At 74.2% G+C, this 56,381-nt stretch carries 52 protein-coding genes and 1 pseudogene (2 of these 53 running past the window's edge); 21 read left to right on the forward strand and 32 right to left on the reverse strand.

Going from position 1 to position 56,381, the window contains the following annotated elements; translation table 11 throughout:
• On the forward strand, positions 1–41 hold the 3' portion of the coding sequence (gene glnA, locus ACGFI1_RS02685) for a type I glutamate--ammonia ligase (RefSeq protein ID WP_364553766.1). 1,384 nt of this gene lie to the left of the window's left edge; 41 of the gene's 1,425 nt are visible here — the last part of the coding sequence; the start codon falls outside the window, past its left edge; the stop codon is at positions 39–41.
• A gap of 228 nt (positions 42–269) precedes the next feature.
• Here glnA and ACGFI1_RS02690 read toward each other — a convergent pair whose 3' ends face one another.
• From ACGFI1_RS02690 to ACGFI1_RS02700, 3 genes are read right to left on the reverse strand one after another with little or no spacing between them, the layout of a single operon-like run.
• Complete coding sequence (locus tag ACGFI1_RS02690) at positions 270–626, reverse strand: hypothetical protein (protein WP_392782241.1); 357 nt, start codon at positions 624–626, stop codon at positions 270–272.
• On the reverse strand, positions 623–904 hold the full coding sequence (locus ACGFI1_RS02695; protein ID WP_392782244.1) for a hypothetical protein: 282 nt from the start codon (positions 902–904) through the stop codon (positions 623–625). The genes ACGFI1_RS02690 and ACGFI1_RS02695 overlap by 4 nt, the downstream gene beginning before the upstream one ends.
• A gap of 56 nt (positions 905–960) precedes the next feature.
• Complete coding sequence (locus ACGFI1_RS02700; RefSeq protein WP_364553768.1) at positions 961–2,181, reverse strand: helix-turn-helix domain-containing protein; 1,221 nt, start codon at positions 2,179–2,181, stop codon at positions 961–963.
• 123 nt (positions 2,182–2,304) lie between these two features.
• On the opposite strand from ACGFI1_RS02700, the gene ACGFI1_RS02705 reads away from it, so the two are divergent.
• Both ACGFI1_RS02705 and ACGFI1_RS02710 read left to right on the forward strand, forming a co-directional pair.
• Positions 2,305–4,134 carry an SNF2-related protein gene (locus ACGFI1_RS02705; RefSeq protein ID WP_392782249.1) on the forward strand — a complete coding sequence of 610 codons (1,830 nt, stop codon included), beginning with the start codon at positions 2,305–2,307 and terminating at the stop codon, positions 4,132–4,134.
• Positions 4,119–6,260: a DEAD/DEAH box helicase gene (locus ACGFI1_RS02710; RefSeq protein ID WP_392782252.1), complete on the forward strand. Its 2,142-nt coding sequence runs from the start codon at positions 4,119–4,121 to the stop codon at positions 6,258–6,260. Before ACGFI1_RS02705 ends, ACGFI1_RS02710 begins: the two co-directional genes overlap by 16 nt.
• A gap of 24 nt (positions 6,261–6,284) precedes the next feature.
• Here the strand turns inward: ACGFI1_RS02710 and ACGFI1_RS02715 are convergent, their stop codons facing one another.
• Positions 6,285–7,112 (reverse strand): alpha/beta fold hydrolase, encoded by an 828-nt coding sequence (locus ACGFI1_RS02715; protein ID WP_301177451.1) that lies wholly within the window; start codon positions 7,110–7,112, stop codon positions 6,285–6,287.
• Between the two features lie 157 nt (positions 7,113–7,269).
• On the opposite strand from ACGFI1_RS02715, the gene ACGFI1_RS02720 reads away from it, so the two are divergent.
• Positions 7,270–7,662 (forward strand): OsmC family protein, encoded by a 393-nt coding sequence (locus tag ACGFI1_RS02720; RefSeq protein ID WP_301177450.1) that lies wholly within the window; start codon positions 7,270–7,272, stop codon positions 7,660–7,662.
• Here the strand turns inward: ACGFI1_RS02720 and ACGFI1_RS02725 are convergent.
• Positions 7,659–9,284, reverse strand: coding sequence for an alpha/beta hydrolase (locus tag ACGFI1_RS02725; RefSeq protein ID WP_392782257.1), 1,626 nt, complete (start codon positions 9,282–9,284; stop codon positions 7,659–7,661). The genes ACGFI1_RS02720 and ACGFI1_RS02725 overlap by 4 nt on opposite strands.
• A gap of 243 nt (positions 9,285–9,527) precedes the next feature.
• On the opposite strand from ACGFI1_RS02725, the gene ACGFI1_RS02730 reads away from it, so the two are divergent.
• Complete coding sequence (locus ACGFI1_RS02730; RefSeq protein WP_392782260.1) at positions 9,528–10,409, forward strand: phosphatase PAP2 family protein; 882 nt, start codon at positions 9,528–9,530, stop codon at positions 10,407–10,409.
• 51 nt (positions 10,410–10,460) lie between these two features.
• Here ACGFI1_RS02730 and ACGFI1_RS02735 read toward each other — a convergent pair whose 3' ends face one another.
• The 5 genes from ACGFI1_RS02735 to ACGFI1_RS02755 form a co-directional block, all read right to left on the reverse strand.
• A complete protein-coding gene (locus tag ACGFI1_RS02735; protein ID WP_392782263.1) occupies positions 10,461–13,484 on the reverse strand; it encodes a bifunctional [glutamine synthetase] adenylyltransferase/[glutamine synthetase]-adenylyl-L-tyrosine phosphorylase in 3,024 nt (1,007 codons plus the stop codon).
• Between the two features lie 27 nt (positions 13,485–13,511).
• Positions 13,512–14,873 carry a glutamine synthetase family protein gene (locus tag ACGFI1_RS02740; RefSeq protein ID WP_138640758.1) on the reverse strand — a complete coding sequence of 454 codons (1,362 nt, stop codon included), beginning with the start codon at positions 14,871–14,873 and terminating at the stop codon, positions 13,512–13,514.
• A gap of 150 nt (positions 14,874–15,023) precedes the next feature.
• Positions 15,024–15,812 carry an amino acid ABC transporter ATP-binding protein gene (locus tag ACGFI1_RS02745; protein ID WP_386869038.1) on the reverse strand — a complete coding sequence of 263 codons (789 nt, stop codon included), beginning with the start codon at positions 15,810–15,812 and terminating at the stop codon, positions 15,024–15,026.
• A complete protein-coding gene (locus ACGFI1_RS02750) occupies positions 15,809–16,636 on the reverse strand; it encodes an amino acid ABC transporter permease (RefSeq protein WP_387070229.1) in 828 nt (275 codons plus the stop codon). Before ACGFI1_RS02750 ends, ACGFI1_RS02745 begins: the two co-directional genes overlap by 4 nt.
• Positions 16,633–17,457, reverse strand: coding sequence for a transporter substrate-binding domain-containing protein (locus ACGFI1_RS02755; RefSeq protein WP_240808453.1), 825 nt, complete (start codon positions 17,455–17,457; stop codon positions 16,633–16,635). Before ACGFI1_RS02755 ends, ACGFI1_RS02750 begins: the two co-directional genes overlap by 4 nt.
• 173 nt (positions 17,458–17,630) lie before the next feature.
• Here ACGFI1_RS02755 and ACGFI1_RS02760 point away from each other — a divergent pair, with 173 nt between their 5' ends.
• A complete protein-coding gene (locus ACGFI1_RS02760; protein WP_386869041.1) occupies positions 17,631–18,650 on the forward strand; it encodes a terpene synthase family protein in 1,020 nt (339 codons plus the stop codon).
• Here ACGFI1_RS02760 and ACGFI1_RS02765 read toward each other — a convergent pair.
• On the reverse strand, positions 18,590–19,612 hold the full coding sequence (locus ACGFI1_RS02765) for a DUF5937 family protein (RefSeq protein ID WP_386869042.1): 1,023 nt from the start codon (positions 19,610–19,612) through the stop codon (positions 18,590–18,592). The genes ACGFI1_RS02760 and ACGFI1_RS02765 overlap by 61 nt on opposite strands.
• Before the next feature lie 55 nt (positions 19,613–19,667).
• On the opposite strand from ACGFI1_RS02765, the gene ACGFI1_RS02770 reads away from it, so the two are divergent.
• Together ACGFI1_RS02770 and ACGFI1_RS02775 are read left to right on the forward strand one after the other, a co-directional pair.
• A complete protein-coding gene (locus ACGFI1_RS02770) occupies positions 19,668–20,924 on the forward strand; it encodes an MDR family MFS transporter (RefSeq protein ID WP_392782271.1) in 1,257 nt (418 codons plus the stop codon).
• Between the two features lie 32 nt (positions 20,925–20,956).
• On the forward strand, positions 20,957–22,747 hold the full coding sequence (locus ACGFI1_RS02775; RefSeq protein ID WP_392782273.1) for an NAD+ synthase: 1,791 nt from the start codon (positions 20,957–20,959) through the stop codon (positions 22,745–22,747).
• 219 nt (positions 22,748–22,966) lie between these two features.
• Here ACGFI1_RS02775 and ACGFI1_RS02780 read toward each other — a convergent pair whose 3' ends face one another.
• From ACGFI1_RS02780 to ACGFI1_RS02790, 3 genes are all read right to left on the reverse strand, one after another.
• Positions 22,967–25,075 carry an ATP-binding SpoIIE family protein phosphatase gene (locus ACGFI1_RS02780; RefSeq protein WP_301176460.1) on the reverse strand — a complete coding sequence of 703 codons (2,109 nt, stop codon included), beginning with the start codon at positions 25,073–25,075 and terminating at the stop codon, positions 22,967–22,969.
• A gap of 136 nt (positions 25,076–25,211) precedes the next feature.
• Entirely contained in the window at positions 25,212–25,802 is a 591-nt protein-coding gene (locus tag ACGFI1_RS02785) for a TetR/AcrR family transcriptional regulator (RefSeq protein WP_386866783.1), read from the reverse strand.
• Between the two features lie 29 nt (positions 25,803–25,831).
• A complete protein-coding gene (locus tag ACGFI1_RS02790; RefSeq protein WP_392782276.1) occupies positions 25,832–27,397 on the reverse strand; it encodes an MFS transporter in 1,566 nt (521 codons plus the stop codon).
• A 147-nt stretch (positions 27,398–27,544) separates the two neighbouring features.
• On the opposite strand from ACGFI1_RS02790, the gene panB reads away from it, so the two are divergent.
• Positions 27,545–28,396, forward strand: coding sequence for a 3-methyl-2-oxobutanoate hydroxymethyltransferase (gene panB / locus ACGFI1_RS02795; protein WP_138638783.1), 852 nt, complete (start codon positions 27,545–27,547; stop codon positions 28,394–28,396).
• 26 nt (positions 28,397–28,422) lie between these two features.
• Here the strand turns inward: panB and ACGFI1_RS02800 are convergent, their stop codons facing one another.
• From ACGFI1_RS02800 to npdG, 4 genes are all read right to left on the reverse strand, one after another.
• Positions 28,423–29,166 (reverse strand): hypothetical protein, encoded by a 744-nt coding sequence (locus tag ACGFI1_RS02800; protein WP_392782280.1) that lies wholly within the window; start codon positions 29,164–29,166, stop codon positions 28,423–28,425.
• 4 nt (positions 29,167–29,170) lie between these two features.
• Positions 29,171–29,341: a hypothetical protein gene (locus tag ACGFI1_RS02805; protein ID WP_171069203.1), complete on the reverse strand. Its 171-nt coding sequence runs from the start codon at positions 29,339–29,341 to the stop codon at positions 29,171–29,173.
• A 203-nt stretch (positions 29,342–29,544) separates the two neighbouring features.
• Entirely contained in the window at positions 29,545–30,636 is a 1,092-nt protein-coding gene (locus tag ACGFI1_RS02810) for a potassium channel family protein (RefSeq protein ID WP_364553840.1), read from the reverse strand.
• Positions 30,637–30,653: 17 nt separating this feature from the next.
• The gene (gene npdG / locus ACGFI1_RS02815; protein WP_386866789.1) at positions 30,654–31,358 is read right to left on the reverse strand and encodes an NADPH-dependent F420 reductase; all 705 of its coding nucleotides are present in this window, start codon (positions 31,356–31,358) and stop codon (positions 30,654–30,656) included.
• A gap of 92 nt (positions 31,359–31,450) precedes the next feature.
• On the opposite strand from npdG, the gene ACGFI1_RS02820 reads away from it, so the two are divergent.
• On the forward strand, positions 31,451–32,047 hold the full coding sequence (locus tag ACGFI1_RS02820; protein WP_392782283.1) for a hypothetical protein: 597 nt from the start codon (positions 31,451–31,453) through the stop codon (positions 32,045–32,047).
• Positions 32,048–32,074: 27 nt separating this feature from the next.
• Here the strand turns inward: ACGFI1_RS02820 and ACGFI1_RS02825 are convergent, their stop codons facing one another.
• Complete coding sequence (locus tag ACGFI1_RS02825) at positions 32,075–32,254, reverse strand: hypothetical protein (RefSeq protein WP_138638786.1); 180 nt, start codon at positions 32,252–32,254, stop codon at positions 32,075–32,077.
• A gap of 61 nt (positions 32,255–32,315) precedes the next feature.
• On the opposite strand from ACGFI1_RS02825, the gene map reads away from it, so the two are divergent.
• The 4 genes from map (at position 32,316) to ACGFI1_RS02845 (ending at position 35,926) form a co-directional block, all read left to right on the forward strand.
• On the forward strand, positions 32,316–33,167 hold the full coding sequence (gene map, locus ACGFI1_RS02830) for a type I methionyl aminopeptidase (protein ID WP_364553846.1): 852 nt from the start codon (positions 32,316–32,318) through the stop codon (positions 33,165–33,167).
• Between the two features lie 56 nt (positions 33,168–33,223).
• Positions 33,224–33,913 carry a ComEA family DNA-binding protein gene (locus ACGFI1_RS02835; protein ID WP_392782288.1) on the forward strand — a complete coding sequence of 230 codons (690 nt, stop codon included), beginning with the start codon at positions 33,224–33,226 and terminating at the stop codon, positions 33,911–33,913.
• Positions 33,914–33,932: 19 nt separating this feature from the next.
• Complete coding sequence (locus ACGFI1_RS02840) at positions 33,933–35,018, forward strand: DNA polymerase ligase N-terminal domain-containing protein (RefSeq protein WP_392782291.1); 1,086 nt, start codon at positions 33,933–33,935, stop codon at positions 35,016–35,018.
• Between the two features lie 191 nt (positions 35,019–35,209).
• On the forward strand, positions 35,210–35,926 hold the full coding sequence (locus tag ACGFI1_RS02845) for a metal-dependent hydrolase (RefSeq protein ID WP_386866795.1): 717 nt from the start codon (positions 35,210–35,212) through the stop codon (positions 35,924–35,926).
• On the opposite strand, the gene ACGFI1_RS02850 is transcribed toward ACGFI1_RS02845, so the two are convergent.
• Genes ACGFI1_RS02850 through ACGFI1_RS02860 form a run of 3 tightly spaced genes read right to left on the reverse strand, consistent with a single transcriptional unit; the run spans position 35,927 to position 38,579 of the window.
• Positions 35,927–36,454: a hypothetical protein gene (locus ACGFI1_RS02850; RefSeq protein WP_392782294.1), complete on the reverse strand. Its 528-nt coding sequence runs from the start codon at positions 36,452–36,454 to the stop codon at positions 35,927–35,929. It abuts the gene before it with no gap.
• On the reverse strand, positions 36,451–37,908 hold the full coding sequence (locus tag ACGFI1_RS02855) for an ATP-binding protein (RefSeq protein ID WP_386866799.1): 1,458 nt from the start codon (positions 37,906–37,908) through the stop codon (positions 36,451–36,453). Before ACGFI1_RS02855 ends, ACGFI1_RS02850 begins: the two co-directional genes overlap by 4 nt.
• Positions 37,905–38,579: a response regulator transcription factor gene (locus ACGFI1_RS02860; RefSeq protein WP_138638792.1), complete on the reverse strand. Its 675-nt coding sequence runs from the start codon at positions 38,577–38,579 to the stop codon at positions 37,905–37,907. Before ACGFI1_RS02860 ends, ACGFI1_RS02855 begins: the two co-directional genes overlap by 4 nt.
• Before the next feature lie 101 nt (positions 38,580–38,680).
• Between ACGFI1_RS02860 and ACGFI1_RS02865 the strand changes: the two genes are divergently transcribed.
• On the forward strand, positions 38,681–40,408 hold the full coding sequence (locus ACGFI1_RS02865; protein ID WP_392782298.1) for a hypothetical protein: 1,728 nt from the start codon (positions 38,681–38,683) through the stop codon (positions 40,406–40,408).
• Between the two features lie 4 nt (positions 40,409–40,412).
• Here the strand turns inward: ACGFI1_RS02865 and ACGFI1_RS02870 are convergent, their stop codons facing one another.
• From ACGFI1_RS02870 to ACGFI1_RS02910, 9 genes and pseudogenes are all read right to left on the reverse strand, one after another.
• On the reverse strand, positions 40,413–41,510 hold the full coding sequence (locus tag ACGFI1_RS02870; RefSeq protein WP_387070247.1) for a baeRF3 domain-containing protein: 1,098 nt from the start codon (positions 41,508–41,510) through the stop codon (positions 40,413–40,415).
• A gap of 90 nt (positions 41,511–41,600) precedes the next feature.
• Positions 41,601–42,536, reverse strand: a complete 936-nt coding sequence (locus ACGFI1_RS02875) for a TIGR03621 family F420-dependent LLM class oxidoreductase (RefSeq protein ID WP_386866803.1) — start codon at positions 42,534–42,536, stop codon at positions 41,601–41,603.
• Between the two features lie 17 nt (positions 42,537–42,553).
• Positions 42,554–43,207 carry a response regulator transcription factor gene (locus ACGFI1_RS02880; protein ID WP_138636022.1) on the reverse strand — a complete coding sequence of 218 codons (654 nt, stop codon included), beginning with the start codon at positions 43,205–43,207 and terminating at the stop codon, positions 42,554–42,556.
• Complete coding sequence (locus tag ACGFI1_RS02885; RefSeq protein ID WP_387070253.1) at positions 43,204–44,439, reverse strand: sensor histidine kinase; 1,236 nt, start codon at positions 44,437–44,439, stop codon at positions 43,204–43,206. The genes ACGFI1_RS02880 and ACGFI1_RS02885 overlap by 4 nt, the downstream gene beginning before the upstream one ends.
• Positions 44,440–44,512: 73 nt before the next feature.
• Entirely contained in the window at positions 44,513–46,546 is a 2,034-nt protein-coding gene (locus tag ACGFI1_RS02890) for a cytochrome c oxidase assembly protein (protein ID WP_386866808.1), read from the reverse strand.
• A gap of 6 nt (positions 46,547–46,552) precedes the next feature.
• Positions 46,553–47,176, reverse strand: coding sequence for a copper resistance CopC family protein (locus ACGFI1_RS02895; RefSeq protein ID WP_392782305.1), 624 nt, complete (start codon positions 47,174–47,176; stop codon positions 46,553–46,555).
• Positions 47,177–47,280: 104 nt separating this feature from the next.
• Entirely contained in the window at positions 47,281–48,390 is a 1,110-nt protein-coding gene (locus ACGFI1_RS02900; protein WP_387070255.1) for a DUF5685 family protein, read from the reverse strand.
• Positions 48,391–48,488: 98 nt separating this feature from the next.
• Positions 48,489–49,787, reverse strand: coding sequence for a helix-turn-helix domain-containing protein (locus tag ACGFI1_RS02905; protein ID WP_392782309.1), 1,299 nt, complete (start codon positions 49,785–49,787; stop codon positions 48,489–48,491).
• A gap of 12 nt (positions 49,788–49,799) precedes the next feature.
• Positions 49,800–49,961, reverse strand: a pseudogene (locus tag ACGFI1_RS02910) (helix-turn-helix domain-containing protein); the annotation flags it as partial.
• Between the two features lie 195 nt (positions 49,962–50,156).
• On the opposite strand from ACGFI1_RS02910, the gene ACGFI1_RS02915 reads away from it, so the two are divergent.
• From ACGFI1_RS02915 to ACGFI1_RS02940, 6 genes are all read left to right on the forward strand, one after another.
• Positions 50,157–51,602: an NCS2 family permease gene (locus ACGFI1_RS02915; RefSeq protein WP_138636017.1), complete on the forward strand. Its 1,446-nt coding sequence runs from the start codon at positions 50,157–50,159 to the stop codon at positions 51,600–51,602.
• A gap of 134 nt (positions 51,603–51,736) precedes the next feature.
• Positions 51,737–52,900 carry a glycerate kinase gene (locus ACGFI1_RS02920; RefSeq protein WP_392742200.1) on the forward strand — a complete coding sequence of 388 codons (1,164 nt, stop codon included), beginning with the start codon at positions 51,737–51,739 and terminating at the stop codon, positions 52,898–52,900.
• A 136-nt stretch (positions 52,901–53,036) separates the two neighbouring features.
• Positions 53,037–53,846: an SAM-dependent methyltransferase gene (locus ACGFI1_RS02925; RefSeq protein WP_138636016.1), complete on the forward strand. Its 810-nt coding sequence runs from the start codon at positions 53,037–53,039 to the stop codon at positions 53,844–53,846.
• A gap of 144 nt (positions 53,847–53,990) precedes the next feature.
• Positions 53,991–55,106, forward strand: coding sequence for an alanine dehydrogenase (gene ald / locus ACGFI1_RS02930; protein ID WP_138636015.1), 1,116 nt, complete (start codon positions 53,991–53,993; stop codon positions 55,104–55,106).
• 80 nt (positions 55,107–55,186) lie between these two features.
• Entirely contained in the window at positions 55,187–55,777 is a 591-nt protein-coding gene (locus ACGFI1_RS02935) for a histidine phosphatase family protein (RefSeq protein ID WP_392782314.1), read from the forward strand.
• 87 nt (positions 55,778–55,864) lie between these two features.
• The gene (locus ACGFI1_RS02940) at positions 55,865–56,164 is read left to right on the forward strand and encodes a metal-sensitive transcriptional regulator (RefSeq protein ID WP_386866822.1); all 300 of its coding nucleotides are present in this window, start codon (positions 55,865–55,867) and stop codon (positions 56,162–56,164) included.
• Here ACGFI1_RS02940 and ACGFI1_RS02945 read toward each other — a convergent pair whose 3' ends face one another.
• On the reverse strand, positions 56,165–56,381 hold the 3' end of the coding sequence (locus tag ACGFI1_RS02945; RefSeq protein ID WP_392782316.1) for a MarR family winged helix-turn-helix transcriptional regulator. Its footprint extends 329 nt past the window's final position; only the last 217 of its 546 coding nucleotides appear in the window; its start codon lies beyond the right edge, outside the window; the stop codon is at positions 56,165–56,167.

Consider the following 56,381-nt stretch of genomic DNA (forward strand, 5'->3'; position numbering starts at 1 on the left):
GCCCCCACCCCCACGAGTTCGAGCTGTACTACGACATCTGATCATCTGAAGTCCGAGGGCCCGGCGGTCTGCCGCCGGGCCCTCGGGCTTGCCCGGCACGAGTGTTCCGCCGACGCCCGCGCCCCAAGCATCGCCGCGTACACGGCTCCAGACGGGAAAGGACGTCCCGGCCCTCACGGCGGAGCTGATCGACTGCTCGCACAAGGCCGGCCCCCGCTCCCCGAAGGCGCATTGGAGATCGCGAACACCTCCATGCCCTTGACCGCCCTCTACGCCGCATGAGGACGGCGGGCGTCCAGCCGTTTCACGCACGCCCGCACGCGATCCCTCAGCCGAAGCCTGCGCCCTGGCCATGGCGGGACGCAGCCGAACGCCGACAGGCGCGCCTCCAGGGCCATCCGGGCCCGGTCAGGGGCGTGGCAGGGGGCCAGCGGGTCGCCCGTGGAGGCGATGAACCACGGCACGCCGCCCACGCCCGGCTTCACCCAGACGCTCTCCCCCACCTCCGGGAGCGCGGACGAGAACACTCGCAGGAGTGGCCGCGAGTCCCCGTAGCGCTGTGCCGTGTTCCAGCCCGCACATATGAGGGCCTCGCCAAGGCGGTCGAGGTGGTCGGCGGGGTTCACTCGGCCCGCCAGATGATGCTGCCGGTGGCCTCGTCCCGCCAGGCTTCGCCGACCGTGCGGAGGTCGATGTAGGCCGTGGTGCCGTCGGGGGCGAGGGCGACGTGCCGCACCCTTCCGGCGCGGCTCTCCAGGTCGCGCAGCCCCTCGTGGACGTGCCGGATCGCCGCGTTCTGGTCATCGGTCACCCCTGCCCGCCCCGCGTCCCCGCCCCACACGTCCCACGCGTAGAGCCTGAGCGGTTCACGGGTCGGGCGCACCCTGTGGATGTAGTACGTCATGGAGGCAAGACTCTCCGTGACCGCACGACCGATCGGACAGGGTTTCTGTCCCTGTGTCAGACGAGAAGACCGATCCGACCTGCCAAATCTCGGGCATCTCGCCGCATTGCGGTCGGCCCATCTTTCGCCAGTTCGACGGTCATACGGCGCGCGTACCCGTTGTAGCGGACGGTCTCCGGCGCGGCGATGTAGGCATGGTCGAGCATGCCGAGCGTCGCGGCATCGTCACCCGCGAGCTGACAGGCCCGGGCCGCCTCGATCAAATGCCGGCCGCGCCTGGGTTGGGATGGAATCGCAGACGCCTCGGCTCTGCGGGCCTGTTTGCGTGCCTCGCCCGCCTGCCTCAGCTCGACCGCGATCGTCACCGCGTGGGCGCCCATGATGACCTGCGAGAACGAGGTCATCGGATCGTAGTGGGACGGCGGGAGCGTCTTCGCGATCCGGTCGGCCCGGTCCCACCAGCGCCATGCGGTCCCGGCCTGCCCGGCCCGCGCCGCGGTGTAGGCGACCTCGTGGTGGAGGGCACCCCACATCGCCCGCAGCTCGGCGTCCGCGTCCACTACGTGGGGCCTGAGGAGGTCGAGGCCCTCCCGGTTGACGGCTTCGGCCGCGTCGAAATCACCCGCGTCCCGGTGCGCCTGCGCGGCCAGCCACACGGCGCCGCCGAACGCCTTGGGGTCCTCCGACTCCTCGGCTGCCATGATGCTGCGCTCGACGATGCGCCACAGCAGGTCGGCGGACGGCTGATACGCCACGTAGAACTGTGCGAGGTTGTAGATCCGCGCGAGGAGCGACAGGGCGCGCCGGCGCTGCGCGCCCTCGTAGCCGCGCACGGCCTGCTTGGCGTCGCGGATGAGTTCGGGGAGCAGCCCGCCGAGGACGGTTCGGTGGTCCGGGGAGGCGTGCCTGGCCCGCCATGCCGCGTCGAGGCGCGCCTGCAAGTGGTCCAACGGGCTCGGCGGGCCGGTCATCGCCACGGCCACGGCATTGATCGCGTCCCGAACGTCGTTGAGCGCCGGGTGGCCCGGGCCGCGGAACATGCTCATCGGGACCGGCTCTCCGCCCGTGAGCTTGCCGACGTCCCGCAGTTTGAGGGCTTCGGCGAGACTGAGCAGCGTCGGGAGCTTGGGCTGGCCGATCTCTCCCCGCTCCACGGCCTTGACCCACCGCGCGTTCCTGCCGATGAGGCCGCCGAGTACCTCACGCGACATCCCGCGCCGCTCCCGGTAGTACCGGATGCGCTGCCCCACGGTGAGGTCGGGGTCCGCGGGGTCCATACTCCGCTCGTTCAAGGCCCAGCCCTTCCTCCGAGTCGCGACGCTTACAGGCTAGGCCGGGGGGTTGGGGTTTCCCAGGGGTTTGGGGTGGGGGCGCTGGCATTATGGGCGCGGAGGGGCGGGATGAGGGACTATGCCGGGCGTGTCCTGCGGGACGCGGAGGCGCTGCTGGACGCCGTGCGCGGGCTGGAGGGCGAGCGGCGGCGGCTGCGGGGCGAGGTGGAGGCGGCCGTCGGGGCGCTGCGGCGGGAGGCGGCGCGGGAGCGGCTGCGGTCCGTGCCGGTCGCGCGGCTGAAGGAGGTCGCGGACGGGCCGTTCCGGCTCGGGCCGGTGCACGGCGCGGAGTTCGTCACCGTGGTGGACGTCCTCGACTCGACGCCCCAGGGGCTCCGGCTGCTGCGGGGCATCGGGCCGGTCACGGCGGATCGGCTGCACTGGGCGGCCGTGCGGCTGGCGGAGGCGGCGGGGCGGGCGGCGGATCCGGGCATCGACCTCGGCCGGCCCGAACTGGAGCCGCTGGTGATCGCGGTGCACTGGCTGGTGCACGTCGATCCCGCGCAGGCCGATGTCGTGGTGGAGAGGGTTCCGTCGCTGCTGAGGCAGGCCCGGAGCAGGAGGTTCCTGCCGCCGTACCGGCGGAAGCAGCGGGCGGTCGCCGAGCTGGCGGAGATCCTTGAAACCGCCGCGGTCGTGCCGGACGAGGTGTCCGGTGACGAGGCGCGGCGTGACTACGAGCGGCGGACGGCCGAGTATCTGGGCGTGCTGGCGGACGTGGCCGGGGTCGCGTCCGGGGGCGCGGCCGCAGAGGGCTTTCTGCCGCCTGAGGCGGCGGCACGGGTCGCGGCCCAGAGGCTCGACGAAACGCATCTGAAGGTGCCGCTGGCGGATTACCAGGCGTTCGGGGCCCGGTTCGCGCTGGAGCGGCGGCGGGCGATCCTGGGTGACGGGATGGGGCTCGGGAGGACGGTCCAGGTGGTCGCCGCGATGGCGCATCGGCGGGCGGAGGGCGTGACGCGCTTCCTGGTGGCCTGCCCCGCGAGCGTCCTGCCTTCGTGGGTCCGCGACGTCGAGGCGTGCAGCGCGCTGCCGGCGCGTCCGCTGCACGGTCCCGGCCGGGCCGCCGCCGTGCAGAGGTGGGCCGACACCGGCGGCGTCGGTATCGTGCCGTTGGAGTCGCTGGCCGACCTGTACGTCTCCGCGGATGTCGCGGTGGGGATGTTCGTCCTGGACGAGGCTGACCGTGTGAAGAATCCCGACAGCGCTCGTGCGCGGGCGATCGGTTCCTGGGCCGAGCGCGTGGACGACGCCCTCTTTCTCACCGGGCTGCCGATGCGGGAACGGGCGGAGTGCTTCCGCACTCTGGCGGAGCTGCTCGGTTCGATGGTCCGTCCGGAGTACGCGGTCCTGGGGTCGCGGGAGTTCCGGGCGGGCGCCGCGCCGGTGTACCTGCGGCGGGAGCAACAGGACGTGTTCAGGGAGCTGCCCGATATCGTGCGCGTGGACGAGCTGGTGGCGTTCAGCCGGGCCGACCGGGCCGCCTACCGGGACGCGGTCGGGGCGGGCGACTTCGATGCGATGCGGCGGGCCGCGTTCGCCGTCCCGAAGACGTCCGCGAAGCTCAGGCGGTTGCGGCGGCTGGTCGAGGAGGCGGCCGCGGAGGGCTTGGAGACCGTCGTGCTGTCCGGCTTCCCGGAGGTGCTGGAGGTCGTCCGGGACTCGGTCGCCGTCGCGACGGCCGGGATCGGCGCACCGCCTCCGCCAGGCGCGGCCGTGGCGATCCTCTGCGAGCCGCAGCCGGACCGGGCCCTGGAGGCCCGCGCGATCGGCCGCCTCCAGGGCCGGACCGGTCCCCTGCTGGTACACCGCCTGGTGGCGCCGGGCGTGGACGAGCTGGTGGACGGCGATCCCGCACGGATCATCGAGGACGAGCAGGCGCGGTGGGGAGCGGAATGACCGGCGAGGCCAAGGACGTCCTGCGGGACGGGTCGGCGCTGCTGGGTGCCGCGCGCGATCTGATCGCCGACCACCGGCGGGCCGTGGCGGACGTCCACGCCGCGCTGGCGCCGCTGCGCGCCGAGGCGGCGAAGGGGCAGTTGCGGGAGATCCCGCTGGCGCGGTTGAAGGACGTCACGGACGGGCGGCTGCGGCTCGGCCCCCTGAAGGAGGCGGGGTTCGGCAGCGTCGCGGACGTCCTGGAGGCGACCCCGTACCGGCTCCAGCTGCTGCCGGGCATCGGGCCGCAGACCGCGCAGCAGCTGCACGCGGCGGCGGGGAGCCTGGCCGAGGCGGCGGAGCGGTCGGTGAGCGTCCGGATCGACGTCGACCGGCGGGACGAGGCGATGGCGCCGGTGGTCGTCGCGCTGCACCGGCTGGTCGGCGCGGGGCCGGAGCTGCCGAGGGCGCGGGCCGCCGCCGACGGGCTGGACGAGCGGCTCGGCCCGCTGGTGCACGACGCGCGGCCGGCGGGGTCGTGGTGGCGGCGGGCGTTCGCGCGGCCGGCGAAGCGGGAGCGGGCCCGGGAGGCGGTCGGCGAGCTGGCGGAGGCCCTGAGGGAGGCGGCGGGCGCCCGGCTGCTCATCTCGCAGGCTTCGGTGGACCTGCTGCGGCCGCACGTCTCGCCGGACGAGGCGTGGATCGACTTCGAGCTGCGCGCGTCCGACTACCAGACCCTGCTGGCGGAGCTGGCGGCGGCGGGGCCGGAGCGGGAGGCGGCCGAGGGGTTCCTGCCGGACGATCTGGCGGCGCGGGTCAAGGCCCAGCCGCTCGACGACGCCCACCGGCGGGTCGCGCTGTGCGGCTACCAGGCGTTCGGGGCGCGGTTCGCGCTCGCGCAGCGGCGGGTGATCCTCGGCGACGAGATGGGGCTCGGGAAGACGGTCCAGGCGATCGCCGCGATCGCGCACCTGCGGGCGGAGGGCGCGACGCACTTCCTGGTGGCCTGCCCCGCGAGCGTCCTGATCAACTGGGTGCGGGAGATCGAGCGGCGCAGCGCGCTCGCCGCGCATCCGCTGCACGGCGGCGGGCGGGGCGCGGCGCTGGAGGCGTGGGTCGCGGGCGGCGGCATCGCGGTGACGACGCTCGCGACGCTCCACGGCCTCGACGTCCCGGACGGGGTCCGGCTCGGCATGTTCGTGGTGGACGAGGCCCACTACGCCAAGAACCACGAGACCCGGCGGGCGCGGGCCGTGGCCGCCTGGTGCGCGCGGACCGAGCGCGTCCTCTTCCTCACCGGCACCCCGATGGAGAACCGGGTGGAGGAGTTCCGCAGCCTGGTCGCGCATCTGCGGCCCGAGCTGGCCGGGGAGATCCGGTCGAGCGACGCGGCGCTCGGGGCGCGCGCGTTCCGGTCGGCGGTCGCGCCGGTCTACCTGCGCCGCAACCAGCGGGACGTGCTCGTCGAACTGCCCGAGGTCGTGCGCGTGGACGAGTGGGAGGAGTTCAGCGCGGCGGACGAGGACGCCTACCGGGCCGCGGTGCTCGACGGCAACTTCATGGCGATGCGCCGCGCCGCCTACGCCGTCCCGGACAAGTCGGCGAAGCTGGACCGGCTGGCGGAACTGGTGCGGGAGGCCGCCGAGAACGAGTTGAAGGTCGTGGTGTTCTCCTACTTCCGGGACGTCCTGGACGCGGTGCGGGACGCGCTCGGAGCGGCGGCGCGCGGGCCGATCAGGGGCGACACGCCCCCGGCACGGCGTCAGGAGATCGTGGACGCGTTCACCGCCGAGCCGGGGCACGCCGTCCTGCTGGCCCAGATCGAGGCGGGCGGGGTCGGGCTCAACCTGCAGGCCGCGTCCGTGGTGATCATCTGCGAGCCGCAGGTGAAGCCGACGATCGAGACGCAGGCGATCGCCCGCGCGCACCGGATGGGGCAGGTGCGGACGGTGCAGGTGCACCGGCTGCTGACGCCCGGCGGCGTGGACGAGCGGATGCTCCAGATCCTGGCGCACAAGGCCCGGCTGTTCGACGAGTACGCGCGCCGCAGCGACCTGGCGGAGCAGGCCCCGGAGGCGCTCGACATCTCCCAGCAGGACCTCGCCCGGCAGATCGTCGCCGAGGAGCGGGAGCGGCTCGGGGCCTGAACGCGGGCCCCGAGCCGGCGGCGGTCAGGCGCGCAGGAACTCGAGGAGGTCGCGGGTGAAGCGCTCCTTGTCGCCCGGCACCATCGCGAGGCCGTGCGAGCCGCCCTCGTACACCTTCAGCTCGGCGTCGGGGATGATCTCGACGGACTTGCGGGCGGTGGCGTCGATCGGGACGATCTGGTCGTCGTCGCCGTGGATGATCAGCGTCGGGACGTCGAACCGGCGCAGGTCCTCGGTGAAGTCGGTCTCGGCGAACGCCGTGACGCAGTCGACGCCGGCCTTGACGCTCTCCTGCATGGCCATGAACCAGAACGCGTTCCGGTTGCCCTGGGTGGCCTTCGTGCCCGGCCTGTTGGCGGAGAAGAAGCTCTCGGACGTGTCCATCCAGAACTGCGACCGCTCGTTCAGGATGCCCTTCTTGATGTCCTCGAAGACCTGGGCCGGCACCCCTTCGGGATTGGTGCCGGTCTGCATCATCAGCGGCGGGATCGCCGACAGCAGCACCGCCTTGGACACGCGGCTCGTGCCGTGCCGGCCGATGTAGCGGGCCAGTTCCCCGCCGCCCATCGAGTGCGCCACGAGGACGACGTCCCAGACGCCGAGCGCGTCGATCAGGTCGTTGAGGTCGTCGGCGAAGGTGTCGAAGTCGTAGCCGTCCCAGGGCTGGGACGAGCGGCCGTGGCCGCGGCGGTCGTGCGCGATGGCGCGGAAGCCGGCGTCGGCGACCGCCTTCATGTGGTCGTCCCACGCGTCGGCGTTCAGCGGCCAGCCGTGGATGAAGAGGACCGGCCGCCCCCGGCCCCAGTCCTTGTAGTAGATCTCCGTGCCGTCACGTGTCTTGATGTGCCCCATCGGTCCCCCGAATCGATGATGCCGTGGCCTGCGGCGGCCCGGTCCCGGCGCCGCCTCCACCCCGGATACCCCGTGGTCTTCCGGGAAACGTCGTCGGGAAGAACGCGCCGGGACGCCGTGTTCACCTGGCGGGTATCGGACGATCAAAGGGGATCCCATGGCCGAGGTCAGGGTGGAGCGCACCGAGGACGGCTTCCGGGCGGTGAACGCGCGGGGCGCGGAGGTCGCGATCGGAGACGGCGACGCCGCGGGCGTGTTCACGCCGGTCGAGCTGCTGCTGGCGGCGCTCGGCGGCTGCGAGCTGGTCACGGTCGAGCCGCTGACCGCTCAGCGCGGGCACCGGATGGCGCGGCTCGCCGCGACCGTCCAGGCGGACAAGGTCGCGACGAGCACGCTGGGCACGATCACGGTGACCTACGACGTGGAGCTGCCCGAGGGCGACGACAAGGCCGAGGACGTCCTGAAGGCCGTGGCGGCGCGCGTCCACGAGCGGTACTGCACGGTCGGCGAGGCGCTCCGGGAGCCGAAGAAGGTCGAGCAGGTCGTCTAGCCGCAGGTCGTGCCGGGTGCCGGCGTCCGGCCGTCCAGGAGGTAGGCGTGCACGGCGGCGCGGACGCAGGGGTCGCCGGTGTCGTAGGCGCCGTGCCCCTCCCCCTTGAGGGTGAGGAGCACGGCCCGGCCGCCGAGCGCGCGCGTCAGCGCCGGCGCCCACGCGTACGGGGTGGCCGGGTCGCCGGTGTTGCCGACCACGAGGATCGGCGCGGCGGACGGGGCCGACACCTCCCGCGCCGACCCGTCGCCCGGGACCGGCCAGCCCGTGCACTGGAGCAGCCCCCACGCCATCGAGGGGCCGAAGACCGGCGAGGCCTCGCGGAACTTCGGCAGCAGCCGCCGCACGTCCGCGGGAGTGTGGCGTTCGGTCGTGTCGGCGCAGGTGATGGCGGTGTTGGCGGCGGACAGGTTGCTGTAGGCGCCGTCGCCGGACCGGCCGTTCTGGACGTCGGCGAGCATCAGCAGCAGCGAGCCGTCGCGGCGCTTCACCGCGTCCACGAGGCCCTGGGCGAGGTAGGGCCAGGCGTCCCGGGAGTACAGCGCGGCGGCGACGCCGGTCGCGCCGAGGCTCTGGGTGAGCTTGCGGCCGGACGACGTCGCGAGCGGTCTCCGGTCGAGCCCGGCGAGGATCCGCCCGACGGACGCGGCGACCGCCGGGCCGTCGGCGCCGAGCGGGCACGACGTGCGGCCGAGGCGGGCGCAGGCGGCGGCGAAGCCGCCGAGGGCGCGCTGGAACGCGCCGGCCTGCTGGAGGGCCAGGTCGGCGGCGCCGATCCCGGTGTCGACGGCGCCGTCCAGGACGGCCCGCCCGACGCCGCCGGGGAACTGGTGGGCGTAGGCGGCGCCGAGCCAGGTGCCGTAGGAGACGCCGAAGTAGTGCAGTTTCGGGTCGCCGAGCGCGACGCGGATCGCCTCCATGTCGCGGGCGGCGTCCTTGGTGCCGACGTGGGGCAGCAGGTCGCCGGAGCGGGTCGCGCATCCCTTGACGAAGGCGGCGCGGGCGTCGATGTACGCGGTCTCCTCGGCGGCGGTGTCGGGGGTGTCGTCCAGGGCGGCGAGCCGGTCCAGGCGCCGGTCGTCCGCGCACCGGACGGGGGCGCTGCGCCCGACGCCGCGCGGGTCGAAGCCGACCAGGTCGTACCGGGCGCGGAGCGCGGCGTACTCCCCCGCGGCCTGGACGAGGGTGTCGACGCCGGCGCCGCCGGGGCCGCCGAAGTTGAACAGCAGCGAGCCGATGCGGCGCCGCCGGTCGGTCGCCGGCACCTTGACCAGGGCGAGGCCGATGGTCGCGCCGGACGGTCGCGCGTAGTCGAGCGGTACCCGGAGCGTCGCGCAGCGGATCCCGGCGGGCCGGGGCGCTCCGCCGGGCGGCGGGGCGGGCAGCCCGGTGCAGCGCGCCCATGTCAGGGGCGGCGCGGCGGGCGGGGACGGGAGCGTCCCCGCAGGCGGGATCGGAGCCGTGCCGACCGACGTGCCGACCGACGTGCCGATGGCGGCGCGGGGCGCGGCGGCCACCGGGCGCCCGTGCCCGGTCATTCCGTGGAGGGACACCAGTCCGGATGCGGCCACTCCGGCGGCGGTCACCAGTGCAATGCCGGGAATGCCCCGGTACTTAGCCATTCATCCCCCTGTTCGTGTCGCGGGGGGCGCTCGTGACCTACCCAGGGCCTCTTATGCTGACTCCTGATCAACTCCATAGGCTCCACGCGCATGGGGGAGCACGCAGGGCATCCGCCCGGCGTCCCCGAGGGCCCTCCCCCGAAAGTCCGGATACCGCATCAGGGTCGTACTACTCAAGGCTGAGATGAAGACCATTCATTGCGGTGATCTCTTTAAGGGGGCCCTGAGGCAAAGATAGGTAGCATGGCTCAACCCGCCCCCCCAGCAGCCCGCAGAGGCCAGGCCGCCGCAAGGATGCGGCACCGGGTGCTCACCGCGCCTCCGGTCTGGCGTGAGCTTCTGCTGGTCGTCCTGTTCTACACCGGATATACGCTGACGCGCGTCGTCCTGGTTCAGGACGGCACGGGCCCGGCGTTCGCCCACGCGGACGAGATCCTGCGCCTGGAACGCCACCTGGGGCTGGACGTTGAGCTGCACCTGAACCACACCCTGCTGGCCGTGCCGTGGCTGGCGCGGACCGCCAACATCTTCTACGCCACGATGCACTTCATCGTGACGCTCGGCGTCGTCGTCTGGCTGTACCGCTACCGGCCGGAGCACTACCGGTGGCTCCGCACGTCCATCATGGTCGCCACGGGGGTCGCGCTCATCGGGTTCTGGCTGTACCCGCTCGCCCCGCCGAGGTTCCTGCACAGCGAGGGCTTCGTCGACCCGGTGACCGCGCTGCACTCGCTCGGCCTGTACGCCAGCGACGCGTCCGGGAGCCTGACCAACCAGTACGCGGCGATGCCGTCGATGCACGCCGGCTGGGCGCTGTGGTGCGGGTTCATCCTGGTCAAGCTGGCGTCGCGGCCGTGGGCGAAGATCCTCGGCGCGCTGTACCCCGCGACGACGGTGTTCGTCATCCTGTCCACCGCCAACCACTACGTGCTGGACGCGGTGGCGGGGATGGCGCTGATCGGCGGCGCCCTGTGGGTGTCGTGGCTGCTCTACGCGCGCTGCCCCATCCCGATCCTCATCGTGCGGGCCCGGATCACGCACCGGCTCGCGCAGCGCACCGGCCGTGGCCCCGCGACCCCGTCCGGGACGGGCCGCGCCGCCCCATGCCGGGCGAGCAGGCCCTGACGGCCCTACTACCGGAGTAGTAGGGCCTCCTCCAGTGGTACGCCCCGCTTCTCAGTCGGCTCCATAGAACACGCGGTCGACGACGGCGCGCGCGCGGCGGGTGCAGCGCCGGTAGTCCTCCAGCAGGTCCCCCGTCCCCGGATAGCCGAGGACGCGGGTGACGGCGCTGCGCTCCCGGTGGTGGTCGGTCGGCAGCAGGTCGGACGCGCGGCCCCGCACCAGCATGACGGCCCCCCGGATGCGGGTCGCCAGGCACCACGACTCCGCGAGGACCTCGGCGTCGTCCGCGTCCAGGAGCCGGGCCTCGACGGCGGCGTCCAGCGCGTCCAGCGTCCGGGTGGTGCGCAGCCCTGGGACGTCGTGGGCGTGCTGGAGCTGCAGGAGCTGCGCGACCCATTCCACGTCGGCGAGGCCGCCCGGCCCGAGCTTGGTGTGCAGCCGCCGCTCGACGCCGCGCGGCAGCCGCTCGGTCTCCATCCGCGCCTTCAGCCGCCGGATCTGCCGGACGGCGTCGTCGCCGATCCCGTCCTCCGGCCAGCGGACCGGGTCGATCAGCGCGCGGAACCGCTCGCGCAGCCCCGCGTCGCCGATCAGCGGGTCGGCGCGCAGCAGCGCCTGCGCCTCCCACGGCTCCGACCAGCGGGCGTAGTAGGCGGCGTAGGACGCGAGCGTGCGCACGAGCGGCCCCTGCCGCCCCTCCGGCCGCAGGTTCGGGTCGATCACCAGCGGCGGGTCGGGGGCGGGCAGCGCGAGCAGCCGGCGCATCTCCTCGGCGACGGCGTGCGCGGCGCGCCCGGCGGCGGCCTCGTCCGCGCCGGGCAGCGGGTCGTGCACGAACATCACGTCGGCGTCGCTGCCGTAGCCGAGCTCGTGCCCGCCGAACCGGCCCATCGCGACCACGGCGAGGCGCGTCGGCAGCGGCTCCCGCGCCTCCATCTCGATCTTGTGCACGGCGGTCCGCAGCGCGGCCTCGATCGTGACGGTGGCGATGCCGGTGAGGGCGTCCCCGACCGTCCGCACGTCCGCCAGGCCGAGCAGGTCGGCGACCGCGACGCGGAACAGCTCCCGGCGCCGCAGCCCGCGCACCACGCCGACCGCCTCCTCGGCCGGCCGGCCGCCCTCGGCATGCCGCCGGACCGCGGCGAGCGCCTCGGCGGACAGCGCCGCGCAGGGCCGCGGGGCGAGGTCGTCCTCGCCGCCGCCGAGCAGCGCGACCGCCTCGGGGGCGCGCAGCAGCAGGTCGGTGGCGTACCGGCTGGAGCCGAGCACCCACGCCATCCGCTCGGCGACGGTCACCTCGTCCCGCAGCAGCCGCAGATACCAGGGCGTCGTGCCGAGCGCGTCGCTGACCTGCCGGAACCCGAGCAGTCCCGCGTCCGGGTCGGGCGCGTCGGCGAACCAGCCGAGCATCACCGGCAGCAGCGTCCGCTGGATCGCGGCGCGCCGCGACACGCCCGCGGTCAGCGCCTCGATGTGCCGCAGCGCGCCCGCCGGGTCGGCGTACCCGAGCGCCTCCAGCCGGGTCCGGGCGGCCTCGGGGGTGAGCCGGGCCTCCTCCCCCGGCAGCCGCGCCACGGCCCGCAGCAGCGGCCGGTAGAACAGCTTCTCGTGGATGCGGCGGACCTCCCGCGCGTGCCGCCGCCACAGCGCGGTGAACTCCCCGACCGGGTCGGTGCGCAGGCCGAGGGCGCGGCCGAGGCGGCGCAGGCCGTCCGCGCCGTCCGGGACGAGGTGGGTGCGGCGCAGCCGGTGCAGCTGGACGAGGTGCTCCACCCGCCGCAGGAACCGGTACGCCGAGGCCAGCGCCGCCGCGTCGTCGCGGCCGACGTAGCCGCCCTGGGACAGCGCGGCGAGCGCGTCGAGGGTCGCGCGGGCGCGCAGCGACTCGTCGGCGCGGCCGTGCACGAGCTGGAGCAGCTGCACCGAGAACTCGACGTCGCGCAGGCCGCCCGGCCCGAGCTTGAGCTGCCGCTCGGAGTCGGCGGTGCGCCGGTTCAGGTCGGTCTCGACGCGGCGCCGCATGGCCTGGACGTCCTCGACGAAGCTCTCGCCCTCGGCCGCCCGCCACACCACCGGGGTGATCATGTCCAGGTAGCGGGCGCCGAGTTCGGCGTCGCCGGCGACGGGCCGGGCCTTCAGCAGCGCCTGGAACTCCCAGGTCTTGGCCCACCGCTCGTAGTAGGCGCGGTGGCTGGCGAGGGTGCGCACCAGCGGGCCGGCCTTGCCCTCGGGGCGCAGCGCCGCGTCCACCTCCCAGAGGGCGCCCTCCTCGGTGCTGGCCGAGCAGGCCCGCATCATCGCCGACGCGAGCCGCGTTGCGGTGCGCAGCGCGGCGTCCTCGTCGTGCCCGTCGCGGGCCTCGGCGACGAAGACCACGTCGACGTCGCTGACGTAGTTCAGCTCGCGGGCCCCGCACTTGCCCATGCCGATCACGGCGAGCCGGCACGTCCCGTGCTCGGGGACGCCGGCCCGCGCGACCGCGAGGCCCGCCTCCAGCGCGGCGGCGGCGAGGTCGGCCAGCTCGGCGGCGACCGCGGCGACGCCGGCCGCGCCGATGAGGTCGCGGCCGGCGAGGGCGAGCACCCGGCGCCGGTAGGCGACGCGCAGCGCGACGAGCGCGTCGCCGGCGCCGGCCACGGGCTCCGGGTCGGCGGGGTCGGCGCCGACCGCGGCCAGCAGCTCGTCCCGGGGGCCGCCGGGCGGCGGCGCCCAGCCGTCGCGCAGCACCCGCCAGTGGCCGGGGTGGCGGGCCAGGTGGTCGCCGAGGGCGGCGCTCACGCCGAGCACCGCGGTCAGCCGCTCCCGCGTCCCCGGCTCGGCGGCGAGGGCCGCGCGCAGCTCGGCGCCCTCGCCGTGCTCGTCGGCCGCCGCGAACAGGCGCAGCAGCCCGTCCAGGGCGAGGTCGGGGTCGGCGGTGCCGCCGAGAGCGTCGAGCAGGTCGGCGCCGGGCGGCGCGCCGGTGCCGCGCTCGGCGTCCCGCAGCAGCCACTCGGCGCGCGCCGCGTCGGTGAAGCCGAGCCGCGCGAGGCGTCCGGCGAGGGAGGAGCGGCGTTCGGGAGTGCGGGACTCGGTCACAGCGTCAACCGTAATCCGGCCGCCCCGTTAGAGCACCGCCAGCAGGCGCCTGCGCTCGAACTCGGTCACCTGGCGCCGGTACTCCTCCCACTCCTGCCTCTTGTTGCGCAGGAAGAAGTCGAACACGTGCTCGCCGAGGACGTCGGCGACCAGCTCGCTGCGCTCCATCGCGTGGATCGCCTCGTCCAGGTTCTGCGGCAGCGGCTCGATGCCGAGGGCGCGCCGCTCGGCGACGGTCAGCGCCCAGACGTCGTCCTCGGCGCCCGGCGGCAGCTCGTAGCCCTCCTCGATGCCCTTCAGCCCGGCGCCGAGGATCGCCGCGAACGCCAGGTAGGGGTTCGCGGCCGTGTCCAGCGACCGGAACTCGATCCGCGTCGAGTGGCCCTTGTGCGGTTTGTACATCGGCACGCGGACGAGCGCGGACCGGTTGTTGTGCCCCCAGCAGATGTAGGACGGGGCCTCTCCCCCGGCGCCGGCGGCCGAGCCGACGTTGCCCCACAGCCGCTTGTAGGAGTTGACCCACTGGTTGCACACCGCGGTGATCTCCGCGGAGTGCCGCAGCAGCCCGGCGATGAACGCCCGCCCGACCTTGGACAGCTTGAACTCCGCGCCCGGCTCGTAGAAGGCGTTGCGGTCGCCCTCGAACAGCGACATGTGGGTGTGCATGCCGGAGCCGGGGTGCTCGGTGAACGGCTTCGGCATGAAGGACGCGTGGACGCCCTGCTCCAGCGCGACCTCCTTCATCACCAGCCGGAACGTCATGATGTTGTCGGCGGTGGTGAGCGCGTCGGCGTACCGCAGGTCGATCTCCTGCTGGCCGGGGGCGCCCTCGTGGTGGCTGTACTCCACCGAGATGCCCATGGCCTCCAGCATCATGATCGCGTTGCGCCGGAAGTCGTGCGCGGCGCTGTGCGGGGTGTGGTCGAAGTAGCCGCCGGAGTCGGCGGGCTCGGGCTCGCTGCCGTCCTCCGGCTTGTCGTTGAGGAGGAAGAACTCGATCTCGGGATGGGTGTAGAAGGTGAACCCGAGGTCGGCGGCCCGCGACAGCGCCCGCTTCAGCACGTAGCGGGGGTCGGCGAAGCTCGGCGTCCCGTCCGGCATCAGGATGTCGCAGAACATCCGCCCGACGCCCGGCGACTCCGAGCGCCAGGGCAGCACCTGGAAGGTGGACGGGTCCGGCTTGGCGATCATGTCGGCCTCGTACACGCGCGCGAAGCCCTCGATCGCCGACCCGTCGAAGCCGATGCCCTCGCCGAACGCGCCCTCCAGCTCGGCGGGCGCCACGGCCACCGACTTCAGGAACCCGAGCACGTCGGTGAACCACAGCCGGATGAAGCGGATGTCGCGCTCCTCCAGCGTGCGGAGCACGAACTCCTGCTGACGGTCCAAAGCCTTCTCCCTCGGTACTGCCCCGCCGCCGACATGGGGCCGGGCAACGCATGCCGGCCGCGAGAGACGGTCCGGCTACTTCGCAGTATGCCCGGTGGCTGTTACCGCGACGTTACACCGGACCATTCCCGCTGACCGGAACATATCCGACTACTCACCCTCCCCGACCCGCGCGGCGGCCGGGTCGAGGACGCGGGACAGGAACGCCCGGGTGCGCTCGTGCGACGGGTCGGCGATCACCCGCTGCGGCGGGCCCTCCTCGACGACCACGCCGCCGTCCATGAACACCACCCGGTCGGCCACCTCCCGGGCGAACGACATCTCGTGGGTGACCACGAGCATGGTCATCCCGGCCTCCGCCAGGCCCCGCATGACGCCGAGGACGTCGCCGACGAGCTCCGGGTCCAGCGCGGACGTCGGCTCGTCGAACAGCATCACCTCCGGCCCCATCGCCAGCGCGCGGGCGATCCCCACCCGCTGCTGCTGCCCGCCCGACAGCTGCGCCGGGTACGCGTCGACCTTGTCGGACAGCCCGACCCGCTCCAGGTTCTCCCGGGCGATCCGCTCGGCCTCCGCCTTGTCCCGCTTCAGCACCTTCCGCTGCGCGATCACCACGTTGCCGAGGGCCGTCAGGTGCGGGAAGAGGTTGAAGGACTGGAACACCATGCCGATCCGGCGGCGGACGGCGTCGATGTCCACCTCGGGGTCGGTGACGTCGGCGCCCGCGACCCGGATCGTCCCCGCGGACGGCTCCTCCAGCAGGTTGACGCAGCGCAGCAGCGTCGACTTGCCCGACCCGGACGGGCCGATCACGCACACCACCTCGCCCGGCTCGACATGGAAGTCGATGCCGCGCAGCACCTCGTTCGTCCCGAACGACTTGCGCAGCCCGGTGATCTCGATGGCTCCGCCGCCGGTGCCCTTGCCGAGGCCCGTCATCGCTGCCCCCTGCGCTGCCGCGCCTCCAGCCGCCGGGCCAGCAGGCTCAGCGGGATCGTGATGATCAGATAGCAGATCCCGGCCACGATGATCGGGGTCGTGTTGCCGACCTGGCCCGCCAGGTCGCGGCCGAACTTCGTCAGCTCCCGCTGCTCCAGGGTGATGCCGAGGAAGAGCACCAGCGAGGAGTCCTTGCAGAGCAGCACCAGCTGGTTGGTGAGCGGCGGGATGACGATGCGGAACGCCTGCGGAATGACGATCGACCGCATCGCGCGGGCGTGCGACATCCCGAGGGAGCGCGCCGCCTCCGTCTGCCCCTTCGGGACGGCCTCGATCCCGGCCCGGATCGTCTCCGCCATGTAGGCGCCCGCGGCCAGGCCGAGGGCCAGCGCGGTCTGCCCGACGGCCCCGCCGGGAACGGTCGTCCCGAAGGCCAGCGGCACGCCGACGCTGATGAAGATGAAGATCAGCAGCAGCGGCAGGCCGCGGAAGACCTCGATGAACGCCGCCGCGAACCACCGGTAGGGCGCGACCGACGACAGCCGCATCAGCGCGATGGCGAGGCCGAGCACCAGCCCGAGCCCGAAGCCGGTGGCCGTGTAGACCGCGGTGTTGCGGAGGCCGACCGTGATGACGTCGGGGAACAGGCTCTTCGCGACCTCCCAGTTGGCGAAGTTCAGCCGCAGCGTGCCCCAGTCGGCCAGCAGCACGACCACGATCACGACGAGGGCGAAGAGCCCGTACTGCCCGCCGAGCGACAGCTGCCGGCGGCGCCGGCGGGACAGCCCGCCGGGCACCGCCGCCTTGACCGGTTCCGCGGTCACGACCCGCCGCCGGCGGCCGCGGGCATCGGACCGATCCACTTCTCGTAGATCTTCTTGTAGGTGCCGTCGGCCTTGGCCTGCGCGAGCACCTCGTTAGTGATCTTGACCAGCTCGGGGTTCTTCCCCTTGCGCATCCAGAAGCCGTACTGCTCGCCGGTGTTCAGGTTCGCGACGATCTCGTAGCCGGAGTTCGCCGGGTCCTTCAGCCAGCCCTTGACGACCGGGTCGTCCTGGACGATCACGTCGACCTGGCCGGTGCGCAGCGCGTCCAGCTCGGCGTTGGAGTTGTCGAACGAGCGCGGGTCGAAGCCCTTCTCCTTGACGAAGTCCTCGCCGGTGGTGCTCGCCTGGGAGCCGAGCTTCAGCTTCTTGTTCTTGACGTCGTCCAGCGAGGTGATCCCGCTGCCCTTCTTCGCCATCAGCGACTGCGTCGCGTCGAAGTAGGGGGCGGAGACGTCCATGAACTTCACCCGGTCGGGCTTGATGGTCATGCCGCCCATCTGGATGTCGCACTTGCCGGCGTTCAGCGCGGCGCCCGTCTTCATCGTCTCGAACGGCGTGTCGACGACCTTCTGCGTGACGCCGAGCTTCTTGGCGACGAGGTCGATCAGCTCGACGTCGAAGCCGACGACCTTGCCGGTCTTCTTGTCCTCGGACTGGAACGGCGGGTACGGCAGGTGGGTGCACGAGGTCAGCGCGCCCTTCTCGATGAGCGTCACGCCCTGCACGGTGGCGCCCTCGTCGCCACCGCAGGCCGACGCCGTCAGCGCCAGGGCCGCGAGGCCCGCGCCCAGTGCCCATCGCACGGTCCCTCTGGACACTTTTCCTCCTGGTATGAGCGTGTTGCCGATCATCGAACTATCGCACGTCAGGGCGGCGTCCGGTACGGGCGGGCGGATGGCGCCTCCATGACCGTCCGCACGGAACCGTTTCCCGGAAATTGACGCGGCGATCATGGTCGCTCGACGGAATGATCATTAGCGTGGTCAGGGTCGTGGACATCTCTCTTCTGCTCTCGATGACGGACCGGGTGCCCGCACTGGCGACACCGTCGGCCATGCACCCGGAGTCGTGGCGGCTGTGCGCCCAGGTGGAGACCTGGGCCCGCGGCCGCGGCCTCGTGCTCGGCGATCCGGACACCTCGCCGCTCGGCCGGGCCCGCTGCGAGCGGCTCGCCGCCCGCGTGCTGCCGTCCGCCGAGCTCGCCGGGGTCGACCTGTTCGCCCGCTGGCTGACCTGGGCGCTCGCGCTGGACGACACGATGGACCACCCGCCGCTCGCCGACAGCGGCAGCGCCGTGCACGCGCTGTACGACGACCTGCTGCGCGCGATGCGGCGCGGCCACGCCCGGCCGGGGGCGCGGCCCCTGGAGGCGTCGCTGGTCGAGCTGTGGCAGGAGACGGCCAAGGACATGAGCCGCGAGTGGCGGCGCCGGTTCATGCTGCAGCTGGAGACGCACCGGGACGGCTGCGCGGAGGAGGCGGTCAACCGCCGGATCCGGCACGTCCCGACGGAGGCGGAGTACCCGCCGCTGCGCCGCCGGGCGTGCGGGCCGTTCCTGTACGACCTGGTCGAACCCGTCCTCGGCGTCGAGCTGCCGGCCCGGCTGCTGCGCACGCCCCGCTGGAAGACCCTCGCCGACGGCGTCGCCGACGCCGTGGCCTGGTCCAACGACCTCGCCTCCTGCGACCTGGAGGCGGCCCGCGGCGACGTGCACGCGCTGCCCGCCGTCCTCGCCCGGACGCGCGGGCTGACCGCCGAGCAGGCCGCCGCCGCCGTCGCCGACCAGATCGTCGACCGGCTGGAGCAGGCGTGGGCCGCGGCGCGCAAGCTGCCCGACATGCTCGACCGGCTAGACCTCACGGTCGCACAGCGCGCCGCCGCCGCGCAGGTCGTCAAGGTGCTGCTGGACACCCCGCGCGCCCACCTGGACTGGCTCGCCGAGTCCGGCCGCTACGCGCCCGACTCGGCGCCCGGCACGCTGCGCCTGGACGCGCTCGCCTCACTGCGCTGACCGCGCGCGAGCGCGTCGCCCGCCGGGGTGCGCACGTACAGGACCCGGCGGCCCATGCGGTGCCCGGTGACGAGGCCGCAGGCCCGCAGCACGCCGAGATGCTGGCTGACCGCGCCGGGGGTGACGCCGAGCCGCCGCGCCAGGTCCGTCGTCGCGGCGGGCCGCGCCAGCGCGGCGAGCAGCTCCGCGCGCCGCCGGCCGATCAGCGCGGCCAGCGCGTCCCGCCGCTCGTCCGGCCGCCCCGTCTCCCACAGCGTCGCGACGCCGCGCGGCGGATAGCTGAGCATCGGCTGGTAGGGCGGCATCATCACCGAGACGTGCGGCCACACGAACGCGCTCGGGACGAGCAGCATCCCGCGCCCGGCCAGCTCGCCGCGGAACGTCCAGCGCCGGTCGACGGTCAGCGTCCCGGCGCGCCACGACACCGCCTCGTGCAGGTCGCCGAACACCCCGGCGGCGCCCTCGGCGGCGAGCGCGCCCGTCCGGCGCAGGACGTCCCCTTCGAGCAGGTCGCGGACGCGGGGCCAGAACGGCTCCACGGCGACCTCCCAGTACCGTTCGAGCAGGTCGGCGAGGTGCGCCAGGGTGCGCTCAGGAGTGGCCGCCATCGCCAGCCGCGTCGCGCCCGGCCGGGTGCCGAACTCCGTCCAGCGCAGCTCGGCGGCGACGACCTCCGGCGGCGTGGCCCGGACGATCCCCAGCTCCTCGGCGAGGTCGGGCAGCGGGGTCCCCGGCGGCGGGGTGAGGAAGTCGGGGATGTACCCGGCGGGCCCGACGACCTCGTGCAGCGGCCCGAGGCCGAGCCCGCGCAGCCGCGGCCGGACGGTGCGCACCCACGGCAGGTGCAGCGCGTGCCCGGACGGGTCGGCGAGCACCCGCAGGCTGCGCACCATCTCCCACAGCGGCGAGAACGCGAACCGGACGCGGGCCACGTCGTCCGGCGCGAACACGAACTCGATCATTCAGTCCAGGCTAAATGATTATCCGGTGCCGTCCGGAGCGCCCACCATCGTGCGAGTGACCACTCTGGAAGACACCCCCGTCGCCGCGCCGGGCCGGGTCGCGGCGTTCCTGCGCCCCCGTGTCGGCGGCTTCCCCCGGCCGTTCTGGGTGCTGTGGGCGGGGACGCTGCTCAACCGCCTCGGCACCATGGTCGAGCCGTTCCTCGGCCTCTACCTCACGACCATGCGCGGGCTGTCGCTGGCGCAGGCCGGCGTGGTGATGGCGGTGCTCGGCGCGGGCTCGCTCGGCGGCCAGATCGTCGGCGGGCTGCTCGCCGACCGGATCGGCCGGCGGGCGACGCTGACGATCGCGACCGTCGGCACCGGCGCCGCGATGCTCGCGCTCGGCTACGCCCAGGGCATCGCCGCCCTCGTGGCGGCGGCGCTGCTGCTCGGCGTCCTGCTGGACATGTACCGGCCCGCCGCGCAGGCGATGGTGGCCGACATCATCTCCCCCGCCGACCGGCCGCGCGCCTTCGGGCTGCTGTTCTGGGCGATCAACCTGGGCTGGGCGGTCGCGATGGTGCTCGGCGGGACGCTCGCGCAGCAGGGCTTCCTGTGGCTGTTCTGGATCGACGCGGCCACCTGCGCCGGGTTCGGCCTGCTGGTGTGGCGCGCCATCCCCGAGACGCGGTCGCGGGAGACCCGCGCCGGCGGCACCGGCGGGTTCCTGCGCGTCCTGCGCGACCGCGTCATGGTCGGCTACGTACTGGTCACCCTGGTGTACACGTTCGTGCTGATGCAGGGCATGACGACGATGCCGCTGGCGATGAAGGAGGACGGCCTCGGCCCCCAGTCCTACGGCCTCGCGATCGCCGCGAACGGCGTGCTGATCATCATCGTGCAGCCGCTGGTGAACGCGTGGCTGGCCCGCCGCGACCACAGCCTGGTGATGGTCGCCGGGTTCCTGCTGGTCGGGCTCGGCTACGGGCTGACCTCGCTGGCCTCGACGGTGGCCGCCTACACCGCGACGATCCTGGTGTGGACGCTAGGGGAGATCACGGCGGCGTCCGTCCTGCAGGCCGTCGTCGCCGACCTCGCGCCCGCCGACCTGCGCGGCCGGTACAACGGCCTGTACGGGATGGCGTGGTCGGGCGGCTTCCTGCTGGCGCCGCTCGGCGGCACCCAGCTGCTCGGCACCGGCGGGGCGGCCGCACTGTGGCTGACCTGCGCGGGGCTGGCCCTCATCGCGGCGCTGGCGCAGCTCGCCCTCGCCCCCGCGATCCGCCGCCGCCGGGCCGCCGCGCTCGCCGCCGACTTCTCGTCAAAGTGACGAAACGGCCGCGCGCGTTCTACCCTGGGAGGGTGGCACAGCTCAGGATCGCGCTCGCGCAGGTGAACCCGACCGTCGGCGACCTCGACGGCAACGCCGACCTGATCGTGGAATGGAGCCGGCGCGCCGCCGACGCGGGCGCGCACCTGGTCGCCTTCCCCGAGATGATGCTGACCGGCTACCCGGTGGAGGACCTCGCGCTCCGCGCGTCCTTCGTCGAGGCGTGCCGCCGGGCCCTGGACCGGCTCGCCCGCCGGCTCGCCGACGAGGGCCTCGGCGACCTGCCCGTCGTCACCGGCTACCTGGACCGCCGCTCCGTCGGCCCGGTCCGCTCCGGGCAGCCCGCCGGCGCGCCGCTGAACGCGGCCGCGTGGCTGCACGGCGGCGAGGTCCTGGTCCGCTCGGCCAAGCACCACCTGCCGAACTACGGCGTCTTCGACGAGTACCGGATCTTCGTCCCCGGCGACCGGCTGCCCGTCGTCCGCGTCCGCGGCGTCGACGTCGCCACCGTCATCTGCGAGGACCTCTGGCAGGACGGCGGCCCGGTCAGCGTCACCTCCGCGTCCGGCGCGGGCCTGCTGCTCGCCGTCAACGCCTCCCCCTACGAGCGCAACAAGGACGACGTCCGCCTCGACCTGTGCACCGAACGCGCCCGCGAGGCGGGCTGCGCCCTCGCCTACGTCAACATGGTCGGCGGCCAGGACGAACTCGTCTTCGACGGCGACTCCGTCATCGTCGGCCCCGACGGCACGCCCCTGGCCCGCGCGCCCCAGTTCGTCGAGCACCTCCTCGTCGCCGACCTGGCACTCCCCGCCGCCGACCCCTCGGCCGCACCCGGCCGCACCCCGGTCGACGCCCACGACGGCACCACCATCACCATCGACCGGCATGTCCTCACCCCGGAGCCGCTGCCCGCCTACCCGGTTCGGCCGCAGGCCGCCGCCGAGCCAATGGACGACCTCGCCGAGATCTACGCCGCGCTCGTCCTCGGCACCCGCGACTACGTCCGCAAGAACGGCTTCCGCTCCGTCGTCCTCGGGCTGTCCGGCGGCATCGACTCCGCCCTCGTCGCCACCATCGCCTCCGACGCGATCGGCCCGGAGAACGTGCACGCCGTCCTGCTCCCGAGCCGCTACTCCTCCGAGGGCTCCGTCGTGGACGCCGAGGACCTCGTCAAGCGCCAGGGCGTCAACTCCCGCACCGTCCCCATCGCCGACATGGTCGAGGCGTTCGAGAAGCAGCTCGACCTGCACGGCCTCGCCGCCGAGAACCTCCAGGCCCGCATCCGCGCCAACGTGTGGATGGCCCTGTCCAACGAGCACGGCCACCTCGTCCTGACCGGCGGCAACAAGAGCGAGCTCGCCACCGGCTACTCCACCCTCTACGGCGACTCCGCGGGCGGCTTCGCCCCGATCAAGGACGTCTTCAAGCTCACCGTGTGGCAGCTCGCCCGCTGGCGCAACACGCAGGCCGGCGTCGACCTGCCGTTCCTGCATCCGTTCGCGCAGGAGCCCATCCCCGAGGCCATCATCGTGAAGGAGCCGTCAGCCGAGCTGCGCCCCGGCCAGCGCGACCGCGACACGCTCCCCGAGTACACCGTCCTGGACCCGCTCCTCGCCGACTACGTCGAACGCGACATGGGCCGCGAGTCCCTCATCAAGGCCGGCCACGACCCCGCCCTGGTGGACCGCGCCATCCGCCTGGTCGACATCGCCGAGTACAAGCGCCGCCAGTACCCCCCGGGCCCGAAGATCACCCCCAAGAACTTCGGCCGAGACCGCCGCCTCCCCATAACCAACGCCTGGCGCGAACAAGAACACTAACCCCAACCACCGCCCACGGGTCGGGCGGCCGGAGGGCGCTCTAGCGCCCGGAGGCCGCCCGGCCCGCCGGGCGAGAGGCTGTTTCGCCGAGACGCGCCAGCGGATCGGGGAAACAGCCTCCCGCCCGTAACGGGGGTTCCAGGGGGTCGCCCCCCTGGGCAAACACAGCCTCCCGCCCGTGACGGGGGTTCCAGGGGGTCGCCCCCCTGGGTAACACGATTAACCGCGGTGGTGGCTTTCGCCTGGCCATGCCTCGTCGGGCCAGGCCGGGACTTGTTCTGAGGCGTCGGGGTCGGTGCCGGGGACGATCTGCTCGCACCAGACGACTTTGCCGGCGGCGGTGCGGCGGCTGCCCCAGCGGTGGGCGAGCTGGCTGACGACGAGGAGGCCGCGGCCGTTCTCGTCGTCGTCTTCGGCGCGGCGGAGGCGGGGCAGGGCGGCGGACCGGTCCAGGACCTCGCAGACGAGGGTGCGTTCCAGGAGGAGTCGCAGCTCGATGGGGCCGGGGGCGTAGCGGAGCGCGTTGGTGATGAGTTCGGAGGCGAGCAGCTCGGTGGTGTAGCTCAGGTCCTCCAGGCCCCATTCCTCCAGGCGGGCGCTGACGAGGCCGCGGGCGCGGCGGACGGCGGCCGGGTCGGCGGGCAGGGTCCAGGAGGCGTACTGGTCTTCGGGGAGGCGGCGCAGCCGGGCGATGAGGACGGCGATGTCGTCGCGGTGCTGGTCGGCGTAGACGCCGGCGAGGGTCGCCTTGGCGAGTTCCTCCATGGGGCGGTCGACGGAGCCGGGGCCGAAGATGCCCTGGAGGCGGGCGAGGCCGTCGTCGATGTCGCGGCCGCGGTTCTCGACCAGGCCGTCGGTGTAGATGACGAAGAGGCTGCCGTCCTCGACGGTGAACTCGCGGCTCTCGATCGCGGCGCCGCCGGCGACGCCGAGCGGCGGGGCGGGCGGGACCTTCAGGTACTCGTTGTCGCCGGTGGGGCTGGCCAGCAGCGGCGGCAGGTGCCCGGCGGAGGCGATCTCGATGGTGCCGGTGGTCGCGTCGTAGACGGCGTACACGCAGGTGGCGAAGTGGGGCTCCTGCTCGCCGAGCTCGATCATGAGCTCGTGCATGACGTGCAGGGCGTCGGCGGGCGGCAGCTCGAGGTTGGCGAGGGTGTGCAGCGCGGTGCGCAGCCGGCCCATGGTGACGGCGGCGCGGACGCCGTGCCCGGCGACGTCGCCGACGATCAGCGCGACGCGGGCGCCGGGCAGCGCTATCGACTCGTACCAGTCGCCGCCGACCTCGACGAGCTTGCTGCCGGGCAGGTAGCGGTGCCGGACCTCGACGGAGGACGGCGCGGACAGCCGCAGCGGCAGCAGGCTGCGCTGCAGCGCCAGCGCGGTGGCGCGCTCGCGGCTGAACCGCCGGGCGTTGTCGATGACGATCGCGGCGCGGGCGGCGAACTCCATGCCGATCTCGACGTCGTAGGCGTCGAACTTGCGGAAGCCGGGGACGCGGGTGCAGGCGATGAAGCCGAGCAGGGTGTCGTGGGCGATCAGCGGCAGCAGCACCATCGACACGTTGGACAGCAGCTCGCCCGCGGGGCCGCGCCGCCACAGCTTGCCGATCTCGGTGGCGGCGTCCAGCGGGATGTGCGGCAGGTGGACGGGCCGGGCGGTCTCCATGACCTCCCGGTAGGGGGTGCCCTCGGGGAAGACGAGCACCTCGCCGACGGGGAACGTGGACGTCCAGGCGGGGTTGCCGTCGTCGGAGGTGACCGCTATGCGGCGCAGCACCGCCGAGCCGGACTCGCTGTGCACCTCGTCGGAGGCGACGAGGCTCTCCAGCACGAGCACGGACGCGGCGTTGCAGTAGTGCGGGACGACGACGTCGACGAGGCCGCGCGCGGACTGGTCGAGGTCGAGGGACGCGCCGAACCGGGTGAGCTGGTCGTCCATGAGCGCGCGGCGCATGAGGGCCGGGTCCTGGTAGCGCTCGCTGGGCGGCAGCTCCACGCGGACGAACAGCAGCGCGGCGGGCCCGGCGTCCTGCGCGCCGCCGACGAGCGGCTGCACGGTGACGAGGGCGGAGGTGCCCTGGTCGCCGCGCTGCACGGTCATCACGCCGTTGCGCTCCTGGTCGCCGACCTCCAGGAGGGTCTCCAGCTCGGCCTTGGCCTCCTCGCCCACCAGGTCGGTGGCGGGGCGGCCGATCAGCTCCTCGGGGGCCCGGCCGAGGACGGCCCGGGCGTTCGGCCCGCACTGGACGATCCGCCTGGCACCGTCGATGCCCAGGACCAGGGTCCGGGACGCGGAATCGGTGGCGGGCGCATCGCCTCGCGGCGCCATGACGGATCTCACCTGACGCGCTCCAGACAGCCGGTCGTCTCAGCACTACCCAGCGACAGTATGGGGCATGACACCGCCGCAAGGGAGAAGATCACGCCTACCGTGCCGAAATCGCTTCGCTTCCGTCGTCGCCGCGTCATCGCGCGCCCGCTCCGATGCCCCGCATGAGGGTGTCGACGACGGCCTCGGCGCGGCCGGCGGGGAAGCTCTCCCCGGGCCGGCGGCCGGCGAGGGTGCCGAGCAGCATCGACATCGCCGCCTCGACGTCGAGGTCGGCGCGCAGCTCCCCGGTCTCGACGCCGCGGCGCAGCACCCGGCGGACGACGTCGCGGCGCGGTTCGATGATGTCGCGGCGGTAGCGGGCGTACAGCTCGGGGTACTTCTCCGCGCCGCCCATGACGTTCCAGAAGACCCGCAGGTAGCGGCGGCCCCGCTCGGCGGCCATCGCCAGCGCGATCTCGGTGAGGTCGTCCCGGACGGAGGCGCCGGACGGTTCGGGCAGCGGCGCCTTGGCCGACCCGAGCGCGTCGAGGATCAGCGCGTCCTTGCCGGGCCAGCGCCGGTAGATGGTGGTCTTGCCGACGCCGGCGCGCGCGGCGACCGCCTCCACCGACACGCCGTCCACCCCCGACTCCTCGGCGAGGAGCTCGAGGACCGCCTCGATGATGGCCTTCTCGGCACGCTCGCTGCGGGGTCGCCCGCCGTGCCGCCGCTCTGTCCCGGTCATGGCGCGTTCACGCTCTCACATCCGCGTCCTCATGCGGCGGCCTTCTCCGGTTCGCGCGGCGCGCCGGCGTGCGCGGCGGGGGCGGCGGGGGTGCGGCCCGGCATCCACTTGGCGACGACGAGCGCGCCGAGGAGCGCGATGACGGCGGCGGCGACGGACGCGGTGTGCATGGCGTTGACGAACGCGGCGTCGGCGTGCCCGGCGAGCTGCCGCCCGGCGTCGCCCATCCGGGCGGCGACGGCGTGCGCGCCCTCGATGGACTCGCCGGCCGCCTCGCGCGCGCCGGGGGGCAGCGCGGCGAGGTCGCCCTCCAGGTCGCGGCGGTAGACGGACGCGACGACGGAGCCGAGCACGGCCACGCCCATCGCGACGGCGACCTGCCGGGCGGTGTTGTTGATGGCCGATCCTGCGCCGGCCTTCTCGCGCGGCAGCGCCGACATGACCGACTCGGTGGCGGGCGGCATGACGTTGGCCATCCCGGTGCCCTGCACGAAGAAGATCACGCCGAGGATCCACATCGGGGTGTCGGTGCCGATGAACTGGTAGCTCGCCAGCGCGGCGGCGACCAGCAGCAGGCCGGTCGTGCAGACGGCCTTGGCGCCGAAGCGGTGCACCATCGCGGCGCTGCGCGGCGCGAACGCGAGCTGGGCGACGGCGAACGGCAGCACCATCGCGCCGGACTGCAGCGGGGTCAGCCCGCGCACCGACTGCATGTAGAAGTTGGCGAAGAAGAACACGCCGCTCGCGGCGAAGAAGCACAGCGCGATGGACGCGACGGCCGCCGACATGCGCGGGTCCCGGAACAGCCGGACGTCGAACGCGGGGGACGCGGTGCGGGCCTCGTGCGCGACGAACAGCGCGATGACGGCGGCGCCGGCGAGGATCGGGCCGAGCACGGGGAGCGCGAGCCAGTCGCCCCGCTCGCCGCCCTGGATGATCCCGTACGACAGGACGACGAGGCCGATGACCGACAGCACGACGCCGACCGGGTCGAGCCGTCCGGGCTCGGGGTTGCGGGACTCGGGCACGAGGAACGCCATCAGCGTGACGCCGACCGCGATGACCGGGACGTTGATGAGGAAGACCGAGCCCCACCAGAAGTGGGCGAGCAGCAGCCCGCCGGTGAGGGGGCCGATCGCGACGCCGAGGCCGACCGCGCCGGCCCAGATGCCGATCGCGCGGGCGCGCTCGTGCGGCTCGAAGACGTTGGTGATGATCGACAGCGTCTGCGGCATCACCGCGGCGCCGCCGAGGCCCATCAGGGCGCGGGCGTAGATGAGCTGGTCGGGCGTCTGCGCGTAGGCCGACAGCAGCGAGGCGAGGGCGAACACCGCCATGCCGCCCATCAGCACGCGCTTGCGTCCGAGCCGGTCGCCGATCACGCCGAAGGTGAACAGCAGGCCGGCGAAGACGAGCGTGTAGGAGTTGATCGACCACTCGAGCTGGCTCTGCGTGGCGCCGAGCCCCTTCTCCGGGTCCGCGATGGTCTTGAGCGCGACGTTGAGGATCGTGTTGTCGAGCACGACCACCAGCAGGCTCATGGTGAGGACGCCGAGGACGTACCATCGCCGGCGCTGAATCGTCTGGGGGTCCATGCCGATACGCAACGGTAGCGTTTCGTAACCTATTCCCGATCCGCCCGATCCGGGGGAATCCCGGGGGTACCCGAATCGTTTTCGAAGTGGCACGATCGGTTCCGTCTGGGTACGCCACCGTGGCGCCTCAAGACCGGAGGTTCTCGCATGTCTTCATCCGTCGCACCCCCAGCACAGCCGACCGCCCTCTACGGCGGCACGAGCACGCGGAGGGTGACCGTACGCGACATCGCCGCCGCCAAGGAGCGGCACGAGAAGTGGCCGATGCTCACCGCGTACGACGCGCAGACCGCGCGCGTCTTCGACGAGGCCGGCATCCCCGTCCTGCTCGTCGGCGACTCCGCCGCGATGGTCGTCTACGGCTACGACTCCACCATCCCCGTCACCGTGGACGAGCTGATCCCGCTGACCGCGGCCGTCGTGCGCGGCTCCAAGCGCGCCATGGTCGTCGCCGACCTGCCGTTCGGCTCGTACCAGACGGGCGTCGGCGAGGCGCTGACGACCGCCACCCGCTTCATGAAGGAGGCGGGCGCGCACGCGATCAAGCTGGAGGGCGGCCGCCGGGTCATCCCGCAGGCCGAGGCGCTCGTCTCCGCCGGCATCCCGGTCATGGGCCACCTCGGCCTCACCCCGCAGTCGGTGAACGTCTTCGGCGGCTACCGGGTGCAGGGCCGCGGCCAGGACGGCGACGAGCTGATGGCGGACGCGAAGGCCCTGGAGGCCGCCGGCGCGTTCGCGGTCGTCCTCGAATGCGTCCCCGCCGACCTCGCCGCCCGCGTCACCTCGTCGCTGTCGATCCCGACGATCGGCATCGGCGGCGGCAGCGGCACCGACGCGCAGGTGCTCGTCTGGCAGGACATGGCGGGCCTCACCCCGCACACCGCCAAGTTCGTCAAGAAGTTCGCCGACCTGAACACGCTCCTCGGCGAGGCCGCCCGCGGCTACGCCGAAGAGGTCGTCGGCGGCGTCTTCCCGGCCCCCGAGCACACCTACCGGTAACCGTCCCGCGACGGCCCGGTCGCGCCCTACTCGTCGGGGTCCGACCGGGCCGCCCGGACGCGGGCCGCGCCCCCGCCCGCCTGGCGGGCCTCCGCCTCGCGCGGCGGCGGGACGAGCCGCGCGGCCGCGCCGTCCGCCGTGATCTCGTCGCGGAGCGTCTCCACGGCGGAGCGCAGCACGTCGGGCCCGGCCACGTTCATCAGCAGCAGCCCCAGGTTGAGGGCCATCTGCCCGTCGGTCATCTCGCTGCCCGCGAGGGCGTCCACGGCGGTGCGCAGGTCGGCCTGGTCCTCGGCGGAGACGTTCTGCAGCAGCCCCAGGCAGTAGGTCGGCAGCGCCAGCCGCGACTTCGCGAACGAGACGCCGCGCATGATCTCCCCCGCCTCCTGCGCGCGGGTCTTGGCCTGCATGCGGTCGACGCCCCGGTCGGCGGCGGCGAGCAGCGAGGTCAGCAGCGTGCTCGGCCCGACCGCGACGTCCTCGTCCCCGACCCGGACGGTGAACACCGCGCTGCGGAACACCATCATCGAGCCGAGGCTCGCGACCAGCACCTGCGTCGCGTCGGCGATCTGCGGCGACTGCACGCCGAACCGCCAGTCGAAGGTGTGCAGGAGCAGCAGCGACCCGGCGCCCGCTCCCCCGTTGATCAGCACGTACGCCCAGGTGCTCGGCACCCGGACGAGCGTGGTGGGACGGTCCCGGTAGCGGCTGACCAGCTCGGCGATGCCGACCAGGCAGCTCAGCGAGACGGCGACGGCGTATCCGAGCACCGGCTCAGCCCCCGGTCAGCCGGACGACCTCGTCGATCTCGCGGTCCACGGCGACCAGGCCGCGCTCGCGCAGCGCGTCCACGGCGTCCGCGACCTCCAGCAGCCCGAGCCGGGTCGCGTGGTGGAGCTGCTCCAGCGACTGCGGGGCGCCGGCCGCCTTCAACTGGGCGAGCACGCGCCGGCACGAGTCCTCGGGGACGGGCCCTCCACCGGGCCCTCCACCGGCCGGCCCGGCGGGCGGACCGGGTTCGGCGGCGGGCGCCGCGCCGGGCTCCCGGCGCGCTCCCGCGCGCCCGGGAGGGGCCAGAAAGGCGCTCCACGGATCTGCCGACCGGATCTCTCGCATGTCCACCTGCCTGTCGCCACCCCGATGATATGTCACTGTTCGGACGCAGCGGAGGCGCCGTCCGCTCCCCTCTCCTCGGCGGAACGGGCGCGAGGGCGCGGCGACGAGCGCGCGACGATCAGCCGGTCGCCGGCCTCCAGGGTCGTGCACCGCGGGTCGTCGAACGGCAGCGTGCGGCCGTCCCGGACGACCGCGAGCGCCGGCTCGCGCACGGCGGCGAGCGAGCCGCCGACCTCGTCCGGCCGCACCTCGCGCGACACCAGGTCGAGGCCGCTGCCCTGGTCGAGGAGGTCCTCGATGACCTCGCTGACGGCGGGCTGGCTGGTGGACATCCCGAGCAGCCGCCCCGCCGCCTCCGACGACGTGACCACGCGGTCGGCGCCCGACTGCCGCAGCAGCGGGACGTTCTCCGACTCGCGCACCGACGCCTGGATCCCGGCGTGCGGGTTGAGCTGCCGCGCGGTCAGGGTGATCAGCACCGCGGTGTCGTCGCGGGCGCTCGCCACCACGATCTCCCGGGCGCGCTGCACCCCCGCCTGCTTCAGCACCGAGTTGCGCGTCGCGTCCCCGACGATGCTCACGAACCCGGCCTCCGCGGCCTCCGCGACCACGCGCGGGTCCGGGTCCACGACGACGATCGACGCGCGGTCGACGCCGGTGCTCAGCAGGGTCTTGATGGCGCTGCGGCCCTTCGTGCCGTAGCCGGCCACCACGATGTGGTCGCGCACGCGTGCCCTCCAGCGTGACTTGCGCCAGTCCTCGCGGGTGCGTTCCGCCAGGACCTCCAGGGTCGTGCCCACGAGGACGATGAGGAACAGCACCCGCACGGGCGTGATGAAGACGATGTTGACGAGCCGGGCCGCGTCCCCCACCGGCGTGATGTCGCCGTAGCCGGTGGTCGAGACGGTCACCGTGGCGTAGTAGAACGCGTCCAGCAGCGACAGTTCCCCGTCGCCGCTGTCGCGGTAGCCGCCGCGGTCGGCGTAGACGACGGCGACCACGGCGAACAGGAGCAGCAGCGCGATCCCGACCCGCGTCGCCACCGCGCGCAGCGGCCCCGTCCTCGTCGAGGGCAGCAGGACCAGCGGCCGCCGCGCCGCCTCGGGATCGTTCAGACTCGGCACCGCACCGAGCCTAACGATCAAACGTCGGTAATGCGCAGTCCCGCGTGGGCCTTGTAGCGGCGGTTCATGGAGATGAGGTTGGCGGTGAACGCCTCGACCTGGTGGGCGTTGTGCAGCCGGCCGCCGTAGACGCCGCGCATGCCGGGGATGCGGCCCGCGAGGGCCTGGACGAGGTCGGTGGCCTCGCGGTCGTTGCCGAGGACGAGGACGTCCAGCTCCATCTCGTCCACGCCGGGGTCGAGCAGCAGCTTGGCGGAGACGTGGTGGAAGGCGGCGACCACGCGGCTGTCGGCGAGCACGGCGGCGGCCTGCTCGGCGGCGCTGCCCTCCTCGACCGGCAGCGCGAACGCGCCCTTGCCCTTCTCGAAGCCGAGCGGGTTCACGCAGTCCACGACGATCTTGCCGGCCAGCTCGGCGCGCAGCGACTCCAGCGTGGCCTTGTGGCCGTCCCACGGGACGGCGACGACCACGACGTCCGACCGCCCGGCGGCGACCGGGTTCTCGGCGCCGGAGATTTGCAGGCCGGCGCGCTCGGCGGCCAGCTCGTCGGCGGCGGCCTGGGCGCGCTCGGCCCTGCGCGACCCGATCGTCACCGTGTGCCCGGCGAGCGCGAACCGCCGCGCGAGCCCCTTGCCCTGGTCACCGGTGCCGCCGAGGATGCCGATCGACAGGCCGCCGACGTCGGGGAGGTCGTAGGGCGTCTTCTGCTGCTGCTCAGTCATGCGGCCGAGTCTGCCAAACCGGCTCCGGGCCGCCGCGGCCAGGGCTCCCGGCTCGCGGAAAACCGCCTGATCAGGGCGCCGGGTGCGGCACCATGGTGCCCGTGGACGCCGAGCAGATCACCATGTTGCGCGAGGTCCTGTCGGCCACGGGCTGGCTGGAGCGGACCGAGGAGTTCGGCCGGGCGCTGCGGGTCACCTCCCGCACGCCGGGCGGGCTGCTGCTGGTCGGCACGCCCGCCGGCGACCCGTGGCACCTGGCCGCGCACCTGGACGACGAGAGCAGGCTCGGCGGCGTCCCCGGCCTGGCGCCGACGCTGGTCCGCTGGACGCCGCCCGCGGACGCGCCCCCGCACCTGCGGGTCGGCCTGGAGCGGCTGGAGGCGGCGCGGCGCGGCGAGACGCTGTTCGTCGTCGCCGAGGAGGAGGCGCCCGTCCCGCTGCTGGAGCGGGTCGACGACGCCCGCCGCACCGGCGCGACCGTGCTGGCGCTGGAGGGCGGCGACCGGGAGCTGCGGGGCCTCGCGCACGAGGCGCTGACCGTCCCGCCGGACGAGGCGCTGATGTCGTTCGACGGGGCGCAGCACCTCGTCAGCGCGGCGGCCGGGCGGGAGCCGGCGCGGACGCCCCGCGGGCTCCGCGTCCGGCTCGCCAGGCTCCTCGACGCGGTCTCCGGGCCCGTCGTGGACTGACCCGTCGTGGAGTGACCCGTGGGCTGATCAGTCGTCGGGCTCCTGGCGGCGCCAGGACTCGTTGCGCTCGCGGGCGAGCTCCATGGCGTTCGCGGCCTCGCCCTCGGACCTGTACGGCCCCATCCGGTCCTTGCCGGGGCACCCAGGCCCGTGCTCGGGCTTCATGTGCTTCAGGCAGAACCACCAGTCACCGTCGTCGTCGGCCATCGGCGCTCCTCTCGCTCTGCGGGATTCGTTGCCGCGATCCCGCTGACTACACTCCATCACTATGACGACCCAGCTGCTCCGGCCCGGCACCGTTTCACCGATGCGGAAGGTCCCGTCGGCCATTCCGCGCCCGGAGTACGTGGGGAAGAAGCGGCCGAAGACCGGGGAGCCGGACGTCAAGACCCCCGAGATCATCGAGCGGATGCGGGTGGCGGGGAAGATCGCGGCGCAGGCGCTGGCGGAGGTCGGCGCGCACATCAAGCCGGGCGTCACCACCGACGAACTCGACCGCATCGGCCACGAGTTCCTGCTGGACCACGGCGCCTACCCGTCGACGCTGGGCTACCGCGGGTTCCCGAAGTCGCTGTGCACCTCGATCAACGAGGTGATCTGCCACGGCATCCCGGACGACACGGTCCTGCGCGACGGCGACATCGTCAACATCGACATCACCGCCTACATCGACGGCGTGCACGGCGACACCGACGCGACGTTCCTGTGCGGCGACGTCGACGAGGAGTCGCGGCTGCTGGTGGAGCGCACCCGCGAGGCGACGATGCGCGGCATCCGCGCGGTCAAGCCGGGGCGGGCGCTGAACGTGATCGGGCGGGTCATCGAGTCGTACGCCAAGCGGTTCGGGTACGGGGTCGTCCGCGACTTCACCGGGCACGGGATCGGCACGACCTTCCACTCGGGCCTGGTCGTCCCGCACTACGACGACCCCGCCGCGACGACGATCATCGAGCCGGGGATGACGTTCACGGTCGAGCCGATGCTGACGCTCGGCACCCACGACTACGACATCTGGCCGGACGGCTGGACGGTCGTCACCAAGGACCGCAAGCGCACCGCGCAGTTCGAGCACACGCTGCTGGTGACCGATGACGGCCACGAAATCCTCACCCTCCCGTGACGGTTCCCTTGATCTAGAGTCCGATACAGCGCCCAGCCGGCCGGGAGAATTTCTGGATGAACGCCCCAGCGCCGTACGAGCCGAGGGTTCCGTCCGACAGCATGCCTCCGGGGCGGGCGGCGCTGAGCGTGACGTGGGCGGCGCTGCCGTTCCTGACCCTCGGCTACGCCACGCCGTTCACGTTCGCGGCGGCGGCGCTGTGGCGGCGCAGCGCGCACCTGATGGTGTCCACGGCCGCCTACCTCGGGGTGTTCGCGCTGGCGATGTTCCTGCTCCCCGACATCGGCAGGGAAGAGGGCGCCGAGCGCCTGGTCGGCGTGCTGCTGTTCGTGCTCGCGGTGGTGGGCTGCGGGCACGCGTTCCTGATCCGGCGGCGGGTGTTCGACCCGCACGGCCTGTCGGGCGTCGACAACGAGGCCGTGGTGGAGCAGGTCAAGCGCCGCCGGCTGCTGCGGGAGAAGGCGCGGGAGCTGGCCGCGGCCGACCCGGGGCTCGCCAAGGAGCTGCGGATCGGGCGGCCCGACCTGCCGCGCCAGTACAACGACGGCGGGCTCGTCGACGTCAACCACGCCCCCGCCGAGGCGCTGACGCTGCTGCCCGGCATCACCCCGGAGCTCGCGGCGCAGATCACGCGGGTGCGGGCGGAGGCGGGCGGGTTCATGTCCGCCGAGGAACTGGCCGCCGTCGCGGGGCTGCCGCCCGACCTGACGGGCGACGTCGCCGACTACGCCGTCTTCATCCGCTGATCTCGGGTATGTCCCCGGCGTGACCCCGAAGAAGGACACGCCCCCGAAGGAGCGGGCCGCCTCGGACAGGAGCGCCCGCCGCAAGAAGACCGGCGACGACGGCAAGGACGCGAAGAGCGGCGACAAGCTCGCCGAGTACCGGGGCAAGCGCGATCCGGGACGCACACCGGAGCCCGTGCCCGCGGACGCGGCCGTGCCGCGCGGGAACGACGACACGTTCGTCGTCCAGGAGCACCACGCGACCAGCCTGCACTGGGACCTGCGGCTCGAACGCGACGGCGTGCTGGTGTCGTGGGCCGTCCCGAAGGGCCTGCCGTGGAGCCCGGACACGAACCACCTGGCCGTGCACACCGAGGACCATCCCCTGGAGTACGCGACGTTCGAGGGCGAGATCCCGCGCGGCGAGTACGGCGCCGGGACGATGACCGTCTGGGACCGCGGGACGTACGAGACGGAGAAGTGGTCCGAGCGCGAGGTGAAGATCGTCATCCACGGCGCGCGGGTCTCCGGCCGGTACGTGCTGTTCCGGACGCGCGGGAAGAACTGGATGATCCACCGGATGGACCCGCCGGCCGACCCGGACGCCGAGCCGCTGCCGGAGTCGCTGCGCCCGATGCGCCCGGCGGAGCGGGCGCGGCTGCCCCGCGACCAGGACGCGTGGGGCTTCGAGTTCGGGTGGGGCGGCCGGCGGCTGGCCGCCTACGTCGAGGGCGGGCGGACCCGGTTCACCGACGGGCGGGGCCGCGCCGTGGACGGCCCGGGCGGGCTCGGCTCCCGGCTCGGCGCCGAGCTCGGCTCCCGGCGCGCGGTGCTGGACGGGGAGCTGGCCGTCCTGGAGGGCCGCGAGATGTACATGCTCTACGACGTGCTCCACCTGGACGGGCGTCCGCTGCTGGACGTCCCGTACCGGGAGCGGCGCGAGCGGCTCGACGGCCTCGGGCTGTCGGGGCCGACGTGGCAGACGGCGCCCTGGTTCCCCGGTGACGGCGACGCCGTCGCGGCGGCGGCGCGCGACCAGGGCCTGCCGGGGGTGCTCGCCAAGCGCCTGGACGCCCCGTACGAGCCGGGCGAGGAGTCTGATGCCTGGCGCTTCATCCCGGTCTGACCGGACCGCGCCCCGCCTCGGTACGCGACCGTGATCCACCGCCGGACCGCGGGGAACCGAAGCCCCGTGTTTCGCATCAAAGGGACGTAGCGCCCGCTACGGCGCGTCGCCACTGAAAACGATCAGGTGCCGGTTAGAGTCCCGCCCTGAGTACGGGCGGTGGGGACGGTCTGGAAGGCGGGGAACGGCACATGATGGGCAAGACGCACGCCCTGAGCGGCGCGCTGGCGTGGCTGGCCGCCGTCCCGGTGCTCGGTTACGAGCCGCTCCTCGGCGGCCACGCGGTGTCGCTGTCGGTGGAGCAGGTCGCCGCGGGCGCCGTGGTGTGCGCGGGCGCGGCGATCCTGCCGGACATCGACCACCACAACGGCCGCATCGCCAACACGTTCGGCCCCATCACCCACCACATGTGCAAGTGGATCGGGAAGATCTCGGGCGGGCACCGGCACGCCACCCACTCGATCCTGTTCGCGGTCGGCATGGGCTGGGCGATGGACACCCTCGCCACCCACTACGTCTACGCCTGGTGGGCCTGCCTCTTCATGATCGTCGGGCTGGGCCTGCGCGGCGTCGGGCTGGACTTCGAGGGCAAGGAGCCGCAGTCGGCGCTCGCCGACTGCGCGCTCGCCCTCGTCGCCGTCTGGCTGATGCACAAGATCGATATGAGCTTCGTCGGGTTCGCGGTCGCGCTCGGCTGCTTCGCGCACGTGGTCGGCGACTGCCTGACACCGCGCGGCTGCCCGGTGTTCTGGCCGCTGCCGTGGCGGATCGACGTCCCGCTCGTCCCGCGGACGGACGGCAAGGTGGAGCGCTGGGTCGTGATGCCCGTCCTCACCCTCGGCATCGCCGTCCTCGCCGTCCGCTCGGTCCTCGGCGAGGCCACCACCGAGTGGCTGACCCGCAACTGATCATTCGAGCAGGTCGGCGAACCGGTCGCAGGTCACCGGCGCCCACGCCGCCCCGTCCCGGTTCGGGGCGCCCCACAGGCTGACGCCCTCGATGCCCGGGACGGCCTGCGCGGTGCAGGCGATCTGGGCCATCGCGATCCGCGACCAGCCCATCGAGCGCGGCTGGCCGTCGGCCGGCCGGACGACCATCAGCGAGCGCCCCACCACCGGGCCGGACGCGTCGACGACAGCGTACGCCTCCAGCGGCGTGTCGACCTCGGTGCGCAGCCCCATGGCGCGCTCCCGCGTCGTCGGCGGCACGTTCAGCTGCTCCAGGCCCAGATGCGGCCGGCCGGGCAGGCCGGGCCGCGTCACGGACCTCAGCCGGTCGCCGTGGACGAGGTACACGGTGACCGTGGCGGGGTAGGCGCCGGCGGACGGCAACCCGCCCGCCCGGACGATCCCGGTCGGTCTGATCCCGCAGCCGGCCAGGGCGGCGCAGGCCGCCGCCGCCGCGAGCACGCGCGGCATCCGGTGCGGCCGTCTCATGCGGGCTCCTCCCCCTCGCCGTCCGGCAGCCACAGCGTGAACACCGCCCCGCCGTCCGGCCCGTTCGCGGCGTCCAGCGTCCCGCCGTGCAGCAGGGCGTTCTCCCTGGCGATCGAGAGGCCGAGGCCGCTGCCCTCGCTGCGCGAGCGCGCCGCCTCGGCCTTGGTGAAGCGGTCGAAGACCACGGCGAGCAGGTCGCCGGGGAGACCGGGACCGCGGTCGGCGACCACGACCCGCACGCCGCCGCCGGGCTCGCCTGCGGCGCGCTCGAAGCGCAGCGTGACGGGCGGTCGCCCGTGCTTGAGGGCGTTCCCGGCGAGGTTGGCGACGATCACGTCGAAGCGCCGCGGGTCCAGCCGGACGAACAGGTCGGCGGGGCCCTCGACCGCCACCTCGTCCCGCCAGCCGCGCGCCGCGAGGGCGGCGCCGACCGCGGCGGCCACGTTGACGTCGTCGAGGACGAGCGCGGCGGCGCCCGCGTCGAACCGGCTGATCTCGATCAGGTTCTCCACCAGCGCGCCGAGCCGCCGCGTCTCGGCCGCGACGAGCCGCGCCGCGCCGCCGCCGTCCGGCGCGTCCGCCGCCTCCTCGGCCAGCACGCCGGTCATCGCGACCATCGAGGTGAGCGGGGTGCGCAGCTCGTGCGAGACGTCCGCGACGAACCGGCGGGACGCGGCCTCCATCGCGCGCAGCTCGGTGACCGTCCGCTCCAGGGCCGCCGCCGTGCCGTTGAACGTGCGGGCGAGGTCGGCGAGCTCGTCCCGGCCGTCCACCCGGACGCGGGTGCCGAGCTCGCCCGTGCCGAGCGCGCGGGCGGCGGCGCCGAGGCGGCGGACCGGGCCCAGCACGCCCCGGGTGGCCAGCAGCGCGAGGCCGAGCGCCGCCGCCAGCGCGGCGGCGTCCGCGATCAGCAGCACGCGGGTGAACAGCCGAAGGTCGGCGGCCTCGCGGTGCAGGCTCGCCGAGACGTACACCATCGGCGGCGTCGTCCGCCACGGCTCGTCCGCCGTGGTCGCGTAGCCGGTGACGCGGGCCCCGACGAGCAGGTAGGGCGTGCCGTGCCGGTACACGCGCTGGAAGACCACGCCGTGCAGCGCGCGCCGGGCGAACTCCCGGGTCACCGGGACGTCCAGCGCGCCGGGCGGCGGGACGCCGGTCTCGCCGCCGATCAGCGGCACCGGCACCGCGGCCGCCCTGCGGCCGGGGGCCGCGCCGAGCGCCTCCTCCAGGGCCGCGCCGACCAGCGGCGCCGAGTCGGGCGGCAGGCTGACCGGGACCTGCTGGGACAGGGTGCCGCGGACGTCGGAGAGCACCGCGGCCTGGGCGCGCTGCAGCATCATCCGCCGCATCAGCACGTAGGAGATGCCGGACGCGAGCACGGACGCCAGCAGCGCGACGGCCGTGAACGCGGCGGCGAGCCGCATCCGCAGCCCGGTGAGCCGGCGGCGCGTCACGGCGCGGTGAACCGGTAGCCGAACCCCCGGACCGTCTCGATCAGCCGCGGCTCGGCGGGCTCGTCCTCGATCTTGGCGCGGACGCGCTGCACGCAGGCGTCCACGAGCCGGGAGTCGCCCGGGTAGGTGTGCTCCCACACCTCGGCGAGCAGGTGCTGCCGGGTGAGGGCCTGCCCCGGCCGGCGGGTCAGCTCCAGCAGCAGCCGCAGCTCGGTCGGGGTGAGGCGCAGGTCGGCGCCGCCCTTGGTCACCTTCAGCGACAGCCGGTCGATGACGAGGTCGCCGTAGACGGAGCGGTCGGTGCGGGTCTGGTCGGCGCGCCGCAGGACGGCCCGGATGCGGGCGTCCAGGACGCGCGGCTCGACGGGCTTCACCACGTAGTCGTCGGCGCCCGCCTCCAGGCCGAGCACGATGTCGAGGTCGTCGCCGCGGGCGGTCAGCAGGATCACCGGCAGCGAGTCCTCGCGGCGGATGCGGCGGCACACCTCGATCCCGTCGATGCCGGGGAGCATCACGTCCAGGATCGCGATCTCGGGGCGCCGCGACCGCAGCGCCGCCAGGCCGTCCTCGCCGGTGGCCCGGGAGGTGACCCCGTGCCCCTGGCGGGTCAGCGCCAGCTCCAGGGCCGTCCGCGCGGACGGATCATCCTCGATGAACAGAATGCTCGCCACCAGCACAGTATCGGCCACAGCTGATCATTCAGCGCCGCGTGTCACGAGATCCGGACATCACCGGCACGGGACCATGACGGGCCGCCGGGACGGTGGGGTCCATGATCGCCACGACCGCCCGGTCCCGGCCCCCCGTCCCGGCCGCACCGCCCGCGCCCGGCCGCCGCCGTCCCCGCGCGCTGCCCTGGCTGCTCGTCGCGGGCGTGCTCGCGCAAGCGGCGGTCCGGCTGTGGTTCGCCCGCGCCCGGACCGGGCCCGTCGCGAACCCCGACGAGACCGGCTACCTCGTCGCGGCCCGGTGGCTGGCCGGCGGTCCCGGCGCCGACCTGTCCGGCAACACCTTCTACCAGGGCGGCTACGCGCTGCTGCTCACGCCCGCCCACTGGCTGTCGCACGACCCGTCCACGGTCTACACGGCCGTCATGGTGATCAACGCGGTGATCGGCGCGGCGCTGTTCCCGCTCGGGTACGCGGCGGCGCGGCGGTTCGGGCTGGGCCGCCGCGCCGCGCTCCCGGCGGCGTTCGCGGCGGCGCTGCTGCCCGCCGGGACCTTCTTCGGCGCCTTCGCGCTCGCGGACGCCGTCCTGCCGGTGCTCGTGCTGGCGTGGCTGCTGGCGCTCGACCGCTTCGCCCGCACGGGCGGTGCGGGCGGCGCGGTGCTCGCGAGCCTGGCCGCGGCCTCCATGGCGGCCGTCCACTCGCGCGGGACGATCGTCCTGCTCGTCCATGTCCTGGCGCTGGCCGTCATCGCGGTGAGCGGGCGGCGGTGGCGCGGGGCCCTGGCCGGGGGCGGCGCGGCCGCCGCCGGGTACGCCCTCGGGGCCGCGCTGAACGCGCGGCTGGAGGCGGCGCTGTACCCCGGCGGCGTCCGGGACCTGGCCGGCAACATCGAGACCCGGCTGACCACGGCCGCCGGGCAGGCGTGGGCGCTGTCGGGGGCCGTCGGGCAGGTCTGGTACCTGGTCGCCTCCACCTGGGGGCTGGCCGGAGTGGGGCTCGCCGTCGTGGCGGCGGCGCTCGTGCGGCGGCGCACCCCGGCGGCCGACCGGATCATGGCGGGCGTGCTGCTCGCCGCCACGTTCGGGATCGCCTACGCGTCGTCGGCGGCGCTGCCGGACGAGCACCGGGTCGGCAACTTCGCCTACGGCCGGTACCTGGCGTGCGTGGCCCTGGTGTACGCGCTGGCCGGAGCGGCGGCGCTGCTACGGTCGGGCGCCCGCCGGGCCCTCGGGCTGGCGGCGTCATCCGCCCTCGTCCTCGCCGCCGCGGGGCTCTGCGTCACCGCCTACGCGGGCGAGCGGCTCCGCACCCACACGTTCATCGGGTTCGACTTCCCCGAGATCATGTTCCTCGCCGACGACCGCACCGCGCTCCATCTGCGGGAGGCGTCGCTCACCGCGGTCGGGCTGCTCTGCGCGCTCGCCGTCCTGTCCCGGCTGCGGCGGGCGCCGCTGATGGCCGCCGCCCTGGCCGCGACGAGCCTGGCCGCGATGACGTTCGCCATGGGGCCCTCGCCCGAGCGCGTCCGGCCCGCCTCGCCGGTCCCCGGCCCGCAGGCCGGCGGGGTCGTCGCGGACGCGGCCGTCCACTGGGCGGTCAGGACCAAGCTCATGTACCCGGTCTGGTGGACGCGCGTCGGCCGGACCGACGTCCGCGACGGCCGCCCGCCCGCGCCCGGCGTGTGCACGGTCGTGGTCTCCCTGCCGGACGGGACGTCCCCGGCCGCGTCATGGCCGGGGCACCCGGCGGGCTGGCGGCACTACGCCCGGGAGGACTGGTCGGTCGGCTGGGTGCTCTGGCACGACCCGTCCTGCCCGGCGGCTCGGTAGCGGCTCAGTAGCGGGTCACCAGCGCGATGCGGCCGTGGTCGACGAGGAAGCCGTCCGAGACGAACGTCACCTCGCCGCCGTACTCCAGCACCGTCTCGATGACGTCGTCCACGGCGTCGTCGACGACGTCCGCGCCCCTGAGGACGCCGGGCATGCCGTCCACCGGGACGATCTCGCCGCGGGCCTTCACCGCCGGCGCGTAGTAGCCGCGCTCGACGACGAGGTGCTCGCCGCGCCCCTCCTCGGCGAGCGGCGTGACCTCGCAGAGCCCGCCCGCGTAGCGCTGGATGCTGCGCGCGGCCTCCAGCTCCGCCAGCACGCCGACCTCGCGGAGGTCCTCGTAGGCGGCGAGCGCCGGGCGCGCCGCCTCGGCGAGCACGCTCGGCGCCGCGCCCTCGAAGCTGCCGTCGACGCGGCCCGCCACGGTGATGTGCGGCCCGGCCACCTCGTCGAAGAACGCCTGGTGGCGGGTGACGCCGGCGACGATCAGCGGGCGCCGGTCCCGGGCCAGGACGCGGTCGAGCGCGGCCACCACGTCCCGCATGGTGCGGCGCTGCCGCTCGCCGTCCCCGCCCTGCGCGGCGCGCCGCGCCAGCCGCCCGGAGCCGGCCTCGTCGATCGGCTCCGGCTCGACCGGGAAGCCGCCGCCGGTGCGCTCGGTCAGCTCCTCGCCGCGGCCGTCCCACAGCCGGGTCCGCTGGTCCGACAGCGACAGCAGCCAGTAGCGCGGGGTGCGGGTGTAGGCGGCGACGAGGTCGCGGGTGGCGAACCCGGTGTCCACGACGACGCGCTCGTCCACGTGCTGGCCGATCGCGAAGGAGTGGTGCTCCCCGTCGGGCGCGGCGAACAGCACGAGCCCGTCGGCGGCGTGCCGCAGGTCGACCTCGTCCGCCGCCCGCTCCAGCCCCCGCACGACATGGTCGGCGGCCTCGGGCGTGACCCGGACGTCGTCGTGCAGCCGCCGCCGGACCTCGGCCAGCAGGTTGCGCAGTCGGATCGGGTCCTGGCGGTTGTCCGGGACGGAGCGGTGCGTCGGCATCAGCACCGACACCGCCGGGTAGGCCCGCGGCTTGCGCAGCTCGGACAGGGTAACGGCGTCCATGATCCCCCGATCGGTCGGCCTTGTTCGTTTATGTCTCTTTTCTAGCTACCGACAGGTAAATCAGGTGTAAGGGGCGGCCGATGCGCCCGCCTAGACCCGCTCGATCACCGGGCCGAGGACGTCCAGGAACGGCGCGTGCACCGTGGTGTAGGAGAAGCCGAACCGCTCGCGCCGCTCCCGGATCTGCGCCGCGAGCTGCTCCTCCGTCCCGAGCAGGAGGAACGGTGTGTCCAGGATCTCCTCGACGTCCATGTACGGCATGCGCTCGGCGCGGATCCGCTCGGCCTCCGCGCGCCGGTCGGCGGTCACCTGGACGTGCTGGACGAGCACGTTCCACTCGATCGCGTCCGCCCGGTCGCCGGCGTGCTCCCGGACGAACCGGACCCGCTCCTCCGCCTCCGCGGCCGTGCCCAGCCGGAACGTCCCCGGCGGCTCCCCCGCCACCTGGTACGCCCCCGCGATCCCGACGATGTCGGCGTACCGCGCCGCCGTCCGCAGCACCGTGTCGCCCGTGCCGCCGACCAGCAGCGGCGGCCCCGAGCCGCCGAACCCGGCGCGCTGCACCGGCGCCAGCTCGGCCAGCCCGAAGTGCTCGGCGATCGGCCGGTGCCGCTCGTAGCCGTCCCCGCCGAACAGCGCGCCCAGCTCCTCGATCATGCCGGTCATCCGCTCGGCGCGGGCGCCGAACCCCTCCCAGGGGATGCCGGCCGCGTCGAACTCCCACTTCATGTGCCCGGCGCCGAGGCCCAGCTCCACCCGCCCGCCGGTGAGCCGGTCGGCGGTGGCGACCTCCCGGGCGAGCAGGTGCGGGTTCCAGAACCCGGCGTTCAGCACGAGCGTGCCGACCCGCAGCCGCTCCGTGGCCTCCGCGGCGGCGACCATCGTCGGGAACGGCGCCGGGGCCCCGAGGTGGTCGGGCACCAGCGCCGTGTCGTAGCCGTACCGCTCGCCGCGCCGGCACCGGTCGGCGAACTCGTCGCGGGAGGGGATGTCGAAGAAGTTGAACCCGAACCGGAAGTCCGTCATGTGATCATGCTGCCAGCTCAGCCGGGCGTGATGAAGGACGTCTCGTAGGCGAGGATCACCGCCTGGGTGCGGTCCCGCGCCTGGAGCTTGGCGAGGATGTTGCCGACGTGCGTCTTCACCGTCTGCGGGCTCACGAACAGCTCCGCGGCGATCTCCGCGTTCGAGCGGCCCTTGGCCATCAGCCGCAGCACGTCGCCCTCCCGCTCGGTGAGCCGGCCGTGCCAGTCCGCGCCGGCCCCGCCGCCGGACGGGCCGTGGTGCGCCGCCAGCTCCCGGATCGCCGCCGGGAACAGCAGGCTGTCGCCGTGCGCGACCATCCGGACCGCCTGCAGGATCTCCTCCGGCCGGGTCCGCTTGAGCAGGAAGCCGTGCGCGCCCGCCTTCAGCGCGTCGTAGACGTACTCGTCGTTCTCGAACGTGGTGACCACGATGATCCGCGGCGGCTCCGGCACGGTCTCCAGCAGGCGGCGGGTCGCCTGGATGCCGTCGAGGCGCGGCATCCGCACGTCCATCAGCACCACGTCGGGGCGCAGCCGCCGCACCGCGTCCGGCACCTCGGCGCCGTCGGCGGCCTCGCCGACCACGGCCAGGTCGTCCTCGGCGTCGATGATGGCGGCGAGGCCCGCCCGGATCAGCCGCTCGTCGTCGACCAGCAGCACCTTGATCGTCATGTTCCGGACCTTAGCGGCAGCGAGACCCGGAACCGCCACGCGTCCCCGTCGGCCCCCGCGGCCATGTCGCCGCGCAGCACGGTGACGCGCTCGCGGACCCCGGCGAGGCCGCGGCCGCCGCCGTGGTCGGCGCCGTCGCCGCGGGCCGCCCCGAGCGGGTTGCTCATCTCCACCTCCAGCCGTTCCCCGGCGATGCCGAGCCGCAGCCGCACCGGGACCTTCCCCGCGTGCCGCAGCGCGTTCGTCAGCCCCTCCTGGACGATCCGGTACGCCTCCCGCGACACCGCCGCCGGGACGTGCTCGACCGCCGGGTCCACGGCGGCGTCGAGCGCCACCCCCGCGATCCGGGTCTGCTCCAGCAGCCGGCCGAGGTCCTTCAGCGTGGCCTGCGGCGCGGCCGGGCGGGACGGGTCCTCCCGGAGCAGCCCGAGCACGTGGTCGAGGTCCTCCAGCGCGGCGCGGGCCGACTCCTCGATCGCGCCGAGCGCCTCCCGGGCGAACGCGGGGTCGCTGTCCAGGACCCGCCCGGCCGCGCCGGCCTGGAGGGTCACCACGCTCAGCGCGTGCCCGACCGAGTCGTGCAGCTCCCTGGCCAGCCGGTTGCGCTCGGCCAGCTTGACCGCCCTGGCCTCCATGGCGGCGAGCCGCTCGGCGGCGGACGGGCCGAGGAACCACGGCGCGAGCCGGGACAGCAGCGCCCCGGACGCGACGATCAGCGCGAGCAGCGCGGCCAGCGACGCGAGGCCGAGCGGCGGCGCGGGCCACTGGTGCCACGTCCCCTCCCACCCCCACGCCTCCATGAGCCGGGTGTCCCACGACACCATCGGCGCGAGGACCAGCACGGCCGCGAACGGCGGCACCGCGAGGCTGAGCCCGCTGACCACCACGCCCGCGAAGAGGTGCAGCGTGAACCACGCCGCGGCCCGGACCCGGCTCTCCCACGACGCCGCCGAACCGGGGGCGATCGCGGTGGCGGGCCCCTTGAGCAGCTCCCTGGCGAGCGAGCCCTCCAGCAGCCGCACCGTCGGCACGAGGCCGGTGACGAACACCGCCGCGGCCGGCATCACCACCAGCATGAGCACGAGCATCACGGCGGTGTCGCCGACCGGCAGCAGCGGCGTGAGGCTCATCGCCAGGAACCAGTACGGCATCAGCAGCGCGCCGCCCACCACGAGATGGGACCAGCGCTGCCAGGTCGTCCGCTCGATCAGCGGCCGGAACACGCGCAACACGCATCGATCCTGGCAGACGGGACGCCGCGGGCCCTCCCCCGCGCGAGGGAGGGACGCGGTTCCGCCGTCGCCCTCAGGTCTTGCCCTGCCCCTCGGCGGCCCGGTCGCGCTCGGCCAGCTTGGCGAGCCGCGCGTTGTAGGCGGCGAGCTCGTCGTCCTCGGCGCGGCCGCCCGGCCGCGCGGCCCGGTCGGCCTTGCGGTCCATGCGGCGGGCCTGCCGCTGGTCGTCGGCGTACCACTGGAACGCCATCACGATCAGGACGATGAACGTCGGGATCTCCCCGAACGCCCAGGCGATCGCGCCGCCGGTGTGCTGGTCGTGCAGGATCGTGGTGCCCCACGGCGGGTCGACGGCCCCGTACCAGCCGCGCGCCAGCGCCTGGCTCATGTTCATCAGCGCGATGCCGAAGAACGCGTGGAACGGCATCGTGACGAACAGCAGGATCAGCCGCGCCGGGTAGGGCAGCTTCTTCGGCGCCGGGTCGACGCCGAGCAGCACCCAGAAGAACAGCGACCCCGCCGCGAGGAAGTGCACCATCATCGCGATGTGGCCGAGGTGGTTGCGCATCGCCGCCTCGAACAGCGGCGTGAAGTACAGCGCGAACGTGCTCACCACGAAGATCAGCGTCGCCACCGCGGGATGCGCGACGACCGCGAGGTAGCGGCTGTGCAGCAGCGCCGTCAGCCACTCGCGGGGGCCGCGGTCGCCGCGCACCCGGGCGGGCTTGAGCGCGCGCAGCGCCAGCGTCACCGGCGCGCCGACGACCAGGAAGATCGGCACCAGCATGTTCAGCACCATGTGCTGCGCCATGTGCACGCTGAACAGGATCGGCGCGTACTTGGCGACGCCGGTCTGGGTGACGGCGAGGATGGTCACCAGGCCGAGGATCCAGGCGGCGGTGCGCCCCATCGGCCAGGAGTCGCCGCGCCGCCGCAGCCGGACCACGGCGGCCAGGTACAGGCCGCCGAGGACGGCCGCGAGGACGGCGAAGAACAGGTCGAACTGCCACAGCGTCAGCAGCCGCATCGGCGTGACCTCGGGCGGCATGTCGTAGCCGAGCAGCGACTTGACCGCCGACTCCGGGGCGGTCGGCGGGGGCGGCGCGGTGCGCGCCAGCGCGACCGCGAGGCCCATGGTGGCGGCCATCACGGCCGCCTCGACCGAGCCGAACCGGGCGAAGGCCCCCGGCTTGCCGGCGGCGAGCGCGGGCAGCGTCCGCTCGCGGTGCCACCAGCCGAACCAGCCGAGCACCCCGAACGCGACGATCTTCCCGAGGGCGAGCCGGCCGTAGTTCGTCGTCGCCAGCTCGGCCGGGTCGGGCAGCCGGGCGATCACGTTCACCAGGCCGCTGACCCCGACGGTGATGTAGCACCACAGGGCCATCCGGCTGAACCGCTCCGCCATGACCGGCAGCCGGTCGCGGCGCAGCAGCGCGTGCGCGCCGACGATCGCCAGGCCGCCGACCCACGGCGCGACCGCGGCGACGTGCAGCGCGACGCCGGTCGTCGCGACGGAGTGGTTGGCGGCCGAGGCCGAGTGCCCGGTCAGCGGCGCGGGCAGCAGCGCGATCCCGGCCATCACGAGCAGTCCGAACGCGGCGGCGGGCGTGGTGGTGGTGCGCGCCAGCAGCGCCACCACCACGGCCAGCAGCACCACGATCATGAGCGCGGTGCCCTGCGGCAGCGAGCCGACGTAGCTGCTCAGCTCGCTGCCGGTGAGGACCTCCCCGACCGGCTGGCCGAGCACGTCGGCGACCGTGAACACGAGGGTGGCCGCCGCGGCGGCGGCCCAGCCAGCGGCGATCCAGGACGCGGCGCGCAGGTAGCCGACCGCGTCCGCGGACAGCCGGGCGGCGCCGCGCCCGCCCTCGACGGGCAGGAACGCGGCGGCGGCCAGCACGGCGCCGACGGTCAGCGCGGACAGCAGGTCCATCGCGGCCCGGGACGCGGGCAGCCCCCACCGGGTGAGGGCGCCGGCGTCGCCGAGGCCGGGGATGACCTTCTCGGTGACCGACCCGCCGAGGACGAGGCCGGCGACCAGGGCCGCGGCGGCGGCCGCCACCGCGACCGCGCCGGCCCGCCAGACGCTCAGGCTGCCCCTATTCACCGCGGTTCACTTCCCGGTCGCCGCCTGGTGCTTGCGCTTGGCGCGGTACACGATGCCCACCCCGACGCCGATGCCGACCATGAGCCCGGCGACGATCAGCACCCACAGGACCGTCCCGGAGCCGGAGTCCTTCTCGGCGGCCTGCTCCTGGTCGACCTTGAGCGGCTGCTCGTCGGTGGTGGCGGCGTCGCCCGTCTGCTGCTCGGCGCCGACCCCGCCGGTGGCCGGCGCCGGCGCCGCGGCCTCACCGCCCGCGGCGGTGAACGCCAGGCCGTCGCCCTCGATCGGGTGCCCGTCCTCGCCCACGACCCGGTAGGCCACCGTGTAGGACCCGGCGGGCAGCGGCCCCGTCAGCTTCTGCGTCACCGTCGTGCCGGAGCGTTCGGCCGGGCCCGACTGGTACGTCTTGTCCTGGTCGTCCTTGACGACCACCTGCGCCATGCGGATCTGGTCGCTGAAGACGAGCTTGACCTCGGTGACCGACTGCGCGGACTGGCCCTTGGCGGGCGTGCTGCTCACCAGGCGGGTGTGCGCCAGCGCGGGGGGCGCGGTGGCGGCGCCGAGGGCGAGGACGAGGGCGGCGACGGCGCCGAGGCGCCGCGCGGCCCGGCGGGGCTTGCGGATGTTCATGGAGGGCCGGGTTCTCTAGTGAGTCGAAGGGCTTCGTCTACCCTACTGAGCCCGCCGGGATGGCACGTCCCGGGTCGGGCGGTGGCCCGGCCCGGGACGGACGGTCAGCTGCAGTCGCAGCAGCAGCCGTCGCAGCAGTCGCAATCGCAGTCGCTGTTGCAGCAGTTGCAGCACTCGCAGCAGTCGCAGCAGCCGTCGTCGCAGTGCCGGGTGCACCAGCAGCGGTCCCCGCACGAGTCGCCGTGGTGGTCGCTCCACTCGGGCTGGAAGACGCCGCAGGTCACGCACACGGCCGCCCCGGTGAAGCACGGGACGGGCCAGCCGGGGCGCGGCGGCCGGGGGCCGTGCTTCGACTGGTTCTCCGGGTCGGCGAAGGCGCGGTCGACCGAGCGGGCGACCTCCCGGTCCAGCAGGGCCCGGACGAGCCGCGGCCGCTCCAGCTCCAGGTCGGCGAGGGCGAGGCGGAGCCCGTGCAACGCGCCGTCGGCGTGCCGGCGGGCCTCGTCGAGGGAGGTGCCGGTGGCGAGGAGCGGGTTGTAGGCGCCCGCCGCACGGTCGTCGGCGAGGTCCTCGACGGCGTCGAGCAGGTGCGCGAGGCGGCCGAAGAAGCGGCCGGCCTCGGCGAGGGTCTCGGCGTTGCCCTCCCGGCCCGCGAGGACGGCGGTGTGCGCGAACACGGCCGCGACGGCGGTCTCGGTCGGCTCGGTGAGGTCGAGCAGCCCGAGCCCGGGCGCCGCCTCCAGGGCGGGCTGGCGGGCGACGGCGTCGCGCAGCACCGCCGGGTCGAAGCCGACCGCGGCACCCGTCCGGCCGCCGGCCGCGTCCCAGCGGCCTGCCATCCGGCCCGCCGCGGCGGCGACCGCGCGGCGCGCGTAGGGCCCGTCGCCGTCCGCGACGTGGTCGCGGGTCTTACCGGCCGCCAGCAGCAGCGACGCGGCGGCGGCGAGCCGGGCGCCCTGCGCCTTCGCGGTGACGACCTCGGCGGTCTTCATCCCGCGCAGCGCGCACGGCCCGGCCTTGCGGCGCGGCGACAACTCCGGCGCCTGCGCCTCGACCAGCACCGACACCAGGAGCCCGTCGTAGTTGGTGACGAGCCGCGCGGCCTGGCCGTGCTCGGCCCGCAGCGTCAGGCACAGCCCGCACAGATGGGCCATCCAGTCCTTGAACAGCGACCCGCACAGGACATGCCTGCACGGCCGGACGACACCGAACACCGGCGACTCCCCCCAGCTCCGACAACTCGCAGCATTATGGACGCCGCGCCGCCCGCGCCGGTTCGCTCACACGCCGGTTCTCGCACCGGCCGGTCCGGTCACACGCCGACGCAGGTGAGCGCGCGCCGGTAGGCGGCCATCCGGGTCTCCTCGGCGGTGCCCGCCTCGGCCAGCACCTCGGCGAGGTCGAACCACGCCTGCGCCGCCTCCCGGGAGGACTCCATCTCCTCCAGGCAGGTCGCCGCCCGGGTCAGCACCTCGACGGCGCGGTCCCGGCGGCCGAGCCGCACCGACGCCTCGCCGAGCACGGTCAGCGCCCCGGCGGTGGCCCGGCGCGGGGCGTCCCCGAGCAGGTCGAGGGCCTCCTCGGCGAGCGCCACCGCCTCGGTGGGACGGCCGAGCGCGGTCTCGGCGCGGGCCAGCTCGGTCAGGCACCAGGCGACGTCGATCTCCCCGGACGAGCTGGCGCTGATCTCGCCGCGCACCCGGGCGAGCAGCTCGCGGGCGCGGGCGGCCTGGTCGGGCCGGGCGCGCAGCAGCAGCCCGGCGTAGATCACGCGGAGCCGGTTCAGGTCGCGGGGGTCCTCGCCGTCGCCGGCCAGCAGCAGCGCCCGCTCGGCCCGCGTGACGCCCTCCTCGTACTCCCCGCGGATCTCCGCGACGTAGGCGGCCTCCCAGTAGGCGACCATCCGCGCCCGGGGGCTGCCGATCCGCTCGGCCCGCTCGACGAGCTGGACGGCGAGGTGGCGGGCCCGGACGAGGTCGCCGCGCTCGATGAACGCCGCGAGCAGCGCGGCGCCGAGGTGCACGGCCGCGTCGGTGGAGTCGGCGCCGGTCGCGATGAGGTGGCGCAGCGCGGTCTCGGCCGCCTCGACGCCCGCGCTGACGTCGCCGCGCTCGCGCAGGCAGCGGCTCAGCGCGACGTGCACCTTCGCCCAGTGGTCGAGGTCGGCCTCGGCGGAGGCCTCCTCGGTCAGCGCCGTCAGCTCGGCGATCGCCCCCTCCAGCTCCCCCGCGGCCTCCAGCGCGAGGGCGTGCCCCCAGCGGGCCTGGTGCAGCATGTCCGGCAGCGCGACCGCGTCGGCGCTCGCGAGGACCTCGGCGAACCGGGCCCGCGCCTCGGCCGCCGCGCCGTTGCTCAGCGCGATCTCGGCGTAGTCGAGGGTGACGCGCAGCTCGTCCACGACGTCCTCGCTGACGCCGCTGACGAGGTAGGTCGCCGAGCAGTTCAGCTTCGCCGCGAGCAGCTCGACCACGCTCGGGGCCGGCACCCGCTTGTCGCTCTCGATCAGCGAGATGTAGCTGTCGGACAACTCGGGGAAGGCGAGCTGCGCCTGGCTCACGCCCTGCCGGATGCGCAGGGCGCGGATCCGCTGCCCCAGGGTCTCCCGGTCCATCTGTGCCACCGCCTACAAGGAGCTCGCCGGCCGCGTCGCGCGCAGGGCGAGGAAGAAGTCGACTCGATCCTCAAGTGTGCCGAGGTCCCGGCCGGTGAGGTCCTCGATTCGCCGGATTCGGTACCGAAGCGTGTTCACATGGACGTGCAGCCGTGTCGCGCTGCGCCGCCACGAGTCCGCGCAGGGCTCCGCGCGGCGGTTCCGCACCTCCCGCCCGGCCGGTTCGACCGAGTCTCGCATTCGCACCAGGGCAGGCTATAGCGGACGCCTCACCCTCGTCACGCTCCGAAGTTCGCAGCGGCTACTCTGTGCACGCCCAGTCCGGCCCCGACCGCCGGAATCCACGCTGCGGAAAGCGGAGCGCCCGCCATGTCCAAGATCAGTACCGCGAAGACCGACGATTCGCCGCCGGCGGGCGGGCGCGGGCCGCTGGAGCGGCTGTTCGACCTCACCGGGCGGCGCACCACCGTGGCGCGCGAGCTGCGCGGCGGCGTCACCACGTTCTTCGCGATGGCCTACATCATCCTGCTGAACCCGATCATCCTCGGCGGGGCGAAGGACGTCACGGGCGCGACGCTGTCGATCCCGCAGCTGACCACGATGACCGCGCTGTCCGCCGCGGTCACCACGGTGATCATGGGCCTGGTGGGCAACGCGCCGCTGGCGCTCGCCGCGGGCCTCGGCATCAACGCGGTCGTGGCGTTCCAGGCGGCGCCGGTGATGACCTGGCCGCAGGCGATGGGCCTGGTGGTGATCGAGGGCGCGGTCATCGTGGTGCTGGCGCTCACCGGCATCCGCGAGCGGATCATGAACTCGATCCCGCTGGCGCTCAAGCACGCGATCGCGGTCGGCATCGGCGCCTTCATCGCGCTGGTCGGCCTCTACGACTCGGGGTTCGTCACCTCCAGCGCGACGAGCCCGCCGCTGTCGCTCGGCACCGGCGGCCACCTGTCGACGTGGCCGACGCTGGTGTTCGCGCTCACCCTGCTGCTGATGATCGTGCTCTACGTGCGGCGCGTGCCGGGCGCCATCCTGATCAGCATCGTCGCCGGGACGATCGGGGCCGTCGCCATCCAGGAGAACGCCTCCATCAAGGAGGGCGGCTGGGGCATCGTCACCCCGAACATGCCCGAGAAGCTGTTCGCGGCGCCCGACTTCGGGCTCTTCGGGGAGATCGACCTGTTCGGCGGCTTCGGCCGGGCCGGGGTCATCACCGCGCTGGTCGTGCTGTTCACCCTGGTGCTGTCGGGCTTCTTCGACGCGATGGGCACGATCCTCGGCATCAGCGACGAGGCTGGCCTGGTCAGCGAGAAGGGCGAGGTGCCGCGGCTCGGCCGGATCCTGTCGGTGGACGGCCTGTCCGCCGCGTTCGGCGGCATCACCAGCTCGTCCGCCAACACCGTGTTCGTGGAGTCGGCGGCCGGGGTCGGCGAGGGCGCCCGGACGGGCCTCGCCAACATCGCCACCGGCGCGCTGTTCACGGTGACGCTGTTCCTCACCCCGCTCGCCGCGACCGTCCCGGCGCAGGCCGCCGCGCCCGCGCTCGTCGTCGTCGGCGCGCTGATGATGACGCAGGTCGCCAAGGTGGACTGGAACGACCTGGAGATCACGATCCCGGCGTTCCTCACCATCGTGCTGATGCCGTTCACGTTCTCGATCACCATCGGGATCGGCGGCGGCATGGTCAGCTACGCGCTGATCAAGCTCGCCCGGGGCAAGGTCCGCGAGGTGTCGGTCTGGCTGTGGCCCGTGGTGGTGCTGTTCCTGGTCTTCTTCGCGATCAACCCGATCGAGCAGTGGCTGGACGTGCGGTAGCGGACGTCGGAACTCCGGGAGAACACGGCTCTGCGACCATTTGAGACTCTCGGGCGCGCTCGCGGGTGTCAAATAGTGCCGTCATGGCGTAAGCAGAAGGTAGGGCCTTACCCCCCGGCGTGAAAGGCGTGGCTGTGGTGTCCGCGGACTCTCCCCCCCGTCCGTCTCCGCCAGGTCACGTCCTGCTGGCGCCTGACAGGTTCCCGGGAGCGCTGACCGCGGCGCAGGCGGCGCGGCGCCTCGCGGCCGGGCTGCGCCGCGCCCGGCCTGACGTGCCGCTGGTGGAGCTGCCCGTCGCCGACGGCGGCGAGGGCACCGTGGCGGCCGCGGTGGCGGCCGGCTGGCGGGCGGTCGAGGTCGAGGTGTGCGGTCCGACGGGCCGCCCGGTCACCGCGCGGCTGGCGGTGCGCGACCGCAGCGCGGTGGTGGAGCTGGCCGAGGCGTCCGGGCTGCGCCGGCTGCCCGGCGGCAAGCCGCGCCCGCTCACCGCGTCCAGCCTCGGCACCGGCCAGCTGCTCGGGCACGCGCTGCGGCTCGGCGCCCGCCGGATCGTGCTCGGGCTCGGCGGCGGCGCCTGCACCGACGGCGGCGCGGGCCTCGTCCAGGGGCTCGGCGGGCGGCTGCTGGACGCGCTCGGCAAGGACCTGCCGCCCGGCGGCGCGGCGCTGCGCTCGCTGCACGCCCTCGACCTGCGCGGCCTGCCCGACATGTCCGGTGTCGAGGTGGTGGTGGCGGGCGACTCCGCGGGGCCGCTGCTCGGCCGCGGCGGCGCCGCCGCCGTGGACGGCCCGCGCCGCGGCGCCGGCCGCGAGGAGGTGCGGGTGCTGGACGCGGGGCTGCGCCGCTGGGCCGACCTCGCGGAGGCGGCCGCCCGCCGGACGGCCCGCGACCTGCCCGGCGCCGGGACGTCCGGCGGCGTCGGGTTCGCCGCGCTGACCTTCCTCGGCGCGACGATCGAGCCGGGCCCGGCGCTGCTCCTCGACCTGCTGGGCTTCGCCGACCGGGCGCGCGGCGCCCGGCTCGTCGTCACCGGCGAGGGCGTCCTGGACACCCGGTCGCTGCGCGGCTCCGCGCCGATCGGGGTGGCGCGGGCCGCCGCCCGCGCCGGCGCGCCGGTCATCGCGGTCGCCGGGCGGCGCGGGCTCACCGGCGAGCAGCTGCGCAAGGCGCGCATCCAGGCCGCGTACGCGCTGGCCGACATCGAGCCCGACGAGGAGCGCCGCGTCCGGCGGGCGGGGCCGCTGCTGGAGCAGCTGACGGTCGCGATCGCCGACGAGTGGCTCCCCGCCCGCCCGTGATCGCATCACTTCGGTGAACATTCACCGCTTTCGTGGCGCCGGAGGTGATCGGTCGCCTACGCTCCGGGCCAGCGGCGGACCCTCGGGGTCTCACAGGCAGCGCGAGAACTCAACAGCGGCACGAGGCGGGCACGGCATGGCCGAAGATCAGTACGACTGGGCGTCCCTGGGGATCGACACCACGAAGCCGAGCATCGCTCGGACCTACGACGTGGTGCTGCGGGGCAAGGACAACTTCGAGGTCGACCGGGCCTTCGTGGCCGAGATCGTGAAGATCGTCCCGGAGATCTACGACGTCGCCGCCTACAACCGGGGCATCCTCGGCCGCGGCGTGCGGTACCTGGCCGAGGAGGCGGGCCTGCGGCAGTTCCTCGACCTCGGCTCCGGCCTGCCGACCGTGCAGAACACCCACCAGGTCGCGCAGGCGGTCGCGCCGGGCGCGCGGGTGGTCTACGTCGACAACGACCCGATCGTCCTCGCGCACGGGCGGGCGCTGCTGGCCGAGAACGCCGACACCACGGTGATCACCGCCGACGTCCGCGAGCCGGCGAAGATCCTCGCGCACGAGGACGTCCGGCGGCTGATCGACTTCGACCGGCCGGTCGGCGTGATGCTGGTCGGCATCCTGCACCACCTGCACGACGACGAGGATCCGCAGGGCGTCGTCGAGACGCTGATGGACGCGGTGCCGTCCGGCAGCCACCTGTTCGTCACGAGCTTCTGCGCGTCCAGCCAGGAGGCGGTCGACGCCGAGCAGCAGTACCAGGGGCTGCTCGGCACGGGGCGGTTCCGCACGCCCGAGGAGATCACCCGCTACTTCGACGGCCTGGAGCTGCTCGACCCGGGCGTCGTCCCGCTGCCGCTGTGGCGGCCCGACGGGGACGTCCCGGACGAGCTGACCGTCGGCCAGCGCCTGATGTACGGGGGCATCGCCCGCAAGCCGTGACGGGGGTCGGGCCGCCGCCAGGGCCGTTTACAGAGTGTCAGCGGAAGTGACGATGCCTTGACACACTGCTCATAGCCGGAGGCGTCCTCCGGACCGCACGCTGGAGGCACAGGTCCTGGTCAGCGTTGACGGAGGAGCCCCCCGGTGAAGATCGGTGTGCCGCGAGAGATCAAGAACCACGAGTACCGGGTGGCGAGCACGCCGGCGGGCGTGCACGAGCTGACCCGGCACGGCCACGAGGTGTTCGTCGAGCGGGGCGCCGGCCGCGGGTCGGCGATCCCGGACGAGGAGTACGCCGCCGCGGGCGCCAAGATCGTCGACGGCCCGGACGAGGTCTGGGCCGAGGGCGACCTGATCCTCAAGGTCAAGGAGCCGGTGGCGGCCGAGTACCCGCGGCTGCGCGCCGGCCAGGTGCTGTTCACCTACCTGCACCTGGCCGCGTCCCGCGAGTGCACCGACGCGCTGCTGGCGGCCGGCGTCACCGCGATCGCCTACGAGACCGTCCAGCTGCCCGACCGCTCGCTGCCGCTGCTCGCCCCGATGTCGGAGGTCGCCGGGCGGCTCGCGCCGCAGGTCGGCGCCTACAACCTGATGGCGTCCAACGGCGGGCGCGGCGTGCTGCCGGGCGGCGTGCCCGGCGTCGCCCCGGCCAGGGTCGTCGTCATCGGCGGCGGCGTGTCCGGCCTCAACGCCGCGCAGATCGCCGTCGGGATGGGCGCGGACGTGACGGTCCTGGACGTGAACGTCGACCGCCTCCGCCACATCGACGCCATCTACCAGGGCCGGCTGCGGACCCTCGTGTCCAGCGCCTACACGGTCGAGCGGGAGGCGCGCGCCGCCGACCTCGTGATCGGCGCCGTGCTGATCCCCGGCGCGCGGGCGCCGAAGCTGATCTCCAACGACCTCGTCGCGGGCATGAAGGCCGGGTCCGTGCTGGTGGACATCGCCATCGACCAGGGCGGCTGCTTCGAGGACTCCCGGCCCACCACGCACGCCGACCCGACCTACCGGGTGCACCAGTCGATCTTCTACTGCGTCGCGAACATGCCGGGCTCGGTCCCGAACACCTCCACCTACGCGCTCACCGGCGTCACGCTGCCCTACGCCGTCCAGATCGCCGACAAGGGCTGGCACCGCGCCCTGCGGGAGAACGGCGCCCTGGCCCGCGGCCTCAACGTGCACGCCGGCGAGCTGGTCTACGACCACGTCGCCGAGGCGCACGGGATGCCGTGGACGCCCCTCTCCTCCCTCCTCGACTGACCCGGCTCCCCACCCTCTCCCCCGCCCGTTCCCCCGGCCGGGGGTTCCGGGGCGCCGTCCCGCCGGGTAGACCGTTCCCCATGGGCGAACTGGTGCTGGTGCGGCACGGGGAGACGGAGTGGAGCCGGGCGCGGCGGCACACGGGGCTGACGGACGTGCCGCTGACCGCGCGGGGCGAGGAGCAGGCGCGGGCGCTGCGCGGGGCGCTGAAGGAGCGCCGGATCGCGCGGGCGCTCGTCAGCCCGGCGCGGCGCGCGCGGCGGACGGCGGAGCTGGCCGGGCTCACGGCGGCCGAGACCGACCCCGACCTGTGGGAGTGGGACTACGGCGGCTACGAGGGGATCACCTCGGCCGAGATCCGCGAGGGCCGGCCCGGCTGGTTCCTGTGGGACGACGGGGTGGTCCCCGGCGACGCCGACCATCCGGGCGAGACCGTCGAGCAGGTCGGCGCGCGCGCGGACGCGGTGCTGGCCGAGGCGGAGCCGGCGCTCGCGGACGGCGACGTGGTGCTCGTCGCGCACGGCCACTTCCTGCGGGTCCTGACGGCGCGGCGGCTCGGCCTGGAGCCCGCCCTCGGGCGGCTGTTCGCGCTAGGCACCGGGACGCTGTCGGCGCTCGGCACCGAGCACGACCGGCCGGTCGTCAGCGCCTGGAACGTCCCGGCGCCGTAGTCCCCGCCAGCGCATAAGGTACCTGTTGGGGGATGTCCCCCAGGGGTACCCGGGCGTGCGCCCTCGGAAGGATTGCGGAGGACGGTAATGGCGACCAGCGAGACCCCCACCCGCGGGTACACCGCCACCAAGGACCAGCTGCAGACCCGGCTGGCCCGGATCGAGGGCCAGGTGCGCGGCATCGACCGGATGGTCGCGGACGACCGCTACTGCATCGACATCCTGACCCAGATCAGCGCCGTGCAGGCCGCGCTGGACAAGGTGGCGCTCGGCCTGCTGGACGGGCACGTCCGGCACTGCGTGGCCGAGGGCGCCGAGGAGGGCAAGGGCGACGAGATGTCCACCGAGCTGATGGCGGCCGTCGGGCGGCTCATGCGCCGCGGCTGATCACGGGCCCGGGCGGTGGCCGCCCGGGCACCCGCATTCCCCGGCTTCGGCCGTCCCGGCCGCCGGGCCGTGCGCCTCCAGGTTCTCGACGAGGACGCGCCAGCCGTGCAGGAAGGCCGCCCGCTCGTCCGGGGCCAGCGCCTCCAGCGTCGCCCGCAGCGGGCTCAGCCGGCGCCGGGCGAACCGCTCGACCACCGCGCGGTGCGGCTCCCCCAGG

Origin of the sequence: Actinomadura geliboluensis, from assembly GCF_043197915.1 — a bacterium.
Classification (GTDB): Bacteria; Actinomycetota; Actinomycetes; order Streptosporangiales; family Streptosporangiaceae; genus Spirillospora; species Spirillospora geliboluensis.

Excerpts from the sequence above, each read along its gene's own strand:
- ACGFI1_RS02695 (WP_392782244.1), bottom strand. The coding sequence starts at position 904 with ATGACGTACTACATCCACAGGGTGCGCCCGACCCGTGAACCGCTCAGG.
- ACGFI1_RS02700 (WP_364553768.1), bottom strand. The coding sequence starts at position 2,181 with ATGGACCCCGCGGACCCCGACCTCACCGTGGGGCAGCGCATCCGGTAC.
- ACGFI1_RS02705 (WP_392782249.1), top strand. The coding sequence starts at position 2,305 with ATGAGGGACTATGCCGGGCGTGTCCTGCGGGACGCGGAGGCGCTGCTG.
- ACGFI1_RS02715 (WP_301177451.1), bottom strand. The coding sequence starts at position 7,112 with ATGGGGCACATCAAGACACGTGACGGCACGGAGATCTACTACAAGGAC.
- ACGFI1_RS02720 (WP_301177450.1), top strand. The coding sequence starts at position 7,270 with ATGGCCGAGGTCAGGGTGGAGCGCACCGAGGACGGCTTCCGGGCGGTG.
- ACGFI1_RS02725 (WP_392782257.1), bottom strand. The coding sequence starts at position 9,284 with ATGGCTAAGTACCGGGGCATTCCCGGCATTGCACTGGTGACCGCCGCC.
- ACGFI1_RS02730 (WP_392782260.1), top strand. The coding sequence starts at position 9,528 with ATGGCTCAACCCGCCCCCCCAGCAGCCCGCAGAGGCCAGGCCGCCGCA.
- ACGFI1_RS02745 (WP_386869038.1), bottom strand. The coding sequence starts at position 15,812 with ATGACGGGCCTCGGCAAGGGCACCGGCGGCGGAGCCATCGAGATCACC.
- ACGFI1_RS02765 (WP_386869042.1), bottom strand. The coding sequence starts at position 19,612 with ATGATCGAGTTCGTGTTCGCGCCGGACGACGTGGCCCGCGTCCGGTTC.
- ACGFI1_RS02780 (WP_301176460.1), bottom strand. The coding sequence starts at position 25,075 with ATGGCGCCGCGAGGCGATGCGCCCGCCACCGATTCCGCGTCCCGGACC.
- ACGFI1_RS02785 (WP_386866783.1), bottom strand. The coding sequence starts at position 25,802 with ATGACCGGGACAGAGCGGCGGCACGGCGGGCGACCCCGCAGCGAGCGT.
- ACGFI1_RS02790 (WP_392782276.1), bottom strand. The coding sequence starts at position 27,397 with ATGGACCCCCAGACGATTCAGCGCCGGCGATGGTACGTCCTCGGCGTC.
- panB (WP_138638783.1), top strand. The coding sequence starts at position 27,545 with ATGTCTTCATCCGTCGCACCCCCAGCACAGCCGACCGCCCTCTACGGC.
- npdG (WP_386866789.1), bottom strand. The coding sequence starts at position 31,358 with ATGACTGAGCAGCAGCAGAAGACGCCCTACGACCTCCCCGACGTCGGC.
- ACGFI1_RS02820 (WP_392782283.1), top strand. The coding sequence starts at position 31,451 with ATGGTGCCCGTGGACGCCGAGCAGATCACCATGTTGCGCGAGGTCCTG.
- ACGFI1_RS02825 (WP_138638786.1), bottom strand. The coding sequence starts at position 32,254 with ATGGCCGACGACGACGGTGACTGGTGGTTCTGCCTGAAGCACATGAAG.
- map (WP_364553846.1), top strand. The coding sequence starts at position 32,316 with ATGACGACCCAGCTGCTCCGGCCCGGCACCGTTTCACCGATGCGGAAG.
- ACGFI1_RS02835 (WP_392782288.1), top strand. The coding sequence starts at position 33,224 with ATGAACGCCCCAGCGCCGTACGAGCCGAGGGTTCCGTCCGACAGCATG.
- ACGFI1_RS02845 (WP_386866795.1), top strand. The coding sequence starts at position 35,210 with ATGATGGGCAAGACGCACGCCCTGAGCGGCGCGCTGGCGTGGCTGGCC.
- ACGFI1_RS02850 (WP_392782294.1), bottom strand. The coding sequence starts at position 36,454 with ATGAGACGGCCGCACCGGATGCCGCGCGTGCTCGCGGCGGCGGCGGCC.
- ACGFI1_RS02865 (WP_392782298.1), top strand. The coding sequence starts at position 38,681 with ATGATCGCCACGACCGCCCGGTCCCGGCCCCCCGTCCCGGCCGCACCG.
- ACGFI1_RS02870 (WP_387070247.1), bottom strand. The coding sequence starts at position 41,510 with ATGGACGCCGTTACCCTGTCCGAGCTGCGCAAGCCGCGGGCCTACCCG.
- ACGFI1_RS02875 (WP_386866803.1), bottom strand. The coding sequence starts at position 42,536 with ATGACGGACTTCCGGTTCGGGTTCAACTTCTTCGACATCCCCTCCCGC.
- ACGFI1_RS02880 (WP_138636022.1), bottom strand. The coding sequence starts at position 43,207 with ATGACGATCAAGGTGCTGCTGGTCGACGACGAGCGGCTGATCCGGGCG.
- ACGFI1_RS02895 (WP_392782305.1), bottom strand. The coding sequence starts at position 47,176 with ATGAACATCCGCAAGCCCCGCCGGGCCGCGCGGCGCCTCGGCGCCGTC.
- ACGFI1_RS02905 (WP_392782309.1), bottom strand. The coding sequence starts at position 49,787 with ATGGACCGGGAGACCCTGGGGCAGCGGATCCGCGCCCTGCGCATCCGG.
- ACGFI1_RS02915 (WP_138636017.1), top strand. The coding sequence starts at position 50,157 with ATGTCCAAGATCAGTACCGCGAAGACCGACGATTCGCCGCCGGCGGGC.
- ACGFI1_RS02925 (WP_138636016.1), top strand. The coding sequence starts at position 53,037 with ATGGCCGAAGATCAGTACGACTGGGCGTCCCTGGGGATCGACACCACG.
- ACGFI1_RS02935 (WP_392782314.1), top strand. The coding sequence starts at position 55,187 with ATGGGCGAACTGGTGCTGGTGCGGCACGGGGAGACGGAGTGGAGCCGG.
- ACGFI1_RS02940 (WP_386866822.1), top strand. The coding sequence starts at position 55,865 with ATGGCGACCAGCGAGACCCCCACCCGCGGGTACACCGCCACCAAGGAC.